This window comes from Sinorhizobium chiapasense, from assembly GCF_045277575.1.
In the GTDB taxonomy this organism is placed as follows: Bacteria; Pseudomonadota; Alphaproteobacteria; order Rhizobiales; family Rhizobiaceae; genus Ensifer; species Ensifer chiapasense_A.
In genome coordinates this window covers 3,748,507-3,803,954 of sequence record NZ_CP144205.1, presented here as the reverse complement: position 1 = coordinate 3,803,954, position 55,448 = coordinate 3,748,507, and the positions used below count along the sequence as shown (strand labels likewise).

At 61.9% G+C, this 55,448-nt stretch carries 56 protein-coding genes, 1 tRNA gene and 1 other RNA gene (2 of these 58 only partly in view); 25 read left to right on the top strand and 33 right to left on the bottom strand.

The window, feature by feature from the left end:
* Nucleotides 1-1,121, top strand: the 3' portion of a protein-coding gene (locus QM996_RS18245) for a hypothetical protein (protein WP_500268629.1). The gene continues 490 nt to the left of window position 1, outside the view; the window shows 1,121 of its 1,611 coding nt (coding positions 491-1,611); its start codon lies off the left edge, out of view; it ends in the stop codon at nt 1,119-1,121.
* Between the two features lie 87 nt (nt 1,122-1,208).
* Here the strand turns inward: QM996_RS18245 and rpsA are convergent, their stop codons facing one another.
* From rpsA to aroA, 4 genes are all read right to left on the bottom strand, one after another.
* Nucleotides 1,209-2,933, bottom strand: a complete 1,725-nt coding sequence (rpsA, locus tag QM996_RS18240; RefSeq protein WP_173518052.1) for a 30S ribosomal protein S1 — start codon at nt 2,931-2,933, stop codon at nt 1,209-1,211.
* Nucleotides 2,934-3,081: 148 nt separating this feature from the next.
* Complete coding sequence (gene cmk, locus QM996_RS18235; protein WP_500268628.1) at nt 3,082-3,720, bottom strand: (d)CMP kinase; 639 nt, start codon at nt 3,718-3,720, stop codon at nt 3,082-3,084.
* Complete coding sequence (locus QM996_RS18230) at nt 3,717-4,550, bottom strand: hypothetical protein (RefSeq protein WP_500268627.1); 834 nt, start codon at nt 4,548-4,550, stop codon at nt 3,717-3,719. Before QM996_RS18230 ends, cmk begins: the two co-directional genes overlap by 4 nt.
* Nucleotides 4,547-5,893, bottom strand: a complete 1,347-nt coding sequence (gene aroA / locus QM996_RS18225) for a 3-phosphoshikimate 1-carboxyvinyltransferase (RefSeq protein ID WP_500268626.1) — start codon at nt 5,891-5,893, stop codon at nt 4,547-4,549. Before aroA ends, QM996_RS18230 begins: the two co-directional genes overlap by 4 nt.
* A 387-nt stretch (nt 5,894-6,280) precedes the next feature.
* Between aroA and QM996_RS18220 the strand changes: the two genes are divergently transcribed.
* The 4 genes from QM996_RS18220 (at nt 6,281) to QM996_RS18205 (ending at nt 10,421) form a co-directional block, all read left to right on the top strand.
* Complete coding sequence (locus tag QM996_RS18220) at nt 6,281-6,670, top strand: TIGR02300 family protein (RefSeq protein ID WP_429810748.1); 390 nt, start codon at nt 6,281-6,283, stop codon at nt 6,668-6,670.
* Between the two features lie 200 nt (nt 6,671-6,870).
* Nucleotides 6,871-6,946, top strand: a tRNA-Ala gene (locus QM996_RS18215).
* Between the two features lie 323 nt (nt 6,947-7,269).
* The gene (locus tag QM996_RS18210) at nt 7,270-7,662 is read left to right on the top strand and encodes a hypothetical protein (RefSeq protein ID WP_500268625.1); all 393 of its coding nucleotides are present in this window, start codon (nt 7,270-7,272) and stop codon (nt 7,660-7,662) included.
* Between the two features lie 5 nt (nt 7,663-7,667).
* Complete coding sequence (locus QM996_RS18205) at nt 7,668-10,421, top strand: HD domain-containing protein (RefSeq protein ID WP_500268624.1); 2,754 nt, start codon at nt 7,668-7,670, stop codon at nt 10,419-10,421.
* Between the two features lie 575 nt (nt 10,422-10,996).
* Here the strand turns inward: QM996_RS18205 and QM996_RS18200 are convergent.
* Nucleotides 10,997-11,311, bottom strand: a complete 315-nt coding sequence (locus QM996_RS18200) for a hypothetical protein (protein ID WP_500268623.1) — start codon at nt 11,309-11,311, stop codon at nt 10,997-10,999.
* A 204-nt stretch (nt 11,312-11,515) separates the two neighbouring features.
* Between QM996_RS18200 and QM996_RS18195 the strand changes: the two genes are divergently transcribed.
* Nucleotides 11,516-12,304 carry a YdcF family protein gene (locus tag QM996_RS18195; protein ID WP_500270353.1) on the top strand — a complete coding sequence of 263 codons (789 nt, stop codon included), beginning with the start codon at nt 11,516-11,518 and terminating at the stop codon, nt 12,302-12,304.
* 66 nt (nt 12,305-12,370) lie between these two features.
* On the top strand, nt 12,371-13,006 hold the full coding sequence (locus tag QM996_RS18190; RefSeq protein ID WP_500268622.1) for a trimeric intracellular cation channel family protein: 636 nt from the start codon (nt 12,371-12,373) through the stop codon (nt 13,004-13,006).
* A 127-nt stretch (nt 13,007-13,133) separates the two neighbouring features.
* Here the strand turns inward: QM996_RS18190 and irrA are convergent, their stop codons facing one another.
* Nucleotides 13,134-13,556 carry an iron response transcriptional regulator IrrA gene (gene irrA, locus QM996_RS18185; RefSeq protein WP_093234322.1) on the bottom strand — a complete coding sequence of 141 codons (423 nt, stop codon included), beginning with the start codon at nt 13,554-13,556 and terminating at the stop codon, nt 13,134-13,136.
* 322 nt (nt 13,557-13,878) lie between these two features.
* Between irrA and fabA the strand changes: the two genes are divergently transcribed.
* Genes fabA through fabI form a run of 3 tightly spaced genes read left to right on the top strand, consistent with a single transcriptional unit; the run spans nt 13,879 to nt 16,476 of the window.
* Complete coding sequence (gene fabA / locus QM996_RS18180) at nt 13,879-14,394, top strand: 3-hydroxyacyl-[acyl-carrier-protein] dehydratase FabA (protein ID WP_173515178.1); 516 nt, start codon at nt 13,879-13,881, stop codon at nt 14,392-14,394.
* A gap of 47 nt (nt 14,395-14,441) precedes the next feature.
* Nucleotides 14,442-15,665 (top strand): beta-ketoacyl-ACP synthase I, encoded by a 1,224-nt coding sequence (fabB, locus tag QM996_RS18175; protein WP_500268621.1) that lies wholly within the window; start codon nt 14,442-14,444, stop codon nt 15,663-15,665.
* Nucleotides 15,666-15,669: 4 nt separating this feature from the next.
* On the top strand, nt 15,670-16,476 hold the full coding sequence (fabI, locus tag QM996_RS18170; protein WP_500268620.1) for an enoyl-ACP reductase: 807 nt from the start codon (nt 15,670-15,672) through the stop codon (nt 16,474-16,476).
* Nucleotides 16,477-16,652: 176 nt separating this feature from the next.
* Here the strand turns inward: fabI and QM996_RS18165 are convergent, their stop codons facing one another.
* From QM996_RS18165 to rimP, 12 genes are all read right to left on the bottom strand, one after another.
* Nucleotides 16,653-16,874, bottom strand: coding sequence for a hypothetical protein (locus QM996_RS18165; RefSeq protein ID WP_173515175.1), 222 nt, complete (start codon nt 16,872-16,874; stop codon nt 16,653-16,655).
* A 161-nt stretch (nt 16,875-17,035) separates the two neighbouring features.
* Nucleotides 17,036-18,052 carry a class I SAM-dependent methyltransferase gene (locus QM996_RS18160; RefSeq protein WP_500268619.1) on the bottom strand — a complete coding sequence of 339 codons (1,017 nt, stop codon included), beginning with the start codon at nt 18,050-18,052 and terminating at the stop codon, nt 17,036-17,038.
* A gap of 80 nt (nt 18,053-18,132) precedes the next feature.
* Nucleotides 18,133-20,286 (bottom strand): polyribonucleotide nucleotidyltransferase, encoded by a 2,154-nt coding sequence (pnp, locus tag QM996_RS18155; protein WP_173515173.1) that lies wholly within the window; start codon nt 20,284-20,286, stop codon nt 18,133-18,135.
* A 355-nt stretch (nt 20,287-20,641) separates the two neighbouring features.
* Nucleotides 20,642-20,911: a 30S ribosomal protein S15 gene (gene rpsO / locus QM996_RS18150; RefSeq protein ID WP_173515172.1), complete on the bottom strand. Its 270-nt coding sequence runs from the start codon at nt 20,909-20,911 to the stop codon at nt 20,642-20,644.
* Nucleotides 20,912-21,080: 169 nt separating this feature from the next.
* The gene (locus QM996_RS18145; protein ID WP_500268618.1) at nt 21,081-21,458 is read right to left on the bottom strand and encodes an SH3 domain-containing protein; all 378 of its coding nucleotides are present in this window, start codon (nt 21,456-21,458) and stop codon (nt 21,081-21,083) included.
* Entirely contained in the window at nt 21,455-23,164 is a 1,710-nt protein-coding gene (locus tag QM996_RS18140) for a sensor histidine kinase (protein WP_500268617.1), read from the bottom strand. The genes QM996_RS18145 and QM996_RS18140 overlap by 4 nt, the downstream gene beginning before the upstream one ends.
* A 182-nt stretch (nt 23,165-23,346) precedes the next feature.
* Entirely contained in the window at nt 23,347-24,282 is a 936-nt protein-coding gene (truB, locus tag QM996_RS18135) for a tRNA pseudouridine synthase B (RefSeq protein ID WP_500268616.1), read from the bottom strand.
* An 8-nt stretch (nt 24,283-24,290) separates the two neighbouring features.
* Entirely contained in the window at nt 24,291-24,698 is a 408-nt protein-coding gene (gene rbfA, locus QM996_RS18130; RefSeq protein WP_173515168.1) for a 30S ribosome-binding factor RbfA, read from the bottom strand.
* A gap of 72 nt (nt 24,699-24,770) precedes the next feature.
* A complete protein-coding gene (infB, locus tag QM996_RS18125) occupies nt 24,771-27,458 on the bottom strand; it encodes a translation initiation factor IF-2 (protein WP_500268615.1) in 2,688 nt (895 codons plus the stop codon).
* 105 nt (nt 27,459-27,563) lie between these two features.
* Entirely contained in the window at nt 27,564-28,256 is a 693-nt protein-coding gene (locus QM996_RS18120; RefSeq protein WP_500268614.1) for a YlxR family protein, read from the bottom strand.
* 5 nt (nt 28,257-28,261) lie between these two features.
* Nucleotides 28,262-29,881 (bottom strand): transcription termination/antitermination protein NusA, encoded by a 1,620-nt coding sequence (gene nusA / locus QM996_RS18115; RefSeq protein ID WP_500268613.1) that lies wholly within the window; start codon nt 29,879-29,881, stop codon nt 28,262-28,264.
* 46 nt (nt 29,882-29,927) lie between these two features.
* Nucleotides 29,928-30,548 (bottom strand): ribosome maturation factor RimP, encoded by a 621-nt coding sequence (gene rimP, locus QM996_RS18110; RefSeq protein ID WP_173515164.1) that lies wholly within the window; start codon nt 30,546-30,548, stop codon nt 29,928-29,930.
* A 272-nt stretch (nt 30,549-30,820) separates the two neighbouring features.
* Here rimP and QM996_RS18105 point away from each other — a divergent pair, with 272 nt between their 5' ends.
* On the top strand, nt 30,821-32,455 hold the full coding sequence (locus tag QM996_RS18105) for an MFS transporter (protein ID WP_500268612.1): 1,635 nt from the start codon (nt 30,821-30,823) through the stop codon (nt 32,453-32,455).
* Nucleotides 32,456-32,558: 103 nt separating this feature from the next.
* On the opposite strand, the gene QM996_RS18100 is transcribed toward QM996_RS18105, so the two are convergent.
* From QM996_RS18100 to ffs, 5 genes are all read right to left on the bottom strand, one after another.
* A complete protein-coding gene (locus QM996_RS18100) occupies nt 32,559-33,833 on the bottom strand; it encodes a lytic murein transglycosylase (RefSeq protein ID WP_500268611.1) in 1,275 nt (424 codons plus the stop codon).
* 10 nt (nt 33,834-33,843) lie between these two features.
* Nucleotides 33,844-34,449 (bottom strand): recombination mediator RecR, encoded by a 606-nt coding sequence (gene recR / locus QM996_RS18095; RefSeq protein WP_429810731.1) that lies wholly within the window; start codon nt 34,447-34,449, stop codon nt 33,844-33,846.
* A 217-nt stretch (nt 34,450-34,666) separates the two neighbouring features.
* On the bottom strand, nt 34,667-34,990 hold the full coding sequence (locus QM996_RS18090; RefSeq protein ID WP_500268610.1) for a YbaB/EbfC family nucleoid-associated protein: 324 nt from the start codon (nt 34,988-34,990) through the stop codon (nt 34,667-34,669).
* A 39-nt stretch (nt 34,991-35,029) separates the two neighbouring features.
* The gene (locus QM996_RS18085; protein ID WP_500268609.1) at nt 35,030-36,898 is read right to left on the bottom strand and encodes a DNA polymerase III subunit gamma/tau; all 1,869 of its coding nucleotides are present in this window, start codon (nt 36,896-36,898) and stop codon (nt 35,030-35,032) included.
* A gap of 45 nt (nt 36,899-36,943) precedes the next feature.
* An RNA gene (gene ffs / locus QM996_RS18080) (signal recognition particle sRNA small type) lies at nt 36,944-37,041 on the bottom strand.
* 108 nt (nt 37,042-37,149) lie between these two features.
* Between ffs and QM996_RS18075 the strand changes: the two genes are divergently transcribed.
* From QM996_RS18075 to QM996_RS18060, 4 genes are all read left to right on the top strand, one after another.
* Nucleotides 37,150-37,554, top strand: coding sequence for an HIT family protein (locus QM996_RS18075; RefSeq protein WP_500268608.1), 405 nt, complete (start codon nt 37,150-37,152; stop codon nt 37,552-37,554).
* A gap of 2 nt (nt 37,555-37,556) precedes the next feature.
* The gene (gene nudC / locus QM996_RS18070) at nt 37,557-38,537 is read left to right on the top strand and encodes an NAD(+) diphosphatase (RefSeq protein WP_500268607.1); all 981 of its coding nucleotides are present in this window, start codon (nt 37,557-37,559) and stop codon (nt 38,535-38,537) included.
* A 30-nt stretch (nt 38,538-38,567) separates the two neighbouring features.
* Complete coding sequence (locus QM996_RS18065) at nt 38,568-39,275, top strand: helix-turn-helix transcriptional regulator (protein ID WP_500268606.1); 708 nt, start codon at nt 38,568-38,570, stop codon at nt 39,273-39,275.
* Nucleotides 39,276-39,354: 79 nt separating this feature from the next.
* Entirely contained in the window at nt 39,355-39,723 is a 369-nt protein-coding gene (locus tag QM996_RS18060; RefSeq protein ID WP_500268605.1) for a VOC family protein, read from the top strand.
* Nucleotides 39,724-39,837: 114 nt separating this feature from the next.
* Here the strand turns inward: QM996_RS18060 and QM996_RS18055 are convergent, their stop codons facing one another.
* The 3 genes from QM996_RS18055 to QM996_RS18045 all read right to left on the bottom strand — a co-directional run bounded on the left by QM996_RS18055 (nt 39,838) and on the right by QM996_RS18045 (nt 42,052).
* Entirely contained in the window at nt 39,838-39,975 is a 138-nt protein-coding gene (locus QM996_RS18055) for a DUF1127 domain-containing protein (RefSeq protein ID WP_173515153.1), read from the bottom strand.
* Nucleotides 39,976-40,419: 444 nt separating this feature from the next.
* On the bottom strand, nt 40,420-41,274 hold the full coding sequence (locus QM996_RS18050) for a prephenate dehydratase (RefSeq protein WP_500268604.1): 855 nt from the start codon (nt 41,272-41,274) through the stop codon (nt 40,420-40,422).
* Nucleotides 41,275-41,293: 19 nt separating this feature from the next.
* A complete protein-coding gene (locus tag QM996_RS18045) occupies nt 41,294-42,052 on the bottom strand; it encodes a 3-deoxy-manno-octulosonate cytidylyltransferase family protein (RefSeq protein WP_500268603.1) in 759 nt (252 codons plus the stop codon).
* A 156-nt stretch (nt 42,053-42,208) separates the two neighbouring features.
* On the opposite strand from QM996_RS18045, the gene QM996_RS18040 reads away from it, so the two are divergent.
* Nucleotides 42,209-42,835: a c-type cytochrome gene (locus QM996_RS18040; protein WP_500268602.1), complete on the top strand. Its 627-nt coding sequence runs from the start codon at nt 42,209-42,211 to the stop codon at nt 42,833-42,835.
* A 145-nt stretch (nt 42,836-42,980) separates the two neighbouring features.
* On the opposite strand, the gene QM996_RS18035 is transcribed toward QM996_RS18040, so the two are convergent.
* Nucleotides 42,981-43,925: an AEC family transporter gene (locus tag QM996_RS18035; protein ID WP_500268601.1), complete on the bottom strand. Its 945-nt coding sequence runs from the start codon at nt 43,923-43,925 to the stop codon at nt 42,981-42,983.
* Nucleotides 43,926-44,056: 131 nt separating this feature from the next.
* Here QM996_RS18035 and QM996_RS18030 point away from each other — a divergent pair, with 131 nt between their 5' ends.
* A complete protein-coding gene (locus QM996_RS18030) occupies nt 44,057-44,329 on the top strand; it encodes a BON domain-containing protein (RefSeq protein ID WP_500268600.1) in 273 nt (90 codons plus the stop codon).
* Nucleotides 44,330-44,675: 346 nt separating this feature from the next.
* Nucleotides 44,676-45,872: an MFS transporter gene (gene cml, locus QM996_RS18025; protein WP_500268599.1), complete on the top strand. Its 1,197-nt coding sequence runs from the start codon at nt 44,676-44,678 to the stop codon at nt 45,870-45,872.
* A 173-nt stretch (nt 45,873-46,045) separates the two neighbouring features.
* Here cml and QM996_RS18020 read toward each other — a convergent pair whose 3' ends face one another.
* Nucleotides 46,046-46,531 carry an SRPBCC family protein gene (locus tag QM996_RS18020; protein ID WP_500268598.1) on the bottom strand — a complete coding sequence of 162 codons (486 nt, stop codon included), beginning with the start codon at nt 46,529-46,531 and terminating at the stop codon, nt 46,046-46,048.
* A gap of 1 nt (nt 46,532) precedes the next feature.
* Complete coding sequence (locus tag QM996_RS18015; protein ID WP_500268597.1) at nt 46,533-46,865, bottom strand: ArsR/SmtB family transcription factor; 333 nt, start codon at nt 46,863-46,865, stop codon at nt 46,533-46,535.
* Nucleotides 46,866-47,053: 188 nt separating this feature from the next.
* On the opposite strand from QM996_RS18015, the gene QM996_RS18010 reads away from it, so the two are divergent.
* A complete protein-coding gene (locus tag QM996_RS18010; protein ID WP_500268596.1) occupies nt 47,054-47,476 on the top strand; it encodes a DUF6636 domain-containing protein in 423 nt (140 codons plus the stop codon).
* A gap of 12 nt (nt 47,477-47,488) precedes the next feature.
* On the opposite strand, the gene QM996_RS18005 is transcribed toward QM996_RS18010, so the two are convergent.
* Complete coding sequence (locus QM996_RS18005; protein WP_500268595.1) at nt 47,489-47,842, bottom strand: MerR family transcriptional regulator; 354 nt, start codon at nt 47,840-47,842, stop codon at nt 47,489-47,491.
* Between the two features lie 91 nt (nt 47,843-47,933).
* On the opposite strand from QM996_RS18005, the gene QM996_RS18000 reads away from it, so the two are divergent.
* Nucleotides 47,934-48,749 (top strand): aminotransferase class IV family protein, encoded by an 816-nt coding sequence (locus QM996_RS18000; protein ID WP_500268594.1) that lies wholly within the window; start codon nt 47,934-47,936, stop codon nt 48,747-48,749.
* Between the two features lie 49 nt (nt 48,750-48,798).
* Here QM996_RS18000 and QM996_RS17995 read toward each other — a convergent pair whose 3' ends face one another.
* From QM996_RS17995 to QM996_RS17985, 3 genes are all read right to left on the bottom strand, one after another.
* Nucleotides 48,799-49,437 (bottom strand): class I SAM-dependent methyltransferase, encoded by a 639-nt coding sequence (locus QM996_RS17995; protein WP_500268593.1) that lies wholly within the window; start codon nt 49,435-49,437, stop codon nt 48,799-48,801.
* A gap of 170 nt (nt 49,438-49,607) precedes the next feature.
* Nucleotides 49,608-50,465: a sigma-70 family RNA polymerase sigma factor family protein gene (locus QM996_RS17990; protein WP_500268592.1), complete on the bottom strand. Its 858-nt coding sequence runs from the start codon at nt 50,463-50,465 to the stop codon at nt 49,608-49,610.
* A gap of 125 nt (nt 50,466-50,590) precedes the next feature.
* The gene (locus QM996_RS17985) at nt 50,591-50,896 is read right to left on the bottom strand and encodes an antibiotic biosynthesis monooxygenase family protein (protein WP_500268591.1); all 306 of its coding nucleotides are present in this window, start codon (nt 50,894-50,896) and stop codon (nt 50,591-50,593) included.
* A 432-nt stretch (nt 50,897-51,328) separates the two neighbouring features.
* Between QM996_RS17985 and QM996_RS17980 the strand changes: the two genes are divergently transcribed.
* The 5 genes from QM996_RS17980 to QM996_RS17960 form a co-directional block, all read left to right on the top strand.
* Complete coding sequence (locus QM996_RS17980) at nt 51,329-52,501, top strand: tyrosine-type recombinase/integrase (RefSeq protein WP_500268590.1); 1,173 nt, start codon at nt 51,329-51,331, stop codon at nt 52,499-52,501.
* An 85-nt stretch (nt 52,502-52,586) separates the two neighbouring features.
* On the top strand, nt 52,587-52,847 hold the full coding sequence (locus tag QM996_RS17975; RefSeq protein WP_500268589.1) for a helix-turn-helix transcriptional regulator: 261 nt from the start codon (nt 52,587-52,589) through the stop codon (nt 52,845-52,847).
* 236 nt (nt 52,848-53,083) lie between these two features.
* On the top strand, nt 53,084-54,814 hold the full coding sequence (locus QM996_RS17970; RefSeq protein ID WP_500268588.1) for a YfjI family protein: 1,731 nt from the start codon (nt 53,084-53,086) through the stop codon (nt 54,812-54,814).
* 161 nt (nt 54,815-54,975) lie between these two features.
* Entirely contained in the window at nt 54,976-55,170 is a 195-nt protein-coding gene (locus QM996_RS17965; protein WP_500268587.1) for a hypothetical protein, read from the top strand.
* On the top strand, nt 55,167-55,448 hold the 5' portion of the coding sequence (locus tag QM996_RS17960) for a hypothetical protein (RefSeq protein WP_500268586.1). The gene runs 174 nt beyond the window's last position; the window shows 282 of its 456 coding nt (coding positions 1-282); the start codon lies at nt 55,167-55,169; its stop codon lies off the right edge, out of view. Before QM996_RS17965 ends, QM996_RS17960 begins: the two co-directional genes overlap by 4 nt.

The following is a 55,448-nucleotide window of genomic DNA, read 5'->3' as shown; positions in this document are numbered from 1 at the left end:
CACGCACCCCGGTTGCCGGAGAGGTCGCGCTGCTGCAAGCGGTGCTGCGCAAGACCTTTGGCGTCGGCGAGGACACCGACGTGATGGAATCGCGGGGTGATGACCTGGACCGGGCCGGAACGACGGAAGCGCCTTCGAAAGGTCGGAACGCAGCACCGGTCGAGCGAAGCGAAACGCGTGCGAGCACGGGCAAGTCCACGTCCGCGGAAGGCACGCCGGTCGAAAACGCCGCCGCCCTGCTTGCAGGCGAAGGCGACGTCGAGGAAGCACTTCCGCAAACGGCCCCCGGGGCCGAGCCTGAGCAAACCGTCCCACCGGCCGATGCCGGGCATGTCGAAAGCGAGGCGTCCGCCAGCGAGAGCACGGCGCCGCCGGTCGAGGCTGATGCGACAGCGACAGCCCAATCCGCCGAGGACGGGGATCCCGATGGCACCTATGGGCCGATGCGGGATGCCGACGAGGATAATAGTGCCAAGACAGCAACGACGGCCGGACGCGGCAATCCCGAGACCCGGCCGGTGCGGGTGCTTTTCGAGGCGATCAAGACGCTCATTCGCGACAGCGTGACCTCGCCCGAAAGCACTGCCGGCGCCGCGACCCTGCCGGCGGCCGAGCATGCCGATGGAACGGATGCGCCGGCGCCGGTCCCGGCAAAGGAAGCCGCCGCGCAAGCACGCGCGATCGACGGCGCGACCCGCCCGCGCGAGGCGCCGGATGGCGGCAACGCCTTGCCATCCTTGCTCGACGAGCAGGCGGAGGACGCAAAGGTAGCCCAGCGCACGCCTGCGGACACGCGGACGCAACGGGCAACGGACGAACAGACGATGCAGCAGGTCATCGCAAGGCTCGTCGAAAACGGCCTGCCGCGCGAAGCCATTCCCTTTGCCATGATCCCCTACCCGCTGGCCGCCAAGGATGCGGCAGAAACCGAAAATCTCAGCCATGAAATGCCTGCCGGTTCGGAAGATCAGGCATCGGACGAAGAGCAGGGCGCTGAAGAGGGTGACGACCGCGATCAAGCGGACGGGGCGGAGCCAACGGACGAGGCCGCGCTCGACGACGGGGCAGCGGAAGCACCCGACGCCTATGATCTTTATCGCAGGCTCGGCGGCCTCGGCTGAAAGTCCAAACCGAACAAGCATTCGGCCAAAGAAAAACCCGCGGAGATAACTCTCCGCGGGTTTTCCAGTTCAGATGTCAGGCAACGATTACTCGTTGTTCTGGCGGTTCTTCAGAGCCGCGCCAAGGATGTCGCCGAGCGAAGCGCCCGAGTCGGACGAACCGAACTGAGCAACGGCTTCCTTCTCTTCGGCGATTTCCAGAGCCTTGATCGACAGCTGGATCTTGCGGTCCTTCTTGGAGAAGTTGGTGACGCGAGCGTCGACAACCTGACCAACCGAGAAACGCTCCGGACGCTGTTCGTCACGGTCACGCGCGAGGTCAGCGCGGCGGATGAACGAGGTGATGTCTTCGTGGTTGACGAGCTTCACTTCGATGCCGCCATCGTTGATCGCGATGACTTCAGCCGAAACAACGGCGTTCTTGCGCAGTTCGCCGGAAGCGGCGGCGTCGCCGACCGAGTCCTTGCCGAGCTGCTTGATGCCGAGCGAGATGCGCTCCTTCTCGACGTCGACGTCGAGAACAACAGCGCGAACGACGTCGCCCTTGTTGTACTCTTCGATGACCTGCTCGCCCGGACGGTTCCAGTCGAGGTCGGAAAGGTGGACCATGCCGTCGACGTCGCCGTCGAGGCCGATGAACAGGCCGAATTCGGTCTTGTTCTTGACTTCGCCTTCGACTTCGGTGCCAGCCGGATGGCTATGCGCGAATGCCTGCCACGGGTTCTCGAGCGTCTGCTTGAGGCCGAGCGAGATACGACGCTTGGTCGGATCGACTTCGAGAACGACGACGTCGACTTCCTGGCTCGTGGACAGGATCTTGCCGGGGTGTACGTTCTTCTTGGTCCAGGACATTTCGGAGATGTGGATCAGGCCTTCGATGCCCGGCTCCAGCTCGACGAACGCACCGTAGTCGGTGATGTTCGTGACGGTACCGGAGATCTTCTTGCCGACCGGGTACTTCGCACCGATGCCATCCCACGGATCCGACTCGAGCTGCTTCATGCCGAGCGAGATGCGGTGGGTTTCCTGGTTGATGCGGATGATCTGAACCTTGACCTGCTGGCCGATGTTCAGGATCTCCGACGGATGGTTCACGCGGCGCCATGCCATGTCGGTAACATGGAGCAGACCGTCGATGCCGCCGAGGTCGACGAACGCACCGTAATCGGTGATGTTCTTGACGACGCCTTCGACAACCTGGCCTTCTTCGAGGTTCTGAACGATTTCAGAACGCTGTTCGGCGCGGGATTCTTCGAGAACCGTACGACGCGATACGACGATGTTGCCGCGGCGCTTGTCCATCTTGAGGATTTCGAAGGGCTGCGGGTTGTGCATCAGCGGGGTGACGTCGCGGATCGGACGGATGTCGACTTGGCTGCGCGGCAGGAAGGCAACGGCGCCGTCGAGATCGACGGTGAAGCCACCCTTGACCTGGTTGAAGATGATGCCTTCGACGCGTTCGCCGGCTTCGAACTTCACTTCCAGGCGCTGCCAGCTCTCTTCGCGGCGAGCCTTTTCGCGCGACAGAACGGCTTCGCCGAGCGCGTTTTCGATGCGCTCAACATAGACTTCGACTTCGTCGCCGACCTTGAGCGAGCCGTCCTTGGCCTTCGCGCCGAATTCCTTCAGAGCGATGCGGCCTTCGACCTTCAGACCGACGTCGACAACGGCGACGTCCTTTTCGATGGCCGTAACGATGCCCTTGGCAACATAGCCTTCGGCGAGATCGGTCTTCGCGAAGGATTCTTCGAGAAGGGCGGCGAAATCGTCACGGGTTGGATTGGTAGCAGACATGGAATCTCCTGCATGCATCTCATTCGAGACGCACATGCGCCGGGGGCTGGTGTTGAACAGGCCTGAACCCAGTCCGCTCCATTTGAAGGAGCAATCCGGCGCGTGGACGGAATTTCAGGCTATGCAAGAAGAGCGTTCCAAACGAGGTTTATGAAAGGGCTCTTCTTCAGATCTTCTTCATCAGAGCCGCATCGATCAAAGTCTTCGCGGCCTGAAACGCCGCCTCTATACTCATTTCGGACGTATCAAGCAAGTGCGCGTCGTCGGCCGGCCGCAAAGGACTGTCGGCGCGGCCCATATCGCGCTCGTCGCGCTTCTTCACATCCTCGAAGATCGCCGCATAGTCGGCCTGTTGGCCGTTGCCGATGATCTCGTCATAGCGTCGCTTCGCCCGCACTTCCGGCGAGGCGGTGACATAAAGCTTCACCGGCGCATCGGGGCAGACGACCGTGCCGATGTCGCGACCGTCGAGAACGGTTCCCGGCTCGCGTAGCGAAAAGGCCCTTTGCGCCTCGACCAGCGCCCGGCGCACCGCCGGCATGACCGCGATCTTCGATGCCGCCTCGCCGATCGCGTGGGCGGAAAGGACTGAGCGATCGAGCCCGGCGAGCTCGACGTCACGCGCCATCTTCTCGGCCACCACCTCGTCGTCGAGCGGCAGGCCGGCATCCAGCAGCGCCTTGGCGGTGGCGCGATAGGTCAGCCCCGTATCGAGATGGTGAAAGCCGTATTCCTCGGCGATCTGGCGCGAGAGCGTGCCCTTGCCGGCAGCTGCCGGTCCGTCGATGGCGATGGTGAACGTCATTTTCCAACCTGCATATGTATATGGTCGTCGTGCCTGGCGGCCCTGCAACCCTGAAACCTAATGGACTCGGCCTCAACGCCAAGTCTTTGCGCCAGATGCGGCTCCACGAATATCTTCTCGATACCGAAGCTACTCCCCTCGCCGGAGAGCCAGCGGAGCGCCTCGCCGGTCCGGCCTTCCTCCAGCGACAAGGACCGCCACAGCGACTGCAAGAAGTCCAAGTCCCACCGCAAGGTCAAGAGGTCTTCGCGATCCCGGCACGGAAGAATGCTACCCGGGCGCGGCTGCTCGAAGGCGAAATAGCCGATCGGCGAACGGGTCGCCTTATCCAGATAGCCGCCAACGGCGTCCCGATAGAAGAACGCGATGTCGAGCTTCCGGCCGTCCGAATGGGATAGATGCGGGAACAGCGGAAAGCCATTGAAGAAGGGAAAATTGGCGTCGAGCGCCAAGGTCGTCGTTCCGGGGAAAGCCTGACTCATGTGCCGCGACAGGGCAAAGGCCGCTTCCTTCAGTTCCGGAACGACATATTGGCGGTTCAGGACACAGAATAAGGGCGACTGCATCCTGAGCCGCGACGTGCCGTCGTCGAAACAGGGCAGCGGAACCCGGCCGAAGATCGGAGCCACGGCATAGGTGAGCGCACTCCCCGCCGCATAGAGACCCAGAAAGAGTGCAAGAAACACGGAAATGCCCGCTCTTCTTCGGCGCGTAAGACCAAGAGCAACAAGCCAGACAAGGCCGCCGATCTGCGTCAGCAGTGTCAGGAGAACGACGACTGCAATTGTCAGCAGCCATTTGAGCTTTGCCGCCAGCGCCGTCGGCTTCACGCGATCCTTGCCCCCAGCCCGGTCATCAGATCCATGAACCCCGGAAAGCTCGTCGCGATCATCGACGCATCGTCGACCGTGACCGGGTGCTCCGAGGCAAGCCCCAGGACAAGGAAGCTCATGGCGATACGATGATCGAGATGGGTCTTCACGACCTCGCCTGAAGCAGCGCCTAATCCTCTGCCGCCGGGACGGCCGCGGACAACAAGCGAGGATTTGCCTTCGTCGCAATCGACACCGTTGAGTTTCAGGCCTGCGGCGATGGCGGCGAGGCGATCGGACTCCTTCACGCGCAGCTCATCGAGGCCGCTCATGACGGTCGCGCCTTCGGCAAAGGCGGCGGCGACAGCGAGAATGGAATACTCGTCGATCATCGAGGCTGCGCGCTCTTCGGGGACCGTCACGCCTTTCAGATCGGAATGGCGCACCCTCAGATCCGCCACGTCTTCTCCGCCGGCCTGCCGGATGTCGATCACCTCGATGTCGGCGCCCATCTCCTGCAAGGTCAGGATCAGGCCCGTGCGTGTCGGATTCATCAGCACGTTGCGGATCATGATGTCGGAGCCCGGAACAATGAGCGCCGCAACCAGCGGGAAAGCCGCCGAGGACGGGTCGCCCGGCACCTCGATCTCCTGGCCGACGAGCCGGCCACGGCCTTCGAGCCGGATGGTGCGGACACCGGCGGCATCGGCCTCCACCGAGAGTTCGGCGCCGAATCCGCGGAGCATGCGTTCCGTATGGTCGCGGGTCAGCACCGGCTCGATGACAGTGGTGATGCCGGGCGCATCGAGACCGGCGAGCAGCACCGCCGACTTCACCTGGGCGGATGCGACCGGCACCCGATAGGTGATCGGCGTCGGCGTCTTCGGTCCGCGAAGCATCACCGGCAGGCGGTCACCGGCAGCCGCCTTTACCTGCACGCCCATCTCGCGCAAGGGATCGAGCACGCACGCCATCGGCCGCCGGCCGAGCGAGGCATCACCGATGAAGGTCGTTTCGAAATCGTAGACGCCGGCGAGGCCCATGATGAGCCGGCAACCCGTGCCGGCATTGCCGAAATCGAGCGGCGCTTCCGGCGCAAGCAATGCGCCGTTGCCGACACCGTTGACGATCCAGGTGTCGCCGTCCTTGCGGATGCTGGCACCCATGGCCTGCATGGCCCGGCCGGTGGCGATCACGTCGTCACCCTCGAGCAGGCCGGTAATGCGCGTCTCGCCGGCGGCAAGCCCGCCCAGCATCAACGACCGATGCGAGATCGACTTGTCGCCGGGAATGCGGATCGACCCCTTGAGGCCGTCGGATTTGCGGGCGGTGGCGGGGCTTTGGCCCAATCCTTGCGACATGCGGTATCCTCGAAACATGCAAGTCAGTGTCGCGCGCTCGAAGGCGCACCAAAGTCGCGGCAGCACATGAACGGCTGCCCGCTTTTATTCTTAGACCGGATAGGATTGAAGAAAACAATGCAGCCCGTAAGGCGTCCTTGCAGACCGGCGCCTGCTTTCAGCAGTACCGCCACCACAACCCCTGCTGCATGCCTCACAAATCACGGCGGGCGGGTATGCTTGCACGCGCCGGAACGCCCGGGACATAGGCGCTTGCAAGTTTTGTCTTTGACAGATGCTGTCAAGATGATTATGGGGACCGGCTAATCATCATAAGCTTGATACCCTTTCCACCCGCCGGCTTTCCGGCAAGCGCCGGCACGGCCGGCCATTCAAGAGGCTTTGACTGTGGCAAAACCGGAACTTGGAACAAAGCGCATCGACCCGGAAACGGGGCGCAAATTCTACGATCTGAACCGTGATCCGATCGTTTCGCCTTACACCGGCAAGTCCTACCCGCTGTCCTTCTTCGAAGAGAGCTCGGTCGCCAAGGTGCTCGAGAAGGAAGAAGAAGAAGACGTCACGGAAGTCGATGCAGAGAACACCGAAGTCGAACTCGTTTCGCTCGAGGATGCCGATGATGAGGCAGCGGGCAGCGACGACCTGCCGGATCTCGGCGACGACGATGTCGAAATCGACGGTGACGACGACGACACCTTCCTCGAAGCCGACGAGGACGAAGACGACGACGACATGAGCGGCCTCATCGGCGTGTCCGATGACGAAGAAGACGTCTAAGCGCTTCAAATGACATAGGAATGCTCCCGTCCTCGGCCTTTACGGCCCGGACGGGAGAAAATCGGCCCGGACTGAAAATAAATCCACAGGCCACGCATTTTTCGGCTTGCCATCCTCAAAAAGGGGAAGTAATAAGCCGCCACTCGCCGGACACAACAGCCCGACGAACTTCCCGGACCGGCCTAGCCGGAACCCGATATGGGGCTATAGCTCAGCTGGGAGAGCGCTTGCATGGCATGCAAGAGGTCAGCGGTTCGATCCCGCTTAGCTCCACCAAATTTTTCAAGAGATAGCATAGGCTTACATGTACCTTAGCATCTACGATGCCGGAGCTTCTCACTTGGGGAAGCACCAGGGAAGCACGATGTATGTTTGTTTTGCAGCGAGGCTCCTTGGCGGTGTGACATATTAACCGCTGCATCGTGAACTTTTATAATTCGGCAATTGTAATCCTTTGTCGCAATTGCAGGCTGACTCAATGTTGATAAAATCCGGGCGCAGACTGATTTGCGACCGTTCGAAGCTTGCGCCGCGAGAAACATTGGCTGCGTTCAAGCGTTTCGCAGAAGTCTGGGCGGGGGGGGTCGGAGACTATGAAAATGGCAAAACAATTATTAACGTCGGACGAATTCGTCGCGGGAATTATGGCGACCCTGGCTCTTCAGAATCGCAAACATTTTACCCTTGTCGACACCGAACTCGACCTTCGGTTCCAAGATGCGTTCAATGATTTGATTCAGCACCAAGATGAGTTGGGGGTCACGCCAAACTTTACCTTTGCGGTTGATCCCCTCCACGGGGATTCTGTGTGCCTTCGCGACACGCTCCTATCTGCGAAAGAGAAAGAGCTTATCGCGCTCAACAATCCAACATTCAGGACATTTGATATTAAACTGACGGATCAGCGTGCCGCCCGGTACCTTGATCGGATTCCCTTGAAGAGGGGCTATCTAAGCAAGCTGGTGGAAGAATTCTTTTCTGATCTCGGCTGAACCTCTTGTCTACAAAAACCGGAACTGCCCTGCAGACTGTGCGGGCGCTCGCTGAAAAGTTCGCGGACGAACATCTGACTGAATACCTCCGCCAAATCGAGATTGGCGGGTGGCCGCAAGCTCGCAAAGAGATTAACGACCCCCTGTGGGGGACAATCGGCCTGACGCCACACGAAGTGGCGCTTCTGGACTCACCCCTCATTCAGCGACTGCGCAGCATACGTCAGTTGGGTGTTGTGCACTGGGTATACCCAGGTGCTGTGCATACGAGGTTCGAACACTCTTTGGGTGTTTTACACCAGGTGCAACATCTCGTGAGCGCCCTAAATACGCTGGGGCAACATCGCAACCAGCCGCAATTAATCGATGTGAGGCATACAGACCTCCTGCGACTTTGTGCGCTTCTTCATGACGTTGGCCACTCCTCGTTCTCGCATGTCTTAGAGAAGGCGCTCCAGTCATTGCCATCGATGCAAACAATTTCATCTGATTTTGCACTAGAGCAGGGCACCGAGAACAAGCAGCTTTCGGAAATCTTCGCATATTACATCGTTCGCTCGCCGGCGATGGCCTCGTTTCTGGAGGCTATGCTTGAACATTACGATGTCATGAAGTTCAGAGCCGATCGCAAGCCAAACGTAGCTTTTGTCGCCGAGCTTATTGGAAAGGCGATTATCGGGCAGAGGATCAGCGACAGATTGCCTCTGCTGCACGAGTTGATCTCAGGACCTTTCGATGCTGACAAGCTCGACTACTTTGCGCGCGACGCAAAAATGGCAGGTATTCCGTCTTTGCTGGATATATCGCGCCTGGTCCAAAAAATCGCGATCAGGGAACTAGATGCGGCAAGCCTACCGAACGAAATTGCCAAACAAGTAAGCCGGATCGAAGGCGGCTACATACTTTTTGGGATGAAATGGTCCGGAATAGCCGTCCTGGATGAACTGCATCTTTCGCGTGTTCTTCTCTACGCTAAAATCTACAGACACCCAAAGGTTCTTGCTGTTGAGCAAATGCTGAAGGCGGTCGTCGAGAATCTCGCCGCGGTAGCGCCTATCGAAAGTATAGTGTGGCTTATATATAATTGCGACGATGACCAGCTCCTCAAAATTTCACGAGGTCAGCTGGTAGAACTGCTCGAAATACAGTCTCCGGCAGATGATTCCGTTGAAGACCAGAGATTGCGCGCCGCGTTGTCTATTTTGCGCACAGTTCAGAATCGACAGCTATTTGTTCGCGCGGTCGCCTTACAGAGAAGATACCCGGCTGATCCACTGGAACGAGATGAGGTCCAGAAGGAGGGCCTTAGCGACCTGCAGGATGATTTTGACCATCCGCAAAAAAGAGTCCTCCTCAAGCAGGAGCTTCTGGACGAGCTAAACGAAATCATGCGTAGGCTTGATCTTAGCGACCATTATGATCCCATCACAATTGAGTCCCTGATCGGCTTGCAGTCACTGTCTCAAAATTCCGGCGGCACCCAGATTGCTCGAGCTTTCTTGCTTCCAACAGATGGGAAGCCGATGCCTTTCCGTGACTATATTGTTAATCGCGCCGCTTGGGCAGACAGTTATACAAGCGACCTTTCTAGTGGGTACATTTTTTCCAGCAGGGATCTAGCAGACTACGTCTACTTAGCATTTCAAAAGCTTGCCCGGACAAAGTATGGGATAAGACTTCCTGACTCCGCTGCCGAAACTAGCAAAAGGGATAGAGTTCGTCTTCACGAACTAAAGGTCAAACTAGGCGCTCGGGGCTATTACAAGAACGCCCCATATGACCTCCGGCCATTGCCAAAACGACTTGAGATGGCCGACGTCGATGGGGAAGTTCGGGCCTTCATCGAGAAGGCTGGTAAGTACCAGGCACCGACATCATCTCAGGCCAACAAAACTGAAGCGTCTCTGGCGAAGCGAGTTTTCGATTGGCTTCGACAGTTTGATGACGACGGACACATTGATTGTGCTCTTAGCATTCTTCGAAACTTTAAAATGCTCGAACGAAAGGAAACTGTTGACGCGATCCGGAGCTTCATTGAGAAGAACCCGGAATTCCGAGGGGCGATTGTTATACCGTTCGGGAGCGTCCGCGACAGCGGTTCAATTCAAACCTATTTTTCGGCAGATCTCATTCCCTCCTACGTTTCTGCGTGTATGACTTTGGATGAAGCGGTCAACAAAGGAAGCAACACGCCTATCATTATCATCGATGATTTTGTTGCCTCTGGCGGCCAAGGACAAGATATATTGGCGGCAGGTTTCGATGAGCCGGCTTTGCGAGTCGACCTTGGCGAGGCACGACAGCTATTCGAAGACAGAACGAAAGAATATCTTAGGTCGGTTAAGATCGGATTCGTATTTACAGCGGCTTGGGGCGACGGCCTCAAGCGCTTGAAGCAAGTTACGTCCGACCTCAAGTTGGATGCTATCTTCTCAGCCTATTTAGGCGAAGAGAATCTTCCGTTTACTTTTGAAATTGATCTTGGAGTATCCTCCGAAATTCAGGAGTCTTTCAAGGAAAGATGCAACGAGATTGGCATCGCCTTGTTAAGGTCGATGAAAGAAGCGGAGACCGGGAAGCCTCCATCTGCAGACGATATGCGGAAAATCGCGAAACGCGGTCTCGGCCACGGAAATCGAGCCATGTTATTGGCTTCGCCGTTCAATGTTCCCAGTCAGAGTTTGACTGCCATTTGGGGTGAAGGCACTGTAGACGGCGTCGACTGGCTTCCGCTCCTTCCACGGAGAAAGAAGCACTGAAGTCCGTGAACGATAATCATCGTGCTTGGCGAGACGCGTATCGCACTCGCGCATCGTCAATGAATAATCCCGTCTCATGCTCCAGCCGATTCCTGTTCGAAATAGGCGAGCGCAGCTGCGAGCATCGAAAGTGACAAGGGAAGGCCCTTGAACTGCCTCTCTTCTTCGAGGGCCAGACGGAGCGCGGACAGAGCCCCCCTCTCGCGTCTGCGCCGGCTGTTCTCAATCTGTGAGAACATCGAGGGGAGAACCATAGGTCCGATCCACCGTCTCTTCGTCTTCACCGGGGTCTGAGTTGTAAGCCGTCATGCCATCACGATATGCCTTGATGGCATCGACGATCGGATCCGCCCGGCCAGGCTCATTTTGCGGATCCAATCCATGCCTGGCCCGCAGGGCATTCACCCTAGCTTCGGCTAAGCGCCATTGCGCGATGACTCTTCCCGAGTTTCATCCCGATATTCAGACGGGCGTTGTCGTAAGACTGCAGAATGTCTGCGAGGGTCGTCTCCGCGAAACGTCGGTAAGATCCGCGACCGGTCGACACCACCGGATTGGCCATCCTATGCGGTCCGTCAAGGTCCCTCGCTGCTTCCCAATTCGTCCAGCGAATCCAGGATCATGGTCAGCAGCCTGATGATGTCGGCCGACTCGAGCAGGGCGTTGCGGATTTCGCGTTCCGATCGGTTCGGCACGGAAGCGGCAATGTCGAGCAGGACGTTGGTGACATCGGGCGCCTCGGTGTTCGGTTCCATGCCGGTCTGTTCGCGCATGCAGCGGATCAACGCCACTGCGCCTTCGAGCAGCCGTTGTGCCTGTAATGGGGTGAGTTCATGAACCTCATTCGCGGCACGAAACAACTGGGATCTGAAGCCCGATATCGTGGTCATCTCCCGGATGATACTCCTTTCGGCTTCAAATGAAAGTGGTGGCCGCAGCCATCCGTGCAACGTTCGGATGAGCATGTTACGCGCGCGACCTTGTGCGAACACGAACAGGACAGCCGATCCGCACGGTCACGCATCGGGTGAGCCCGGGCCCCTCCGATGCGCGTTTATGATTTGTTAAGCATCGGAACGCAGAAGCTGATGCCCATGTTCCTGATCTCGAAAATCTTCTGGCTGGTGGCGCAGCCGCTGTCGTTCTCGTTCTTCATCGTCTTTGCCGGCCTGCTGACGACAGGTGCGGGCTTGCGCCGCACCGGCACTGTCTTTTGCGGCCTCGGCGCGCTGGTACTCTTTGTTTCACTGTTCACCACTGCCGGCCCCTATGCCCTGCAAGCGCTGGAGGATCGCTTTCCCCGCCCGACACCGCCTGCCTCGCTCTCCTGCATCATCGTGCTCGGCGGCGCCTTCGAGAACGAAGTGATGGCAGGCCGCGGCGGCGCGGAGTTCAACCAGGCGGCGGACCGTTTCATCGAGACCTTGGCGCTCGCCAAGCGCTATCCCGAGACGCGAATTCTCGTATCCGGCGGCGACGGCTCGTTCAGCGGCGCCTATGCCGGCGATGCCGAGGCGTCGGAAAGCTTCCTCGCGGCGTTCGACGCCGGCGGCGAGCGGCTGATACGTGAAGAGCAATCGCGCACGACCTTCGAGAACGCCCGCAACACCAGGGAATTGCTGGCGGCGCACGGGCTTTCGAATTGCGCGCTCGTCACCTCCGCCTTCCACATGCCGCGTTCGGTCGGGCTCTTCCGCGCCCTCGATATCCCCGTCATCCCCTGGCCGACGGATTACCGCACCAGCGGCAAACTTGGCCTCGGCTTCGACTTCACCCAGCCATCGCTCAACGCTCAACTGACGACGACGGCGGTGCGCGAATGGATCGGGCTCATCGGCTACTACCTCGCGGGCCGGACAGGCTCGATCCTGCCGGTGCCCTGAGAGTTGACGCCGGGGCACGAGACAGCCAGCTTCAAAGCGAACCGCCGAATCTAGTCCGGAGCGCCCATGCCGATCCTCGAAATCCTCGACTACGCCGGTGTCGCCGTCTTTGCAGCGACCGGAGCGTTGTCGGCATCACGCAAGCAGCTCGATATCATCGGCTATCTCTTCCTCGCCTCGGTGACCGGCATCGGCGGTGGCACGATGCGCGACGTCGTTTTGGGCGCGACGCCGGTCTTCTGGGTTACCAATCCGACCTATCTGCTGGTCTGCGCCACGGTCGCGGTCATCCTCTTCTTCACCGCCCATCTCTTCGACTCGCGCTACCGGGTCCTCGTGTGGCTCGATGCGATCGGCCTTGCGGCCTATTGCGTCATGGGTGCTGCGAAGGGATTTGCGGCCACGGGCTCTGCGGGTGTCGCGCTCGTTACCGGCATGCTGACGGCCACCTTCGGCGGCATCCTGCGCGATCTGCTCGCCGGAGAGCCTTCGGTGCTGCTCAGGCCGGAAGTCTACGTCACCGCGGCATTGATCGGCGCTGGCGCCTTCGTGCTTGCGACGATGGCCGGCTTGCCGCTTGCGGCGGCATCGACGCTCGGCGTGATTTCGGCATTCATCGTGCGCGGCGGCGCGCTCAAATACGGCTGGACGCTGCCGACGGGCAAGGCACTGCCGGGCCGAGATCCGGACGACGTGATGTGAATTGGGGGCACAATCGACACGAAGGCCGCGCGATCAACTTATTTTGAAGATCGCCCTGCGGGCCAGTGTGAAGCCCGCCGCTCCGGACGGAATACCGCTTCACACTTTTCCCAGAACTGCGCCGCTGTCAGCGGCCGTTCTTGCGACGCAGACGGATCACCACGTCGACATGCGAAATCTCCATGCCCTCGGGCGGCTCCGGGAGATTGTCGATCTGGATGTTGCTGACGGGGATATCGAGAACCTCGTTCTGGCCCTCGACGAAGAAGTGATGATGATCCGACACGTTGGTGTCGAAATAGGTCTTGGCACTTTCGACCGCCAGGACGCGGATCATGCCCGCTTCGGTGAACTGGTGCAGCGTGTTGTAGACGGTTGCCAGCGAAACCGGCACCCCGGCCATCACGGCCTCTTCGTGCAATTCCTCGACGGTCAGATGGCGATCACCCTTGGCAAAGATCAAATCGGCGAGGGCAACGCGCTGACGGGTCGGACGGAGGCCTGAGTGGCGCAGCCTTTCTTCCGAACTCACTTCTGTTGCTTTCGTCATCAAGGGTCGTTCCATGTATCCCGGCAAAATTCACAATACTTCCGTTGCGATATAACTTTTGCGCCCCGCGCTTTCAATAGATTCTCATCCAGACATGCGTTGCAAAGCCTGAAAAACCGGTCAAACTCGGGGAAGGCTGGCAATTAACTCTGGTCGCGCCCACATTGATCCTGTAAGCGACGGCGGAACGAAAATGCCATCTGAGGCGGCGGTGACCGGGCCGGAAACGAGAAGATCCGGGTTCCCCGCGCTTCATTTCAAGCCGAACTTGCTCTAAAGCAGATCGGATAACACGTTAAGTCATTCGGGGAAGCACCTATTCATGACCACCAGACAATCCAGCTTCAGCTACGAGGAAATCCTGGCCTGCGGCCGTGGCGAGCTGTTTGGCCCCGGCAACGCGCAGCTGCCGCTGCCGCCGATGCTGATGGTTCATCGCATCACCGAGATTTCCGAAACGGGCGGCGCCTTCGACAAGGGCTTCATCCGTGCTGAATACGACGTGCGCCCTGACGACTGGTACTTCCCCTGCCACTTCCAGGGCAATCCGATCATGCCGGGCTGCCTCGGCCTCGACGGCATGTGGCAATTGACGGGCTTCTTCCTGGGCTGGCTCGGTGAGCCCGGCCGCGGCATGGCGCTCTCGACGGGCGAAGTGAAATTCAAGGGCATGGTTCGCCCCGAAACCAAGCTGCTGCAGTACGGCATCGACTTCAAGCGCGTCATGCGCGGCCGGCTCGTGCTCGGCACTGCCGACGGCTGGCTGAAGGCCGATGGCGAGACTATCTATCAGGCAACCGACCTGCGTGTCGGGCTGTCGAAGGATAAGGCCGAGTAAAGACCAGGCCTGCCTGCACCGAACGAAATAAAGAAAAGGTCAGTATCATGAGACGGGTTGTTGTCACGGGCCTCGGCATCGTTTCCTCGATCGGAAACAACGCCGACGAAGTCACGGCGTCGCTGCGCGATGCAAAGTCGGGCATCGCGTTTTCTCCCGATTTCCAGGAAAACGGCTTCAAGTGCCAGGTCTGGGGCGCTCCGTCGCTCGACCCGACCGAGCTCGTCGACCGCCGCGCCATGCGCTTCCTGTCGCAGGGCGGCGCCTGGAACCACGTGGCGATGAAGCAGGCGATCGCCGACTCCGGTCTCGAAGAGTCGGTCGTTGCCCGCAACGAGCGCACCGGCATCATCATGGGCTCGGGCGGCCCGTCCACCCGTACGATCGTCGACGCCGCCGACATCACCCGCAAGAACGTCAGCCCGAAGCGCATCGGCCCGTTCGCCGTTCCGAAGGCCATGTCGTCCACGGCTTCCGCAACGCTCGCGACCTGGTTCCAGATCCACGGCGTCAACTACTCGATCTCTTCGGCCTGCTCGACCTCGGCGCACTGCATCGGCAATGCGGCCGAGATGATCCAGTGGGGCAAGCAGGACGTGATGTTTGCCGGCGGCCACGAGGATCTCGACTGGACCATGTCGAACCTCTTCGACGCCATGGGCGCCATGTCCTCGAAATACAACGAGACGCCGGCGACGGCATCGCGTGCCTATGACGTCAACCGCGACGGCTTCGTCATTGCCGGCGGCGCGGGCGTTCTCGTTCTCGAAGAACTGGAGCACGCCAAGGCCCGTGGCGCCAAGATCTATGCCGAAATCGTCGGCTACGGTGCGACCTCTGACGGTTACGACATGGTGGCCCCTTCGGGCGAGGGCGCGATCCGCTGCATGCGCCAGGCGCTTTCGACGGTGAAGGGCGACGTCGACTACATCAACACCCACGGCACCTCGACTCCGGTTGGCGACAGCAAGGAGATCGGCGCGATCCGCGAAGTGTTCGGCAGCAAGATGCCGCACATCCAGTCGACGAAGTCGCTGACCGGCCACTCGCTGGGTGCTGCCGGCGTGCAGGAATCCATCTACGGCCTCTTGATGATGCAGGCCGGTTTCATCGGCGAAAGCGCGCATATCAGCGAACTCGACCCCGAATTCGAGGGCGTTCCGATCGTTCGCAAACGCATCGACAACGCCAAGATCGATACGGTTCTCTCGAACTCGTTCGGCTTCGGCGGCACCAATGCCACGCTCGTTTTCCAGCGCTACAACGGATAACACGATGACGGGACTGATGACTGGAAAGCGTGGCCTCATCATGGGTGTGGCCAACAACCACTCTATTGCCTGGGGCATCGCCAAGGCGCTTGGGGCGCAGGGTGCCGAACTCGCCTTCACCTTCCAGGGCGAGGCCCTCGGCAAGCGTGTCAAGCCGCTGGCCGCCGAACTCGGCTCCGACTTCCTGCTTCCCTGCGACGTCGAGGACATCGAGTCCGTCGATGCCGTGATCTCTGCGATCAAGGAGCGCTGGGGCAAGCTCGATTTCGTCGTGCATGCCATCGGCTTCTCCGACAAGAACGAGCTGAAGGGCCTCTATGCCGACACCTCGCGCGACAATTTCACGCGCACGATGGTGATCTCCTGCTTCTCCTTCACCGAGATCGCCAAGCGCGCGGCCGAGCTGATGAATGACGGCGGCTCGATGCTGACGCTCACCTACGGCGGCTCGATGCGCGTCATGCCGAACTACAACGTCATGGGCGTCGCCAAGGCAGCGCTCGAGGCTTCCGTACGCTACCTTGCCGCCGATTACGGCGCGCGCGGCATCCGCGTCAACGCGATCTCCGCCGGCCCGATCCGCACGCTTGCCGGCGCCGGCATTTCCGACGCCCGGGCGATGCTGTCCTGGCAGCAGAAGAACTCGCCGCTGCGCCGCACCGTCACGATCGACGACGTCGGCAACTCGGCTCTCTATTTGCTGTCGGACCTGTCGCGCGGCGTCACCGGCGAGATCCATTACGTCGACTCCGGCTACAACATCACCTCGATGCCGGCCCTCGACACGCTCAGGACAGCCGACGCCGAGTAAGGCGTTCAAGCGGAAACGCACGACAAAGCCCACGGATCAGACTGCTGCATGTCTCCTTAAATCGACTTCGATTTAAGGGCAAAGACATGCAGCAAATCAAACTGCTACAGCGACCTTTGCGCGTCTGATAAGACGCGCGGCGCTGTAGTCCGTGGGCTTCGTCATTGATGGGCGGTTCAAACCAATACGAACAGCACGAACAAGGCGGCGATGACCGCCAGCACGACAAATCCGGTATGGGTGCGCCGCCCCGGATCCAGCGGCAGATGATAGAGGCTCTTCAGGAACGACATGGGCACTTCGGAGGTGGCCCCATGTCCCTCGGCATGTTTGATGTCCCTGGCGACAGCCTCGGCCGCATCCTCGGTCAAGGGCGGCCTGTTCACTCCCGACGTCATCGCACTCATCCTCCGACGAGAAACACCGACGGCGTCATGGTGAGCCCGAACAGGGGCGATGGCAACAGGCAAACTGTCGCTGCTCACCGGCCGGAGCGAAGGGCCTGGAAAGCAAGGAGCCGGGCGAATGGCCCGGCTCCTTGCTTGATCCTTGATGGTCCTCAGCGCTTCGCCCAGAGCACCTTGAAGCGGGCGTTGCGGCAGGTTTCGCCGTATTCCCTAGCGTTCTCGGCCAGTACCTGCTCGTAGGGCAGGCCGCGATTGGCGACCAGCATCAGCTTGCCGCCCTGCTTCAGCGCCTTCAGCGCCGTCTTGATGATGGCAATGCCGAGCGCCGGCTCGGCTGCGTGGGCCTCATGGAAGGGCGGGTTCATGACGATGAGATCGTACTTGTCGCGCGGCTCTTCGCTCGTCAGGTCGAACCAGTAGAAGCGCGCTGGTGTCGAGGGGGCATTTGCCATCATGTTGACGCGGGCAGCCTCCAGTGCCTCGTGATCGGCCTCGAAGAGATCGACGCCCTTGAGGCCCGGCGAGGCTTCGGCGAGCTTGACGGCGAGATAGCCCCAGCCGGCGCCGAAATCGGCAGCATGGCCGTGGAAATCGTTCGGCAGGCGTGAGGCGAGCAGTTCCGAGCCCGCATCGATGCGATCGTGCGAGAACATGCCCGGTGATGCCTCGAACAGGCCTTCGATACGCACCGGTACCTTGGCAAGCTTGTGCACGGCCTCCGTGACATCGTCGGGGCGGGTGAACCAGAAGGCGACACCGTGATACTTCGGCAGGTGGTCGCCGTCCCATTCGAACTTGGCGATCCGCTTCTTCAGCGACTGGATGCCGTCTTCCTTGCCGCCGGCAACGACGATCAGGCCGCCCTCACGCGTGCGCTTCAACGCCTCGGCGATCCGGTCCTCGTTCTCGCCCTTGTGCTTGCCACAGAGCACCAGCGTTACGTCGTAGTCTTCGCCGGTGATCTCCGGCGTCACATCGGCGCGTACGGCCTCCAGGGCGCGATAGAGCGGCCTCAGCGGCTGCACGGCCGCGATCGAGGCTTCGAAGCCCTGGGGCAGCCTGTAGCCAGCCTCGGCGCCGAGAAAGAGAACGCGCTCGCCTTCGCCCGGCGGGTCGATCACGCCGCTATCGAACGGGTAAAACAGGGTCTTCAACGCATCTCGGCTCATCGGTCTATCCGTCTCTTCCTACAAGAAAGGGGCGCGGAGCGATCCGCTCCGCGCCCCGAATGCATTCGGGTGAAGCCTGCTTATTCGGCGGCTTCGCCGTCGCCCTTCTTCTCAGACTTCTCGGCAACGATTTCCTTACCGGTCGCCTGATCGACAACCTTCATCGACAGGCGAACCTTGCCGCGCTCGTCGAAGCCCATGAGCTTGACCCAGACCTTGTCGCCTTCCTTGACGACGTCGGTCGTCTTGGCAACGCGCTCGGCGGCGAGCTGCGAGATGTGGACGAGGCCGTCACGGGCGCCGAAGAAGTTGACGAAAGCGCCGAAGTCGGCGGTCTTGACGACCGTGCCTTCATAGATCTGGCCAACTTCCGGCTCGGCGACGATCGAGTGGATCCACTTGCGGGCCGCTTCGATCTCCTTGCCGGACGAGGAGGCGATCTTCACGGTGCCGTCGTCTTCGATGTTGATCTTGGCGCCGGTCTTCTCGACGATTTCGCGGATGACCTTGCCACCGGAACCGATGACTTCGCGGATCTTGTCGACCGGGATGTTCATGACTTCGATGCGCGGAGCGAACTCGCCGAGCTGGCCGCGGCTTTCGGAGATGGCCTTGGCCATTTCGCCGAGGATGTGGAGACGGCCGCCCTTGGCCTGGTTGAGCGCGATGCCCATGATCTCTTCGGTGATGCCCTCGATCTTGATGTCCATCTGCAGCGAGGTGATGCCGGCTTCCGTGCCGGCGACCTTGAAGTCCATGTCGCCGAGGTGGTCTTCGTCGCCGAGGATGTCGGAGAGAACGGCGAAGCGCTCATCTTCCTTGATCAGGCCCATGGCAATACCGGCAACCGGCTTTGCCAGCGGAACGCCGGCATCCATCAGCGCCAGCGAGGTGCCGCAGACGGTGGCCATCGAGGACGAGCCGTTCGACTCGGTGATTTCCGAGACGACGCGCAGCGTGTAGGGGAACTGTTCCGCCGTCGGCAGCATCGGGTGGATGGCGCGCCATGCGAGCTTGCCGTGGCCGATTTCGCGGCGGCCCGGAGAACCCATGCGACCCGTCTCACCGACCGAGAAGGGCGGGAAGTTGTAGTGCAGCATGAAGTTTTCCTTGTACATGCCCGTCAAGGAATCAACGTACTGCTCGTCTTCGCCGGTGCCGAGCGTGGCAACGACGATCGCCTGGGTTTCACCGCGGGTGAAGAGCGAGGAGCCGTGGGTGCGCGGCAGGACGCCGACTTCGGCGACGATCGGACGAACGGTTTCGAGATCGCGGCCGTCGATGCGGCTCTTGGTGTCGAGGATGTTCCAGCGAACGATCTTGGCCTGCAGATGCTTGAAGACGGCGCCGATTTCTTCAGCCGTATGGGCCGGGTTCTCGATGCCCTCGGGCAGGAAGTGTTCCTTCACCTTGGCCTTGACGGCGTCGACGGCAGCGTAGCGGGCAGCCTTTTCGGTGATCTTGTAGGCGTTGCGCAGCTCGTCTTCGGCGATCGAGAGCATGGCATTCTCGAGAGCGGAATGATCTTCCGGTTCGAATTCGCGCGGCTCCTTGGCGGCAACTTCAGCAAGCTTGATGATCGCGTCGATGACCGGCTGGAAGCCCTTCTGGCCGAAGACCACGGCGCCGAGCATGATGTCTTCCGGCAGTTCCTTGGCTTCGGACTCGACCATCAGCACCGCGTCCTGGGTGCCGGCGACGACGAGGTCGAGGGTCGATTCGTCCATCTCGTCGAGATGCGGGTTCAGAACATACTGGCCGTTGATGTAGCCGACGCGCGCGCCACCGATCGGGCCCATGAAGGGGATGCCCGACAGCGTCAGCGCAGCCGAAGCGGCGACCATCGACAGGATGTCCGGATTGTTTTCGAGGTCATGCTGCATGACCGTGACGATCACCTGGGTGTCGTTCTTGTAGCCTTCCGGGAAGAGCGGGCGGATCGGACGGTCGATCAGGCGCGAGACGAGCGTTTCGTTTTCGCTCGGGCGGCCTTCGCGCTTGAAATAGCCACCCGGGATCTTGCCGGCGGCGTAGGTCTTTTCCTGGTAGTTGACGGTCAGCGGGAAGAAGTCCTGGCCCGGCTTCGGCGCCTTGGCCGAAACGACGGTGGCGAGAACGACGGTTTCGCCGTAGGTGGCGAGAACGGCGCCGTCGGCCTGGCGGGCGATCTTGCCGGTTTCGAGCTTGAGCGGACGCCCAGCCCATTCGATTTCAACCTTGTGGGTATCGAACATGTTCTGTCCTTCGTGTGCGGCGGACCTTTCCGCGGCTGTTGCAGCGCGGGTGGTCGAGGGGCCGCATGAAATGGCGCATCACGGGCAAGACAACGGGAGGCTTCACGCTTGAAACCGGCTGCTTTCTGCTTCGCGCGGAGGCCGGCTATCGTGCGGCGTTCCGGCAAGCAGGGCCGAAGCATCCTGCAATCCTGCCCCATGACGGGCCATCGGTTGATCCGCGAAACCGGCCCATCCGGTTCGCTGGATTCTCTCCTGAAGCCACGCTTCCTAGGCGGCCGGAGAGTTTATTCGTCGAGCGTGCACCGCTCCATAAAAAAGCCGGCGGGTCGCAATGACCCGCCGGACAAGTCGCTTAGCGACGGATGCCCAGGGCACCGATCAGCTTGCTGTAGCGCGCTTCGTCTTTCTTCTTCAGATAGTCGAGGAGCGAACGACGGCTGGAAACCATTGCGAGCAGACCACGGCGGGAATGGTTATCCTTCTTGTGGCCCTTGAAGTGTTCGGTCAGGTTGTTGATCCGTTCGGTCAGGATAGCAACCTGGACTTCCGGGGACCCGGTATCGCCTTCGACGGTTGCAAATTCCTTGATGAGCTGAGCCTTACGCTCTGCAGTAATCGACATCGGATGATCCTTTCGATTTCGAGGATTTCGGGACGCCTTCAGCCGGGATGTCGTCCAGCTGCGGCCGTGAACGCAACGGGCATGCGCCTTTTGCTGGCGTGCCTATAAACGAAATGGATGAAAAAGGAAAGGGTCATCAACCGGCGCTCCGGGAGGCCGGCAGGACGTATCAGTTGCTCGTCGGGCGCGGTCGCATCGGCGCGGATTTCTGCAGGTCGCGATTGACGGAAACGCAGTCGAGATAGGCTGAAAAAGCCCAGCCAAGCGCGCCGGTCTCATTGGCGACCAGAGACCAGCGCTTGCCCTCGAGATTGCGCTCTCCCGTCTTCGTCACCTTCGTTCCGTTTGACAGCGTCATCACGACCCGACCGTTCGGCGCGTCGCGGATATTAAGCGGCGTCCCGGTCGGGTCCGCGACGGTGCAAGCAATCTCCGTACCGCGCGCCGGCCCGCCGGTTGACAGGACGAGCACCGGGATCGCGGCCAACACAGACAGACGACCGAAAGACCGTTTCATCGCGGGCGCCTTCTTCCGGTTCGCCTTCATGCCCCTTCTTCCTTCTCCTCGCGGGGAATGGTGATCCGCCATTCAATGCCGTCGGCATGCATTACCCGCTCCAGCGCCGCGTTCAGCGCCATGCCGAGCATGCGCTCCAACACCAGGGTCCCGAAGCCCTTGCGGACCGGATCCGAAGGCTTGCCGGCGAGATCAGCGCCCTCCTCCCGCCAGCGAATGGCAATGCCGTCATCCTCCAGCGACCAGCTCAGCTTGACGACCCCGGTGGTGTTGGCAAGCGCGCCATATTTGGTGGCATTCGTCGCAAGTTCGTGCAGGGCCATGCCGAGCGTCTGGGAGATCTGCGTGTCGAGCCTCAGGGCGGGGCCGGAAAGGATCATGCGTTTCGGATCGTCGGGCGTAAACGGCTGCAATTGGTTGAGCGCGAGCTCGCGGAAATCGACGCCTTGCGCCGCATTGGCAACCATCAGATCCGTGGAGCGCGCAAGCCCGGCAATACGCTTGCGGAAGGAGTCGGCGAAGTCCGCGGCACTCTCGGCCGAATAGACCGATTGGTTCAGCATGGACTGGATGACGGTCAGCTGGTTCTTCGAGCGGTGCGCCACCTCGCGCATGAGGAAGCGGATCTCGTTTTCCGCCTTGCTGCGCGCCGCCGCGGCGCGTGCCAGCGCTGCCGAGACCTGCTCGACCTCGGCGATCATGTGCGGCCGGGATTCGATCCGTTCGCCGGCGCCGAGACGGCGCGCATCCTGGGCCACGAGCTTGACGCCCTGCGACAACAGCCGCGCGATCGCCAGCGAGCCGGCGATCGCGATGCCGGCGAAGATGATGCCGCCGAGCGACAGCCAGAGGAAGGACCAGACGGCAGGCGCATCGACCGTCGCGCGCGGCGCCCAGGCAATGATCCGCCAGCCGGTGATCACTGAGAACTCGGTGGCCACCCGGTATTCCGTGCCGCCTTCGCTGATGTTGCGCACACCAATGCTGATCGCCGGCACTTTGTCGAGAAAGAACGGCTGACCGGCCTTGACCGCCGCATCCGAGGAAACGATGACCTTGCCTGCGCCATCGACCAGCGCTGCGTTCCAGCCGGGCGAGAGCGTATCGCGGTTAACGGCCTTGGCCATGTTCTCGGCGTTTTGCGTGAGCGTCAGCAGATACTCCTCGCCGGTCGGAAGTTTCGCCGGCAGGTAAACGTTGAACACCCATTTTCCGGCGGTCTGGCCGAAGAAGACGTTGGAGACGAGTGGCGCGCCGCTGTTGGTGAAGGCGCGCTCGACGGAGTCCGGATCCGAGGCCTTGCTGAGCTGCGCGCCGAAAGGCACGCGCGTGTTGAGCCGCTGGTTGTGCTTCCGGTCGATGACGATCAGGTAGGAATCCGTTTCGGCGAGCGCGGTCGAGGCCCTGCCATAGAAGGCCTGCATGTTGCCGCCTTCGATTTCTTGCGATGTCGACAGCACCTTCAGTGTCGTCAGCATGCCTTCGATGTCACGCTCGACGATACGCGTCACCGACCCGGTCGAGGCCTGCAGCAGCGCCGTGATCACCTGTTCCTGCTGGTCGACGCTGCGCTTCAGCACCACGAGCGAAAAGATGAAGGCCGGAACGATGGCCACCAGCAGCAGCGACGTCAGATAGAAACTGAAAGGCCGGGTCAGGCGATGGCGAAGGAGATCGACGATCGCCGACAGGCCATTCGCCGCCCTTCGCTTTCCTTCGTCCAGCACGCCCGTCACCTCAGTCGCCCGTCTTCATACCGAGCCGCGGCACAGCCGCGTTCGGCGGACGCTGTCGAAGGCGGCGTGACCGCCATTCGGGTCTGGAGCACGGCAAGAAACGGAATCACCTCGGATGGATTAGAAGCCCATGCCGGGGATCATGCGTCAAGGATGGGGCAAAGGCAAACGCTTCCGGGCGTTTAGCCGGTGGCGAAGACACGCTTCGGCCGGAACTCGCCCTCGGCGATCTCGCCGATCGCAACCAGCTTGCCGCGTGCCGTCGCATAGGCTTCAGGCGTCGCAAGCGGGGCATCGCGGCCGCGCAGAATGATCGGGTTGCCCATTCTCAGGCGGTGCGCCTGGTCATCGTTGACGGCGACATGCGGCAGGTTGGAAAGCGCCTCGCCAGTCTCGATCAGATATGCGTCGAGCGCAGCCAGGCGCTCTTCGTCGCTCTCGATTTTTTCCAGCGCCACCAGATCGGCGAGCGGCACCATGTCCTCTTCACCAAACGGCGCGACGAAGGTGCGACGCAGCGAGGCGATATGGCCGAAACAGCCGAGATCGCGCCCCATGTCGCGGGCGAGCGAGCGCACATAGGTACCCTTGCCGCATTCGATTTCGAAATGCGCGAGGTTGGGAGCGGCCCCCAGGAGCGTCAAGCGGTGCACCTCGACCTCGCGGGCGGGGATCTCGACCGTCTCGCCGTCGCGGGCGAGATCGTAGGCGCGCTCGCCGTCGATCTTGATCGCCGAGAACTGCGGCGGCACCTGGCTGATGACGCCGGTATATTTCGGCAGCAGCGCACGGATCGCCTCTTCGATCGGCCGTTCGCTCGACGAGTGCGTGACCTCGCCTTCGAGATCGTCGGTCGAACGTTCCTCACCCCAGGCAACGGTGAATTCGTAGATCTTGCGGCCGTCCATCACGTAAGGGACGGTCTTCGTCGCATCGCCAAGCGCGATCGGCAGCATGCCGGAGGCCAGCGGGTCGAGCGTGCCGGCATGGCCGGCCTTCTGGGCCTTGAACAGCCACTTGATCTTCGAGACGGCTTCGGTGGAGCCGAAGTCGAGCGGCTTGTCGAGGATCAGCCAGCCCGAAATCGGGCGGCCCTTGGGCTTACGCGGTTTGGACATGAAATCTACTATTCTTCGTCTTCGCTGGTCTGGTCGAGATCGCGGCTGACTTCCGGAGAACGCAGGAGCGCATCGATCTTCTTGTAGTTGTCGAAGCTCGTATCGTCGCGGAAACGAACGTCGGGCATGTATTTCATCTGCCGAAGCTGCGGGCCGAGGCGGCCGCGAATGTACTTGGCATTGCGGTTCAGCGCCTCGATGACCTCGGCATGATTGGGCACGCCGAGCGGCGTGACATAGGCCGTGGCAATCTTCAGATCAGGCGACATGCGCACTTCCGAGATCGCGATGACGGTCTTCTCGATCACGGGATCGCGGACTTCGCCACGCTGCAGAACCTGGGTAATGGCAGCGCGCACCTGTTCGCCGACGCGCAGCATGCGCTGTGAAGGGGCAGAGGATGTGGCTTTGCTCATGGACGGTACCTCAAAAAAATGCGAGCGCCGAAGGATAACCCGGCGCCCGCATAATCTCTAATCGGACGGACCTTAAAGCGTCCGCGTGATGTGCTCGACGCGGAAGCACTCGATCGTGTCGCCGGCGCGGATGTCTTCGTAGTTCTCGAAGGCCATGCCGCATTCCTGACCGACGTTGACTTCCGAGACCTCGTCCTTGAAGCGCTTGAGGGTCTTGAGCTTGCCTTCGTGGATAACGACGTTGTCGCGAACCAGACGGACGCCGACGCCACGCTCGACCTTGCCTTCTGTGACGCGGCAACCCGCGACCTTGCCGACCTTGGTGATGTTGAACACCTCCAGGATCTCGGCGTTGCCGAGGAAGGTTTCGCGGCGCTCGGGCGAGAGCAGACCCGACATCGCCGCCTTCACGTCATCCACCAGATCGTAGATGATGTTGTAATAGCGGATCTCGATGCCGGCACGCTCGGCGGCCGAACGGGCCTGCGCGTTGGCGCGGACGTTGAAGCCGATGATCGCGGCATCCGACGCTTCGGCGAGCGAGATGTCGGACTCGGTGATACCACCGGCACCCGAATGCACGATGCGCGCACGCACTTCGTCGGTTCCGAGCTTTTCGAGAGCACCGGCGATCGCTTCGATCGAACCCTGCACGTCGCCCTTGATGACCAGCGGGAACTCCTTGAGACCAGAGGTCTGGAGCTGGCTCATCATCTGCTCGAGCGAACCGCGCGAGCCGGACTGGCGAGCAACCGCCTTCTCGCGAGCAAGCCGCTGGCGGTATTCGGAGATCTCGCGGGCGCGGCCTTCGTTTTCGACGACGGCGAACTTGTCACCGGCAGCCGGCGTGCCCGAAAGGCCGAGAACCTCGACCGGCATCGACGGACCGGCATCCTTGACGTGCTCACCCTTGTCGTTGACGAGCGCGCGCACACGGCCCCACTGATCACCGGCAACGATGATCTGGCCGGGCTTCAGCGTGCCCTTCTGGACGAGGACGGTCGCAACCGCACCGCGGCCACGGTCAAGCTCGGCTTCGACCACCGTACCTTCGGCCGTCCGGTTCGGATTGGCCTTGAGGTCGAGAATTTCGGCCTGAAGCAGGATCGCTTCCAGGAGCTTGTCGAGGTTGGTGCCGTTCTTCGCGGACACTTCCACGTCGAGGACTTCACCGCCCATGGATTCGACGAAGACTTCGTGCTGCAGCAGTTCGGTGCGAACCTTCTGCGCGTTCGCCGTCGGCTTGTCGATCTTGTTGATCGCCACGATGATCGGAACGCCGGCCGCCTTGGCATGGTTGATCGATTCGATCGTCTGCGGCATCACGCTGTCGTCAGCCGCAACCACCAGGATCGCGATATCGGTCGCCTGGGCACCGCGGGCACGCATGGCGGTGAACGCCGCGTGGCCAGGGGTATCGATGAAGGTGATCTTGTTGCCGTTCTGCTCGACCTGGTAGGCGCCGATGTGCTGGGTGATGCCACCGGCTTCGCCGGCCACCACGTTGGCGTGGCGGATCGCATCGAGCAGCGAGGTCTTGCCGTGGTCGACGTGCCCCATGATCGTAACAATCGGCGGACGCGGCAGCATCTCCTCTTCGGCGTCCGAAACGTTGAAGATGCCCTCTTCGACGTCGGATTCCGAAACGCGCTTGACCGTGTGGCCGAATTCGCCGGCGATGAGTTCTGCCATGTCGGCGTCGATCAGATCGCCGGGCTTCATCATCTGACCTTCCTTCATCAGGTACTTGATGACGTCGACGGCGCGTTCGGACATGCGCTGCGACAGTTCCTGAATGGTGATGGTCTCCGGCAGGACCACTTCGCGCGAGATCTTCTCGCGGGTTTCCTGCATCTGGCTGCGCTTGAACTTCTCCTGGCGGCGACGCATGGCCGACAGCGAACGGTTGCGCTGGCCGCCGTCCTCGTCGACCGCAGCCGTCAGCGTCAGCTTGCCCTGGCGGCGGCCGTCGTCGCCCTTCGGGCGGGCCGGAACCTTGGCGGGCTCAGGACGCACGACCTTGCCGCGCGCCGGGCCGGCATTGCTGCGCGAGCCGCGATCGTCGTCTTCGTCATCGCTGCGGCGACCACGGGCAGCAACGCCCGCAGGTGCCGGCGGTGCGGCAGCAGGTGCCGGACGCGGCGATTGCGGACGATTGTCGGGGCGACGCTCGGCGACGGGCGCCGGTGCAGCGACCGCGGCGGCAGCAGGGCGCTCCGCGACCGGTTCGGCCGGCTTCTCGGCAACGACGCGCGCAGCTTCTTCAGCGGCGCGACGCTCTGCCTCTTCCTTCTCGCGGAGGATCCGTTCTTCTTCCTCGCGCTTGCGGCGGGCTTCATCCTCGGCGCGGCGCTTGGCTTCCTCGGCATCGCGGATCTGGGCTTCGGCCAGGGCGCGACGACGGGCTTCCATCTCACCGGCGGAGAGATCGTTCAGGACGACGCCGACGCGCGGGCGGTTCTGCTCCTGGCGCGGCTGATGTGCCTGTGGCTGCGGCGCCGGACGGCCCGAAGGCTGCGGCTGTTGAGGGCGCTGCTCTGCCGGCCGCGCGGCGGGAGCCGCGCTCACGGGCGTGATCGGGCGCTCGTCCTTGTGCCGATTGAAAGAAGTCGGGCGCTTTCTGGTTTCGACCACGACCGCTTTGGTGCGGCCGCGGCCCATGTCCTGACGCACCGTTCCCTGCTGAACCCCATGGGGCTTCAGGGTCAGCGTCTTCTTGCCTGCTACGCTGATGGTCTTGTCGTCTTTGTCGTCGGTCATTCCGTTCCGTTCCTAGCGATCAGGCCCGGATGCGTATCACCCGACCCCGTCTTCCAATTTGTCTCAAACAATACCCGCGATGCCGGCACTCGCCGGTGACGCGCGTCATTGCTGTGGCTTGCCAGCGCCGCCTTCGGCCCGGACCGGGACGGATCCTCGGTACTTTTCGAGCATGATTGCGCGCTTCACTACACCCTCACCCGCCTGCCCTGCAAGCGCTGCGGCATGGATAAAAGCATTACTTCCCAAAAGGCCCTCCATTTCCGCCCCGGTGAAGGGACGGAACGAAGGTATTTCCGTTTCGTCGTCGGCCACGAAGCTCATCGCCTTGCGGGCCTGGTCTATCTTGCGCACGCCGTCGGCCGCAGCATCGGCCGCATGGAATACGGCAAGCGCCGCAAGTCCGCGCACGGCCTGCTCCGTCTTCGTCGCGCCGGAGATGAACTGAGCCGCCTTGCGCGCCATGTTCATCATGCCGGCCAACTGCTCGGCGAGCAGCCGGTCGACGTCGTCGGCAAGCGTCGCGTCGGCCTTGACGTCCGCCTTCAGGGCGCGGGCGAAGAACTTCTTCGCCACCGCCTTTTCGACGAGCGCCCGCTCGGCCTTCACCCAGCAGCCGCGTCCCGGAAGCTGCCGCTTCAGATCGGGAACGACGCGACCGTCGGGCCCGGCAACGAAGCGGATCAACTCGTCGGGCGAACCGCTTTCACGGGTGACGATGCAGGTCCGCGTGCTGCCGTTCCGATCCTTCGGCCCCCTATCCGAGGGCAGGGCGTCGGCATCATCAGAGGCGATCATCGTCCTTAGGCGTCCTGCTCGGCGCCTTCGGCAACGTCGATCGGCTCTTCGCCTTCGGCCTCATCGCTTGCCAGATCCTCTTCCGTGATCCAACCGGCCGCCAGACGGGCCTGAACGATCATGGCTTCGGCTTCGGCGCGCGAAACGTCGAACTTCGAGAAAGTGCCCTCGAAGCGCTTGGTCTCGCCGTCCTTGCGCTCGCTCCAGCCGACGAGATCATCGGCGGCGCAACCGGCAAAGTCCTCGATCGTCTTGATGCCTTCTTCGCCCAGCGCAACGAGCATCTGGCTCGTCAGGCCGTCGATCGAGCGCAGCTCGTCGGCAACGCCGAGCTCCTTGCGCTTGGCATCCATTTCCGCTTCGAGCTTGTCGAGGAACTCGCGCGCACGGGTCTGGATCTCGGTTGCGGTCTCCTCGTCGAAGCCGTCGATCGACGAGATTTCGTCGAGATCGACATAGGCGAGCTCCTCGACGGCGGCAAAGCCCTCGGAAGCCAGAACCTGGCCGACCATTTCGTCGACGTCGAGTGCTTCCATGAAGAGGTTGGTGCGCTCGGTGAATTCCTTCTGGCGACGCTCGCTCTCTTCCTGCTCGGTGAGGATGTCGATGTCCCAGCCGGTCAGCTGCGACGCGAGGCGAACGTTCTGGCCGCGACGGCCGATGGCGAGCGAAAGCTGCTCGTCCGGAACGACCACTTCGATGCGCTCCGCATCTTCGTCGAGAACGACCTTGGCCACTTCCGCCGGCTGCAGCGCATTGACGATGAACGACGCCGGATCCTGCGACCACGGAATGATGTCGATCTTTTCGCCCTGGAGTTCGCCGACGACCGCCTGAACGCGCGAGCCGCGCATACCGACGCAGGCGCCGACCGGGTCGATCGACGAGTCGTTCGAGACCACTGCGATCTTGGCGCGCGAACCCGGGTCACGGGCAACCGACTTGATCTGAATGATGCCGTCGTAGATCTCGGGCACTTCCATGGTGAAGAGCTTCACCATGAACTGCGGATGGGTACGCGACAGGAAGATCTGCGGGCCGCGCTGCTCGCGGCGAACGTCGTAGACGAAGGCGCGGACGCGGTCGCCGTAGCGCATGTTTTCGCGCGGGATCATCTCGTCACGGCGGATGATGCCTTCGCCACGACCGAGGTCGACGATGACGTTGCCGTATTCGACGCGCTTGACCGTGCCGTTGACGATCTCGCCGACGCGATCCTTGAACTCGTCGTACTGGCGATCACGCTCGGCTTCACGGACCTTCTGCACGATGACCTGCTTGGCCGACTGGGCGGCAATACGGCCGAAGTCCATCGGCGGAAGCGGATCGGCGATGAAATCGCCGAGCTTGGCATCCGGATTGCGATCGCGAGCAAGCTCGAGCGGAATCTGCGTGGAATAGTCGTCAGCCTTCTCGACGACTTCCAGGAGTCGCTGCAGGCGGATTTCACCGGTCTTCGAGTTGATGTCGGCGCGGATGTTCGATTCCGACCCATAGCGCGAGCGGGCGGCCTTCTGGATCGCATCGGCCATTGCGGCCAGAACGATCTCGCGGTCGATCACCTTTTCACGCGCGACGGCATCCGCGATCTGCAGAAGCTCGAGCCGGTTAGCACTGACTGCCATGTCTTGTCTCCGTTTGGGTTGCAGGGGGCTTCACGCTCCGCCCGACTTATTCCTCAATAGGTGAATCTTCGTCTTCGAAATTCTCGTTCGCGGCGCGCGCAGCCTTCGCCTTCTTGTCGGCCGTCAGCGCATCGCGGATCAGATCGTCGGTCAGGATCAGCCGCGCTTCGGAAAGCGTGGTGAACGGGATGACGACAACCGGTTCCTCACCATACGCAGGCTGGTCGCGCTCGAGCCGGAAACCATCGTCGTCGACGGAAACGATCTTGCCGCGGAACCGCTTGCGGCCATCGACCAGAACCGACGTCTCGCATTTCAGCAGGTGACCCTGCCAGCGGAAGAAGTCGGACTTGCGCACCATCGGGCGGTCGATGCCCGGCGACGACACTTCGAGATGATACGCCTTGTCGATCGGATCTTCCACATCGAGCACCGGCGAAATGGCCTTGGAGATCTCTTCGCAGTCCTCGACGGTCATGGTGCCGTCGTTGCGCTCGGCCATGATCTGCAGCGTCAGTCCGTTCTGGCCGGACATGCGCACGCGCACCAGGCGGTAGCCCATCGGCACAATGACCGGCTCGATGATATCGGCAATGCGCTGGTCGAGACCGGTTTCGGTGATCAGGCGCGGTTCATTTGCATTTTCAGCCGTTGTCGTATCGGACAAACGATCATCTCCTCATCGGACCGGCTAATAAAAAAGAGCGGGTCCTGACGGGCCCACTCTTCATCTACCGATCAAGAATTTGAGGCTCATATACGCTTCATCGCCGCAAATTGCAAGGCGTTGGGCCATCCGCTCCGAATGCCTCGATCCGCGCCCAGCCGACGATCTTCGACGACAAGGTCAATTTCAGCGGGTGGCACTTCGCGTCCTCCGGCCTATAACAGGAATCGAACCGCTTCGAGACGACAATCAAGGACAAGAGAGAAGACGAGGTGCCCCACCGTATTTCGCCGCTTGCACCCTTCAAGCACGACATCTTCCGCACGATCTGGATTGCGAGCCTCGCATCCAACTTCGGCGGCCTCATCCAATCGGTCGGCGCCGCCTGGCTGATGACCTCGATCTCCTCATCGGCGAACATGGTGGCGCTGGTGCAGGCATCGACCTCGCTGCCGATCATGCTCTTTTCGCTCGTCTCGGGTGCGCTTGCCGACAATTTCGATCGACGGCGGATCATGCTGGTGGCGCAGTGTTTCATGCTGCTCGTCTCGGCGCTCCTGACGATCTGTGCCTATGTCGGGCTGATCACGCCCTGGCTGCTCCTGCTCTTCACCTTCCTCATCGGCTGCGGTACGGCGCTCAACAACCCATCCTGGCAGGCCTCGGTCGGCGACATGGTCCCGCGTGACGACCTGCCAGCCGCAGTGGCGCTGAACAGCATGGGCTTCAACATCACCCGCAGCGTCGGCCCCGCCATCGGTGGTGCGATCGTTGCGGCGGCCGGTGCTGCGTCCGCCTTTTTCGCCAACACGCTCAGCTATTTCGCGATCCTTTTCGCGCTGCTGCGCTGGCGCCGAGAGGTGCCGACGAACACCCTGCCGCGCGAGACGCTGGGCCGCGCCATATCCGCGGGCCTGCGCTATGTCGCCATGTCGCCCAACATCGGCAAGGTGCTGTTGCGCGGCTTCCTCTTCGGCCTCTCGGCCAGCGCGATCCTCGCACTGCTGCCGCTCGTCGCTCGCGACCTCGTTCAAGGCGGGCCGCTCACCTACGGCCTGATGCTCGGCGCCTTCGGCCTCGGGGCGATCGGCGGGGCGCTGCTCAGCGCGCGCTTGCGAGAGAAGCTGTCGAGCGAAGCGATCGTGCGCATCGCCTTCACCGGTTTTGCCGCCAGCGCCGTGATCACGGCGATCAGCACCTATGCCTGGCTGAGCTGTCTCGTGCTGCTCATCTCCGGTGCCTGCTGGGTGCTGGCGCTGTCGCTCTTCAACACGACCGTACAGCTTTCGACGCCGCGCTGGGTCGTCGGGCGGGCCCTTTCGCTCTACCAGACGATGACCTTCGGCGGCATTGCCGGCGGCAGCTGGCTCTGGGGTACGGCCGCCGAACAATACGGCGCCGCCAACGCACTGATGGGCTCCTGTCTGCTGATGTTCGCTGGCGTCGTGGTCGGCTTCCGGCTGCCCCTGCCGGAGTTCACTTCGCTGAACCTCGATCCGCTCAACCGCTTCAACGAACCGCCGCTCGAGCTGGATCTGAAGCCGCGCAGCGGCCCGATCGTCATCATGATCGACTACGAGATTGCCGATGGCGACATCCCGGAATTCCTGACGACGATGGCGGAACGCCGGCGCATCCGCATCCGTGACGGCGCGGGACATTGGGCGCTGATGCGCGACCTCGAAAACCCGACCACCTGGACCGAGACCTACCACGTGCCGACCTGGGTCGAATATGTGCGCCACAACCAGCGCCGCACCCAGGCCGACGCCGCCGTGGGCGACAAGCTGACGGCGCTGCACAGCGGCGCTGCACCACCGAGGGTGCACCGGATGATCGAGCGCCAGACGATCGTGCCGACCCACTACGAGCGCTACAAGCGCCAGGTCAATGTCGACATGCACTGAGGTCCTTCGGCAGCGCCTGCACCGACATCGACCGAGACAACAACAGAGGCGTTGCACTGCAGGGCCTCTTTCGTGTCGGCATTCCGCGCCTGGCTGGAACGACCTAGCGCAGCTTCGCCTTCAGCGAAGCATCGGGGAAACAGGTCGCGGCAAGGCCGCTCTTTACCTGCCAGTCGCCGAGCGAGCGACGCGTCTTGTAGCCGGGAAGACCGTCGACCTTGCCGACATCGTATCCCTTGGCAACGAGCGCCTTCTGCATCGCGAGAACGTCCGAGCGCAGCATGTTGCCGACGTCGCCCCAGTCGCCACGGAACGCGCCGCCGCCGGTGGCGATGCGGTCGGCGAGATTGCCGATGAACAGCGCGTAGAGGTCGGAATTGTTGTACTCCTTGAGCACGTAGAAGTTCGGCGTGACGATGAATTCCGGCCCGTGCCGGCCGGCCGGCACCAGCATCATCGAGGATGCCGAAAGCTCGTGCGACGGGAACCCCTTGCCGGAGATCCGTGTGATGCCCTTGTCGGCCCAGTCCGAGATCGGCCGGGCAAGGTCCGGCCCTTCCTGCGCGCAGGAAACGGCTTCGGGGATCGACACTTCAAAACCCCAGTCGCGGCCGCGCTGCCAGCCTTTCTTGACGAGATAGTTGGCGATCGAAGCCAGGCTGTCCGGCACCGAATTCCAGATGTCGCGGCGGCCGTCGCCGTCGAAATCGACGGCATATTGCAGGAAGCTCGACGGCATGAACTGCGGCTGGCCCATGGCGCCGGCCCAGGAGCCGCGCATCGCCGCCTCATCGACGTCGCCGCTGTCGAGGATGTGCAGCGCCGCGATCAGCTCACGCCGGAAAAGATCGGGCCGCGTCGACATGAAGGCCTTGGTCGCCAGCACGTCTACGACCGGATAGGGGATCTTGGCACGGCCGAAGCCGGATTCACGCCCCCAGATCGCCACGACCACCGAACCCGGGACGCCATAGGTGCGTTCGATCTTCTTCAGGGTCGAGGCATGGGTGGAGGCAAGGCTGCGGCCGGTCGCCGCGAGCCCCTGCAGGCGCTTCTCTGAAAAGTAGCTGCCGGGCGAGGAGAACTCCGCCTGGCTCTGCTTCTGCTCCTTCGGCTTCGGAAAACCGGGCGGCGCCAGATCCGGCAGGTCCCAGTTGAGCTTCACCTCGGAAAACGCCGCCTTGAACGAACCGGCAGAAATGCCTGCCTGCTTCGCTTCCGGCCAGAGGTCGTTCTGCAGCCAGGTGCGGAATTGAGCTTCGACATCCGCCTTGGTGACGGCGTGAGCGGGAAGGTGAAGGGCAAGGAAGGCCGCGATGGCCGCAAGGAGGCGTGCACGACCGGCAAATAGTGAGCGAACACGAGACTTCAAGCGCATCGGCATCCCTTCAGATCGACGTGCGGGCGCGAAGTGCTGCCGCCAGCGTGCCTTCGTCGAGGTAGTCCAGCTCGCCGCCGACCGGTACACCATGGGCGAGCCGGGTGATCTTCACCTCCATGCCCTCGAGCTGGTCGGTGATGTAGTGCGCCGTGGTCTGGCCCTCGACCGTCGCATTGACGGCGATGATCAGTTCGCGAACGCCGCCATTGGCGACGCGCTGGACGAGCCCCTTGATGTTGAGATCGTCAGGACCGACGCCGTCGAGCGGCGAAAGCGTACCGCCGAGCACATGATAGGCGGCGTTCAGCGCCCCCGCCCGTTCCAGTGCCCAGAGATCGGACACGTCCTCGACGACGATGATGACCGACTGGTCGCGACGCTCGTCGGAGCAGACGGTGCAGGGATCGATCGTATCGACATTGCCGCAGCAGGAGCAGATCCGGACCTTGCGGTGCGCCTCGCCCATCGCATCGGCGAGCGGGCCCAGCAACTGATCCTTCTTCTTGACGAGATGGAGGGCGGCGCGGCGGGCCGAGCGCGGCCCGAGCCCCGGGACCTTTGCCAGGAGCTGGATGAGTTTTTCGATTTCGGGGCCGGTGACTCGTTTTGCCATGCCGCGCTTTTAGCCCATATCGGCCCCGAACGGAATCGCCTTCGAAGCGCCAGGACGATGCTTTCAGGGTATCTCGGGCGCCTGTGGTCGCAAGCCCTGCCTGGCGACGAGCTCGCTCTCGTGCGGAGCGAAAGCGGCTATGTCTGCCCGGACTGGATAGACTGGATAGATGGACCAGGGCGCTTACGCCCTGCAATCTCTTCGAGGGCGAAGACGATCAGAACGGCAGCTTCATGCCGGGCGGGATCGGCAGACCGGCGGTCAGTTCGCGGGTCTTTTCCGCCTGGACGGCTTCGGCCTTGTCCTTGGCGTCCTTGTGGGCCGCAACGATCAGGTCTTCGAGGATCTCGACATCATCTTCCTTGAAGAGCGAGGGGTCGATCTTCAGGCTCTTGAGGGTGCCTTTGCCGTCGAGGCGGACGGTCACCAGACCACCGCCGGAAGTGCCGTCGACTTCGATTGCGGCGATCTCCGCCTGCATCTTCTCCATCTTGGCCTGCATTTCCTTGACCTTGCCCATCATCCCCATGATGTCGCGCATCGTCGTCTCCTGTTGTTCTGTTTCTGCTCGCAGACGGGACTATTCGATGTCGTCGCCAGGGACGATATCGCCATCGGCGGATTCGGCTGTCGCCGGAGCAACGCTCTCGGCCTCTTCCTCGACGGCGCGAATGCGCACGTCGGTGATCTTTGCGCCCGGGAACCGGGCGAGAATGGCGGCAACGTCCGGATCCTGGCGCGCATCGTTGACGCGTTGCTCCTGCGCCCGCTGCTCGGCCTCGATCAACGTCGGCTCACCGCGCTCGCGGCTGTAGCTGACGATCCAATGGATGCCGGTCCATTCCTTGAGCTTGACGGCCAGCTCGCCGAGCAGCGTCTTCGGCGCGTCGTCGGAGACGTTGACGTCCAGGCGACCGGGCTCGATATGCACGAGCCGCAGGAAGCCGCGCACCAGCGTCTTCAGCTTGATGTCGCGGTTCTTGGCACAAAGTTCGGCGATATCCGCGATCGAATTGACCGGCACCGACGGCTGCGGCTTGGCGGCCGTAACTGCCATTGGCCGCTCCTCGATGCGACCGACCGTGACCGGCTCAGGTGCCGCATCCGGCACCGCGCGCAGCATCGTCGCGCCATTGCTCGTCGGGCGCTGCGTCGGTATCGCCTGGGTGGCCTGCGCCGAAACCGGGCCTGAGGGCGAGGCCTGGGCTCCGCCGCCGCTGCCGCCGGCCGATCCCGGGCGGGCACCGCCGCCTTCGCCACCGGAAAGCTCGAGCAGACGCCGCGCAGCCTCTTCCGGCGCCGGCAGATGTGCGGCATGTGCCAGCCGGATCAGCACCATTTCGGCCGCACCCGCAGGTCGCGACGAACTTTCGGCTTCCGAAATGCCCTTCAGAAGCATCTGCCAGATGCGCGAGAGCGCCGTAACGGCGACGCTTTCGGCGAAGACGGCGCCGCGGGTGCGTTCGATCTCGCTCAGCGACTGATCGTTGACCGCATCCGGCACGTATTTCATCCGCGTAACCAGATGGGTGAAATCGGCAAGGTCGGTCAGCACGACCGTCGGATTGGCGCCGGCCTCATACTGGGCGGTGAATTCCTGAAGCGCCGCAGCAACGTCGCCTTTGATGATATGGTCGAAGAGGTCGACGATACGGGCGCGGTCGGCAAGGCCGAGCATGGAGCGCACGGTCTCGACCTCGACCGCGCCGCCGCCGTGCGCAATCGCCTGGTCGAGCAGCGACAAGCCGTCGCGTGCCGAGCCTTCGGCAGCGCGGGCGACCATCGCGAGCGCCTCGGGATCGAAGGAAACGCCTTCCTTGCCGAGGATCGTCGAGAACAGGCCGACGAGATCAGAGGCGCTGATGCGACGCAGATCGAAACGCTGACAACGCGACAGGACCGTGATCGGGACTTTTCGGATTTCGGTGGTCGCGAAGATGAACTTCACATGCTCGGGCGGCTCTTCGAGCGTCTTCAACAGGCCGTTGAAGGCCTGGGTCGAGAGCATGTGCACTTCGTCGATGATGTAGACCTTGTAGCGCGCCGAGACCGGGCGGTAGCGCACCTGCTCGATGATCTCTCTGATGTCGTCGATACCGGTATGCGAGGCGGCGTCCATTTCGATGACGTCGACATGGCGGCCGTCCATGATCGCCTGGCAATGCTCGCCCGGCACGCGCAGGTCGATCGTCGGCCTGTCGGTGTCCGATGTCTTGTAGTTCAGCGCGCGGGCGAGGATACGGGCGGTGGTGGTCTTGCCGACCCCGCGCACCCCGGTCAGCATGTAGGCCTGCGCGATGCGCCCCGTTTCAAAAGCGTTGGTGAGCGTGCGCACCATCGGCTCCTGGCCGACCATCAGGTCAGAGAAATCCTTGGGGCGGTACTTGCGCGCCAGAACACGGTAGGCGGCCGGTTTCTCAACGGATGAAATGGACGTGTCGTCGCTCATCGACCCTGCCGCTGTTCGAACTCTTGTCCCGACAGGACGGAAAAGGTGGGAGGCTGGCACGATGACCCGTGCCGGGGCTCGTTAGGGCTGCTTCCTTCCGGACCTGACCCGGTTGGCGAGTGGCTCGTCCACCACCAACCTCCCGGCTTCCATATCGGCAATATCGAAAGCAAATGCAAGCCAAGCCATCAAAAAACTGATATCGATATGCAAAACAAGGCGAATCCGTTGTCTTGACTGAGGAGAATGCGTTGGCGACCTTCACCCTTGACGACCGGCTCGAACGCGACGGCATCCCGATCGCCTCGATCGGCCTTTGCCAGATGCGGCTGATGAATGACCGTCGCTGGCCCTGGCTCGTGCTCATTCCGCAGCGTGAAGGCATTTCGGAAATCTTCGACCTGACTCCGCTCGACCAGACGATGCTGACCTTCGAGACGACGATGGCGGCAAACGCCCTCAAGAAGGTCACCGGCGCCGAAAAGATCAATATCGGCGCATTGGGCAATATCGTCCGGCAGCTACATGTGCATATCATTGCCCGCAGCGACGGCGACCCGAACTGGCCGGGGCCAGTCTGGGGCTTCGGCAAGTCGGAGCCGTGGGACGAGAAAGAACATCAGGCCTTCGCAGCGCGCATTCTGGAAAACCTCTGAACATGACGAAATCGATCTTTGACCTTCATAGCCCGCATCCGGAGCCAAGTACCCTCGTCGCCTTTTCCGAAAACCATCTGGACCGCCAGTCCGAACACCGCGCCGACGATTGCGTCGAAGTGGCGCTCAAGCATCCGGGCGCCCATTTCCTGGCCTTCTCCGGACCGAAGCTGATCGTCAAGCACGACGAGAAGATCATCGACCCGCTGTTCGCCCCTTACGAACTCGAAGGGCTCGAACCGATGCTCGACGAGACGATCCTGCTCGGCTACCTGCCGAACGGCGAGCCACGGCTGGCGGTGCCGACCGGTCTCACCGAAGAGACGATCACTGAGCCGTTCAAGATTGCCGACGGCCGCACGCTCTACCGCCAACAGATGCTGCCGGAGGAATTGCTCGGCCAGTTCGCGCAAGGATCGAGCCTGATTACCTGGAACGCCAGCAACCGCTTCTGCGGCCGCTGTGCCGGACCGATGGAAGGCGCAGCCGGCGGCTACCGTCGCGTCTGCACCGCCTGCGGCCATATGGTCTTCCCGCGGACGGACCCAGTCGTCATCATGATGACCATCGACCTCGAACGCGATCTCTGCCTGCTCGGCCGCAGCCCGCATTTCGCGCCGGGCATGTATTCCTGCCTCGCCGGCTTCGTCGAGCCCGGCGAGACGATCGAAAACGCGGTGCGGCGCGAAACGTTCGAGGAGTCCGGCATCCATATCGGCCGGGTGCGCTACCATGCCTCGCAGCCCTGGCCGATGCCGCACACGTTGATGATCGGCTGCTATGCCGAAGCGAAATCGATCGTCATCAAGCGGGACGAGCAGGAACTGGAGGACGTGCGCTGGTTCACCCGCGAGGAAACGATCGCGATGCTCGAACGCTCGACCGGCGTTGCCGATACCGGCGACGAGCATATTCCGCCGCCGAAGGGCGCGATTGCGCACCAGTTGATGCGCGACTGGCTCGCCTGGGGCGAACGGGCCTGATGGCATCAGGATGGCGATAGGAGGCTGGCCTTGTCCCGCTCCGAACGATTGCTCGATCTTCTGCAGGTGCTGAGGCGCTACCGCCAGCCGGTGAGCGGCCAGAAGCTGGCGGAAGAAACCGGCGTCAGTCTCAGAACGCTCTATCGCGACATCGCCAGCCTGCAGGCCCAGGGCGCCCATATCGAGGGCGAACCGGGGCTCGGATATGTGCTGAAACCCGGCTTCATGCTGCCGCCGATGATGTTCTCGGCGGAGGAAATCGAGGCACTCGTGCTCGGATCGCGCTGGGTCTCCAAGCGCACCGACGACGATCTCGCGGGTGCCGCAGCGAACGCGCTCGCCAAGATCGCAGCGGTGCTCCCGGCCGAGCTTCGCGACGAGCTGGATAGCTCCACCCTGCTCGTCGGGCCGAGCCCGCCGGCCACCAACGGCATCGACATCGCCGCACTCAGGCGGGCGATCCGCAACGAACGCAAGGTGGAACTCAGCTACGTCGACAACGACGGCAGCGAAACGGAGCGGACGATCTGGCCTTTTGCACTCGGCTTCTTCGAAAATGTCCGCATGGTCATGGCCTGGTGTGAACTCCGCCTGGACTTCCGACACTTCCGCGCCGACCGCATGCGCCAGATGACGGTCATCGAGGCACGCTACCCCCGCCGCCGACAGGTGCTGATGAAGGACTGGCGCGCCAGCCAGAATATTGCCGCGTCGAACCGACGGACGGTCGGCTCCTGACGCGCGCTGCACGATACTGACAGAAATTGGCAGCGGCCGAACCTAGCCTGCAACTCCCGCAACAAGGAGGCAGAGCAGCATGGCCAAGGCAAATCTCATCGTACTTTATGTCAAGGACCCGCTGGCAAGCGTCGAGTTCTATCGCAAGATCCTCGAACAAGAACCGCGCGTCGTCTACCAGACCTTTTCGTCCTTCGAGCTACCCGGCGGCTTCACGCTCGGGCTCTGGGCCGAACACACGGTCGCGCCGGAGCCGACGGCATCAGGCCATCGCTCGGAACTCGCATTCATGGTGGAGGATGAGGGCGCGGTGCGCGCGCATTACGACAAATGGAAAGCGGAAGGCCTGCAGATTGCGCAGGAACTGACCGAGATGGATTTCGGTCCGACTTTCGTCGCGCTCGATCCGGATGGTCACCGGCTGCGCGTCTGCCTCTACGATTCGTGACGGGGAAGGCAGCGGCGCGCATCCCGCCGACCGCTGCAGCGCCGCACATCTCGCGAGATGTGCAAAGGTCGCTGCAGCATTTTGAAGTGCGGCGGGATGCGCGAATGGTACGGATTAGCGGCCGTAGACGGCGGCGTGAATCTGCGAACGGGACAGACCGATATCGCTCAGTGCATGGTCGTCGAGAGCATTCAGTTCGCGGATCGCACGGCGGGTCTTCGCATATTCCATGATCTTCTGACGGATCTTCATCTTTAACACTCCTTACTTGAACGGACGTCAGATAGGCATTTGCCTAAATTTTGTGTACCGCCGCGATTGCAAGTTAGGCATGCGCCAGACGCGTAGCCGGTTAACGAATATTTGCCGCCTTCGTCAGCGGCGATGAGATCGCGAAGCCAATGACTCGCACCGGAAATCCGGGCGAAATTCACCTGCCGCAAGCAATCACAAATTTAGCAGAAATCGTTAGCCAGCCTGCAGTCAGGAAGGCGCTGGACGCGGCGGCAGGACCAAGCATAGGCTATAACTGGTCAGAAATGAGGCATTTCCAGACCTTGTTCGCCCGTCGCACCGAGGCACGAGGAGAGGCGCCGATGAGCCGCATGCTCTCTTCGAGCCACAGAACGAGCGAGGGCACTCGTTCAACGCGTGCCCCCACTTCAGAGGTTTCTTGAACCGGTGGAACGGCTTGGCTCAGAGAACGCCGCGCATCGGATGCGCCTTGTAGGTGCCGAGGATGCGCACCTTCTCGGAGAAGAAGCGAAGCTCATCCATGGCGTGACGCACGCCGATATCATCCGGATGCCCTTCGATGTCGGCATAGAACTGCGTGGCCACGAACTTGCCACCGAGCTGATAGCTTTCGAGCTTCGTCATGTTGATGCCATTGGTCGCGAAACCGCCCATCGCCTTGTAGAGTGCGGCCGGAATGTTGCGGACATTGAAGACGAAGGTGGTGATGATCAACTCGTCGTCGCTGCTACGCGCAATGTGCTGTTCCTCGCGGGAAAGCACGACGAAGCGGGTGACGTTGCTTTCGGTGTCCTCGACATTCTCGGCGACGATCTCGAGGCCATAGAGGTCGGCGGCAAGCCGCGGCGCAAGCGCCGCCATCGAGCGGTCGCCTTTTTCGGAGACGAGCTTTGCCGCACCGGCCGTGTCGCCGGCGACAACCGGCTTCCAGCCATTGGCGCGCACGATCTTGCGGCACTGGCCGAGCGCGTGGATGTGGCTGTGGACCGTGCGGATTTCATCCCGCGTCACGCCGGGCAGCACCATCAGCTGGAAGCGGATCGGCATGAAATATTCGCCGACGATGTGCAGCCGCGATTCCGGCAAGAGGTGATGGATGTCGGCGACGCGGCCGGCGATCGTATTCTCGATCGGGATCATGGCGAGATCGGCGTCACCGTTCTCGACTGCGACGAAGGCATCCTCGAAGGTCTGGCAGGGCAACGGCTCCATCGACGGGAACATGTCGCGGCAGGCCATGTCGGAATTGGCGCCGTAGTCGCCCTGGAAGGAAATCCTGTTGGTCTTGACGGTCACTGTAGCTTCCTTCTCAGGCTTATTCGGGGTGGCGGGCGGAAAGGATACGGCGGGCTTTTTCCAGCTCCACCGGCGTGTCGACGCCGAGCGGAACCGAATCGACGATCTCGACATCGATGCGCATGCCGGCTTCGAGCGCGCGTAGCTGCTCGAGCGATTCGCGGCGCTCCAAGGTGGAGGGCTGAAGCGCGACGAAGCGCTCCAGCGCCCGGCGGCGATAGGCATAGAGGCCGATGTGATGATAAAGCGGGCCCTGACCGTAAGGCGCGGTCGCGCGGGTAAAATAAAGTGCGCGCAGCCGCGATTCGCTGAGCGGCGAGCCGACGACCTTGACGATGTTCGGGTTGGTCTTTTCGCCCTCTTCGGTGATTGGCACCGTCAACGTCGCGATATCGGTGCCGGGGTTTTCAAGCGGGTTCAACGCGGCGCGGATCGACGCAGGCTCGACCGTCGGCAGATCACCCTGCACGTTGATGACGATCTCGGCTTCGCCATCCGGGTCGGCCTTCAGCAGCGCCTCGTAGATCCGGTCGGAACCGGACTGGTGGTCGATGCGGGTCATCATCGCTTCGAAGCCGGCCGCGCGCACCACGTCGAAGACCTGCTGATCGTCGACGGCGACGACGACCCGGCCGACATCCGCTTCCCTGGCGCGGGTGGCAACCTGAACGATCATCGGCAGGCCGCAAATGTCGGCGAGCGGCTTTCCGGGCAGGCGTGTCGAGGCCATGCGCGCCGGAATGAGCACGATGGCTTTACCTGAATTTTCGCGATTCATGATCTGGCCTTCAAAAACCCCGCTGAAAGTGTCAATAAGTCTCAGTTAGGGGCCGATAATCACTGTTGCAACGCAGAGCCAAAAGACATAGGTTCCGCGCGATTTCAAGATAGGCCGGGTTTTTGTTTGCGCCGGTGGCAAAGGGAGCGTTTGCAGATGAATTCATATGTGAACATGGGCGTGGGTGCCTTTCTGGGGACGGTCTTCGTTCTGATGTCCGTGTCCATTGCATCGGAAGGCATTTTCCATTCCGAAGCTCCCGAGAAGGAAGGCTTCACGATCGTCGCCGAAGAAGGCACGGCTGAAGCCGATGCCGGCGGTGGCGGCGAAGAAGCCGAAGTCGATATCAAGCCGCTGCTCCTCAAGGCCGATGCATCTGCCGGTGCTGCCGTGTTCAAGAAGTGCGCAAGCTGTCATACCGCCGAGAAGGGCGGTCCGAACAAGGTCGGGCCGAACCTTTGGGGCGTCGTCAACCGTCCGATCGCCTCGCATGAGGGCTTCAGCTACTCGGCCGGCATGAAGACCTTCTCCGAAGGTGGCAAGGTCAACTGGGACTACGACCACCTCAGCTTCTTCATCGAAGCCCCGAAGAAGCATGTTCCGGGCACCGCCATGGGCTTTGCCGGTCTCAAGAAGCCGGATGAGCGCGCCAACCTGATCGCCTGGCTGCGCGAGCAGGCCGATTCTCCGGCTCCGCTGCCGGATGCTGCTGGCGGCGCTGCCGAAGGCCAGGCCGCTCCGGAATCCAAGCCTGCCGAAGGCCAGCCGGCACCGGCGCAATAAGCTTAGCGGCTGAAAACAGCCCCTTCAAAAGGCCCGGCTCGCGCCGGGCCTTTTTGCATCTGCACGGCACGGTGACGCCATGCACCCAGGCTGAAGAAGATTTCACTCCTCCCGAGGGAAGCACTCTCCCGAATTTCCGGAGCAGTTACACCAGCAGATAGGCCCAGACCGAAACGCTGATGACGCCGAGCGCGGTCGTCAATGTAATCGTCGAGGAGGCGAGCGCGTGGCCGACGTTGAAATGGTTGGCGATCAGCCAGGCGTTCACGCCTGTCGGAACCGCCGATGTCAGCACCAGCGCCGTTGTCCAGTTGTCGTTGAGGCCAAGCAGGTGGCAGCTGGTGAAGACGACCCCCGGCATGATGAGGAGCTTCAGAACGCTTGTAAAAGAGGCGAGGCCGAGATTGCCGGCAAGGCCGTATTTGTCGAGCGCCATGCCGATCGAGACCAGCGCCGCCGGTGCCGCCATCGAGGCAAGCTGGTCGACAACGGTCTTCACCGGTCCGCCGAGCGGCTGGCCGATGAGATGAAAGGCAGCGCCGCAAGCAAGCCCGATCACCAGCGGATTGCGCAGCAGATTGCGGCCGACGCCGGCGAGAAGCTGCAACGGGTTTTGACCTGGCTTGCCGCTCGTGCGGCGCTCGGCACGCTCCATCAGCAGCGTGCCGGCGATCATCATCACAGGCAGATGGACCGACAGCAGGATCGAAATCGCGACAATGCCCTCCTCGCCGACGATGCGCGAGACCAGCGGCAGACCGATGAACACGGTGTTGGCGAAGGCCGAGGAGACGCCGGCCAATACGCCCATGCGCGCGTCGCGGCCGAAAATGAGCATTGCCGCCAGATGTCCGACCGTCCAGGTTACCGCGACGCCGGAGAAATAGGCGACCCAGAGCGGCCACGGCGAACCGTCCTTGAAATCGGCCTCCGCAATCGTGCGGAACAGCAGAATGGGAACCGCGACGCGAAAGACGAAATCCCCGAGCGCCTCGCCGACAGCCGGTTTCAGATAGCCTGACCGAACCAAAAGCCAGCCGGCAAGGATCAGAATGAAGATGGGCAGGACGTTCTGGAAAATGTCGGACATGCGCGGGCCTTGGGATGGGACTGCCAGCAATAACCGGGTTCACGCCAGGACCACAAGCGCGCGGCGGCAGCCGTTTTGAAGGGAACCTTCGCAAGACGACAGGCGTTCGGAAAGAGCATGAGGAAGGTGCCATGCCGCCAGAGAAGCCCATTTACGCCCACAGGGATGACGATCCGCATCTGACGGATGACGCGCTCGCCGACAAGGTGCTGCGTTTCATCGGCTATGCGACGATGATCGACACCAGCGCAGTCTCCGTGATGGCACTCGGCGAGATCGTGGTGCTGACCGGTGTGGTGCCGAGTGAGGCGGACGTCATCTGCGCCGGCGATGCGGCAGCATCGGTGGCCGGTGTCGCCAGCGTCGAGAACCGGCTGACCGCGAGGCCGAGCGCGACAGACTAAGTCGAAAGCCAAATCTCCTTCCACATTTCCCCAGGACAACTCCCGGGCGAAACGCTATCGATCCATCCGCAGACGCGATTCGAACGGAAGTTGGAAATGGGGCTGAGGGCCAAGGTCATCGCGTGACGCGCGGCCGGGTTGTTGAAACCTGACCCGGATGTTAAGCAGGTCGCCGTTTGATCGATAAAGTTACTTTGGATGAGCGCATGAGGACCGACGAGTCAGCAACCCGATAAGCCGCAACAACGGTTCAAAAGTTGTTGCGGCGTCTGTCGGCTCATACTCCCAAGATCGATGAAATGGCAGATCGCCGCCGAATGTTATCCATTTGCGCGGATGTTTCATCATGCCCGATCATAACTCACCCACCTGGTCCCATAGGCTGCCGGCGGCGCTGCTGCTGATGGCGCCCTTCGATATCCTGGCGTCACTTGCCATGGACATCTATCTGCCAGTCGTGCCTCAGATGCCTCGTATTCTCGGCACATCGCCGGCAATCGTCCAATTGACGCTCAGCCTCTACATGCTCGTGCTGGGCTTGGGACAGGTTCTCTTCGGCCCGCTTTCCGACCGCGTCGGCCGCCGTCCGGTGCTTCTCGGTGGCGCGACTTTGTTTGCACTGACGTCATTGCTGCTGGCGGTCACCACCTCGGCACCGGTCTTCGTGGCACTTCGGCTCGTGCAAGCGGCGGGCGCCTCGGCGGCGCTGGTCGCGACTTTCGCGACGGTGCGGGACGTCTATGGCGCCCGTCCGGAAGGCGTCACCATCTACGGCCTTTTCGGCGCCATGCTCTCCTTCGTTCCGGCGTTCGGACCGATTGCCGGCGCGCTGATATCAGGCGTCTTCGGCTGGCGGGCGATCTTCCTGACCCTCGGCCTGCTCGGCCTTGCGGCACTCGGCCAGGCGCTGCCGCGCTGGTCGGAAACCCGGCCCGTCCCCTCCGACAACGGGAAGCTGAGCTTCGCGCCTGTTCTCAGGAGCGGCGCGTTCTGGACCTATACGCTCGGCTTCAGCACGGCGATGGGCGCGTTCTTCGTGTTCTTCTCGACCGCGCCTCGCCTGCTCATCGATCGCGCCGGCTATTCGCAACTCGGCTTCAGCCTGGCCTTTGCGACGGCGGCAGGGGTGATGATCCTGACCACGCGCTTCGCCAAAGGCTTCGTCGCCCGCTACGGGATCCCGGGCTGCCTCGTGCGCGGCATGGCGGTGCTGATGTCCGGCGGGCTCCTGTTTGCCGTCGGCGAAGCCCTCACTACCCCCTCGTTCGTAAGCTTCGTGCTGCCCATGTGGGTGATCGCCGTCGGCATCGTCATGACCGCCTCGGTGACCGCGAACGGTGCGCTGAAGGCCTTCGATGCGATCGCCGGAACGGCGGTGGCGCTCTACTTCTGCATCCAAAGCCTGATCGTCGCCCTCGTCGGCACCGGCGCCGTGCTGCTTCTCAGGGGCGATACGGCCTGGCCGCTCGTCGGCTATTGCCTGGCCATGCCTGCAGTCACGCTGCTGGCGCTGGCGCTCCTGAACCGACGTGAAAGGCAATAGCTCAACGTGCCTCCCGGAGCGATTGCCCGCTCCGGGAGGCATTCAGCCGACCGGTCCGGCTGCCGGCAAGACGAGAAGATGCCCCTTGACCTCGCCCTTGGGGCAGGCCCTGCCTTGTCCGGCAGCGCGCGAGCTCTGCGTCATCGCGCACCACGACCTGCTCGGCATTGTTATTAGAAATCATGATCCAGTGTCTGCTGCTCGACGAGGCGGGCCAGCTGCTCCGCCACCGTCCCCCAGCCGTCGTGGAACCCCATCTCCTCGTGCATGTCGCGATCGGCCTTGCTCCGGTGCATCACATGGGCGGCATATTGTGTTCCGGCCGGATGATCGCTGAGCGTGATGATGGCCGTCATGAAGGCATTTTCCGCCGGCCGCCAGCCAGCGACCAACGTGTCCGTGAAGACGATGCGCGAGAGTTCGTCCACCGCCAGGAAGCACGCGTTGATATGCGGCACGAAATCGCCGCCGCCTTCGCTGATCCGGGTCACGAAGCTGCCGCCGGGCTTCAGGTCCATGTCGATCACCTTGCATAGTGCCGGCGCCGGAACCCACCATTGCTCAAGCCGTTTGCGGTCGGTCCAGGCGCGCCAGACCGTGGAACGAGGCGCCTTGATGATGCGCGCCATCGTCAGGTCGAGATCAGGATCTGCGGGCATGTCATTCCTCCTCGTGTTCAGTGACGAATTTTTCCAGCCGGTCGGCTCGACCCTCCCACAGTGCGCGCTGCGCCGAGAGCCAGGTCTCGACCACGGCGAACTGCGCCTTCTCGATGGCGCAGGTGCGCACCCGGCCTTGCTTGTGCGTGCGGATCAGGCCGCTGCCTTCCAGGAAGTGGATGTGCTTCATGAAGGATGGCAGGGCCATGTCGAAGGGTCTGGCGAGATCGCTGATGCTCGCCGGGCCGCCGCCAAGCCGCGCCAGCACGGCGCGCCGGGTCGGATCGGCGAGCGCCTGAAAGATCACGTCCAATCGTTCTGAATACTGTTCCATAAGGCTAAGTATCACGAGCAGACACTTAGCGCAATGGCTAACTATTGAAACTCGACCCGGAGCCAACTTGTCACTCGCGCCGCGCCGTCGACTGCGGGTCGAGAACCGAGACCGTTTCCCCATTCCCGCAGATATGTTTTACTCGCTGCACTTCGCGAGATCGACACGGGTCAGGGGCCAAAGCTCGAATGATGCGCTTTCTTGTATTCGCGGTCGCCGCGCTCATCGCATTCGACGGAAATGCGGCAGAGCAGAACTTCCCCGCCGATGGCGGTCTGATCTATTTCAACATGCCGACCGGCAATATCGGTTGCCAATACACGCCAGCCGGTGGCTCCGATGTCTATGTCCCGGAGGACGGCGGCCCGGAACTTGGCTGCGACCGCATCGAACCGACCTTTCAGAGGTTCATTCTGGGAAAGGCGGGCAAGGCCCGACGCTTCCAGAGCGCCGGCGATACAGCATGCTGCGACGGCTCACATATCCTGAGCTACGGCAACAGCTGGAAGAAGGGGCCGTTTAGCTGTCGGTCCAGCAAAACTGGGCTTAGCTGCGTGCGCAGTGACGGCCACGGTTTTTATATCAGTCGATCGAGGACCGACGTCTATTAGAGCGGCAGAAGATCAGCGCTCGCCGATCTCCTGCAGAAAAGTCTCCAGCACGCTGCGGCTCTGTGCCAGCTTTTCCGCCTTTTCTTCCACGAGGCGAATCTGTTGGCGCAGGGTAACGCGCAATTCGTCGCAGGGTTCAAAGATCGGGCCTTCGCCGCGCACGCAGGGCAGGAACTGCAGGATCGTCGCAAGGGTCATGCCGCCGGCACCCAGGAGCTTGATGCGCTCGACGGTTCTCACCTCCGCCAGATCGTAGTCGCGATAGCCGCTTCTTGTGCGCCCTGGCTTCAAAAGCCCTTCGGTCTCGTAGTAACGCAGCATCCTTATGCTGACGCCGGTGCGTTTCGACAGCTCGCCTATTTTCATTCCATTCCCTTCGCCGTGCCCTTGACTCTGACAGCGCTGTCAGACCTTAGACCTGTTGGCTCCTTCATGTGAACACACCAGGAGCAAGAACGTGACGCACGAAACCAGCCTCTATCCGGCAGCGCTCAACGGCCGCCCGGCCAATGTTGCCGACCTTATCCCCTTGGCCTTTGCCGGCTTCGCGCACTTCACCGCGATCCAGGTCAGGGATCGCAAGATCAGAGGCCTGGACCTGCATCTGGAACGTCTCAACAAAGCCTCGCTCGCCTTCTTCGGCCGTGCATTGCCCGACGAGGATCTGCGCGTCCACATCAGACAGGCGATCGACGCCGGTCCCGCGGACCAGTCGCTGACGGTCACGGTCTTTTCGCCGCACGGCGAATTCACACCGGGCAGCATGGATGTGGAGCCCGCAGTTCTGGTGCGCACCGCAGCCCCTTCGAATGGCCCGGCCGGGCCGCTGCGGCTCGCGGTGGTGGAACATGAGCGGCCGCTTGCCAATTTCAAGCATGTCGGCGAATCCGGAAAAACCTACTATCTGCATCAGGCCGTGCGCGACGGCTTCGACGACGCCGCCTTCATTGATCGGCGTGGACGCCTCAGCGAAGCAACGATCTGGAATCTCGTCTTCTGGGACGGCGAAGCGGTCATCTGGCCCAAGGCCGCGATGTTGACCGGCATGATGATGGGCACCGTTCGGCGGCAACTCGAGCGCCTCGGCGTGCCGCAGCGCCACGAGGAGATCACCCTTAGCCGGCTCAAGGAGTTTTCCGGTGCGGCGGTCATGAATTCGTGGACACCGGGTATCGCGGTGACCGTGATCGGCTCGACCGCGATCCCGGAAGCGAAGACATTCCTGGACCTATTGCATGCGGCGCATGGGGCCGAGCCGGCCGAGTCCGTTTAGATCTGTTGAGATTGGCCGAGGCGGGCCAATCGCGCCGCCGCGGCCCGCCTCACCGCTTGCGGGCGACGATATAGGGACGATTGTCGTTGCCCTTCGTCGCGTCGTTTTCAATCTTCAGAATCTCGAAACCCGCGGCCGTGATCTCTTGTCTCAGTTCGATCTGCCTGAAAATTCCGGCATGGGGCGCTTTTCCGAGTGCCCGCATCGCCGGCAACAACACCAGACGGATCAGCGGGTTCATCTCTCCGACACAGGGCGTCTTGGAGATAAACAGTCCCCTCGAGGCGAGCAGGGCATGGATGTTGCCAAGCGTGCCTGAGAGGTCGCGCACGAGATGGAGATAGTTGAAGCCCAGAACCGCATCGTATTGCACGCGCTCGGCGGCAAGCGCTTCGGCCGTCGCCGTGCGAAAGGCGAGGTTCGGCACCAGGTCGACGCCGGACCTCTCGCTCGCAATTGCGATCATCGCGGCGGAAAAATCGGTCGCAAGATAGTCCCGGACATCGCCCGCGAGGCGAAACGCCATTGTCCCCGTGCCGCAACCGAGTTCCAGCACGCGGTCATCCGGCAGAAGCAGAGCGCGGGTGCGGTCGAGCGTGCGCTCATATCCGGCCGGGTCCGCGATCGCGCCCTTGGCGTATCGCCGCGACGTCCGGTCCCAGAAACGTGCATCGCTCGCGGTGCTCATGCAGGCTGCCCCCAGATCGCGACCAGATCTCCTCGGCACCGTGGTCGAAGCCGGAGCCATGCCGGACAAGCAAATCCCGCCAAGCTCCAACGGCCCCAAAGAAGATCCGCGTTACCGCGCAGTCGTCAACAAATGGCGGAGAACAGATCGTCGATCGGCCGAGGAGCCTCTCAAGCCAGACGAACCCAATCGACGGTTTCAAGCACATAGGGGGCGAAGAGAAAGTCGCGGATCGCGGCAATCTCGTCTTGGCGCCAGTCGAGAAGGACGAAATGCGCCGGCTTCTCCATGGGGCCGCCGCTGTCGAAAACCAGCATCACCGGGCGGCCCTCGATCGCTCCGAGCGCGAAACGCCACCTCGTCTCTTCGGCATAACGGGTGAAATAGCGGCCAATGCCCTCGCGGCCCTGCAGCCTCAGCCTGTTGACCAGCTCGAGCTTGACGTCTTCGGCCAGCATGGCGCGGATCGTGTCGAAGTCGCCGCCCTGGAACAGGCGCACATAGGTCGCCATCTTCTGCCGGTTGGCATCGGACATCAGCGGCAGCCGCACATCGTCCGGGCGCTCCGCCAGTTGCCGGAGCGCCGCCCGCCCGCGCTGAAGCGCTGATTTGGCCGCCGCCGGCGTGCAGCCGGCAATATCGGCGATTTCTTCGACCGAGTGCCCGAGCACGTCCTTGAGGATCACGGCGCAGCGCTGGAGTTCGGGCAGTTGCAGGAAGGTTTGAAAGCCGACCGCAACGATGTCCGCTTCAGGCAAGGGTGCGTCTTCCATGTCATCGAGCAGCGGAACGACCTTGTGCCGGGATCGACGGCGCAGGAAATCGAGACTGGTATTGTGAGCGATACGAAGCAGCCAGCCTTCGAGGTTGCCCACCACCGCGCCTTCCGCCCGCGCCTGCAGGGCCTTGATGAGCGTATCCTGCAGCACGTCCTCGCCGTCCACGGCCGAGCCGGTCATGCGCGCGCAATAGCGATGCAGCCGCGGCCTCAACTCCGCCAGGCGATCCTCGAAGTCATCCACGTTCATGTATCGAGCTCCATTGGCGCATCTCCAAGTGTCAGCCCATCGGCGACGGCGGCACGATAGCGCGGGTGCGAGAGAATGTCCGCCGCCTTCCGGCCGCGTCAACGGGCGCCGGCGGCGGATCAATATCACCTGTTATCGCTGAACACGGCCTCCCCCAGGATCGACTCGAGGCTTGCCAGTTCGAGGATCTGCGGGAAACACGCCTTCATCCGGACATCGGCCCGCATCGCCTCGACGGCCGCGGGCGTTTCCCATTCCGAGTAGATGATGACGCTGGTCCCGTCCTTGGCGGCGATCAGCCTGCTCGTCCGCCAGCCGCCGAGGGTGCTGATCACGGTTTCGATGTTGCGCTTCAGGAGCGCGATCAGTTGCGCCTGCTTGGCGGGTTCGACCTTCAGCAGATTGACGAGGGTGACAGGTTCGGTGGTCATTGGGTCTTCTCCTCTGTTGCGGATGCAGCAAAGACGAAATGGAGAAGCCAAACGGATCGCGGCGAGCGAAATTTTTCGGTGGGCCGGTTCAGGAGCCAAAGCAGATCGATATTCTCGCCGGACAACCGGCCTTCACACCACCATTTCCGGTATACTCCCTTAGCAGGGGAGCGCCTTCGACCCCTTGTCCGGCCAGCGATGATCGATAGGAGAAACCCGCGACGTTTGACGATGCAGGGGGCGACGAGACACGGATCGCCGCTGGATCGCATTGGGTGACATCCGAAAATAATGGGAAAGAAATGGCGGACAGAGAGTCCGCCCCGGTAGTGACAATACGGAAAATACGGCAGAAATACTTGGTTTTTATCGCTATTCTCACTACCTTCCTTATCTGCTTTAGGCCAAATTTTATGTCAGGAAAACGAGCGAATGGCGAAGCATAAGTTGTCGGAGAAGGAGTGCAAGGCGCTAGCCGAGCCAGGGATCTATGGAGATGGTGACGGCCTGCACCTCAGGGTGCGCCCAGGCGGTAGCAAGCAATGGCTCTTCATCTATCGATGGCAAGGCAAGCGCGCCGAACTTGGCCTGGGTGGCTACGGCAGCGGCACGGCTCCTGTTTCGCTGGCACTGGCCAGGGCCAAAGCTGAAACAATCCGCGACCAGCTTGCTCGCGGGGAAGATCCTAAGGCTGACCGCAAGGCTGAGGCACCAAAGACCTTTGCCGACGTCATGGAAGACGTCATCAAGGTGAAGGAGGCGAGTTTCCGCAACGCCAAACACAAGGCTCAATGGCGGATGACGCTGGACACGTATGCCAAGCCTCTGCACGCCAAGCCGATTGCCATAGTAACCCGCGACGACGTCCTCGAAACCCTCAAGCCCATCTGGACGAAAATTCCGGAGACCGCTGACCGTACTCGAATGCGAATCGCTGCCGTGCTCGACCATGCCAAGGCACGCGGCCTGTTTACCGGAGACAACCCGGCAGATTGGCGCGGCGGATTGAAGGAACTGCTACCGGCCCGCCAGAAGCTCACCAGAGGCCATCATGCGGCGGTAAGCTATAGCGAGATACCCGCCACGATGAAGGCGCTGCGCGAGTCGTCTGCGGTCTCGGCGCGCGCCGTGGAGTTCTCGGCTCTCTGCGCTTCCCGCTCCGGCGAGGTTCGCGGTGCCGTGCGATCGGAGTTCGATCTGGAAGCAGCGCTTTGGGTGATACCGCCAGAGAGAATGAAGGCTGGCCGTGAGCATCGCGTGCCGCTGTCCGACCGCGCCGTTGAAATCGTTAAAGCGCAGCTACAGAGAGCAACTGGCGATCTTGTCTTTGAGGGCGGCAACGAGGGCCGGCCCATCAGCGACACAGCCATGACCAAGAGCCTCCGGGCCGCCTCCCCCGACAAGGATGCGACGCTCCATGGCCTGAGATCGAGCTTCAGAGACTGGTGCGGCGACCATACCGAGCACCCCCGCGAAGTCGCCGAAGCGGCCTTGGCGCACGTTCTTAGCGACAAGACAGAGGCGGCCTATCGGAGATCCGATGCCCTCGAAAAACGCCGCAAGCTGATGAATGATTGGGGAGAATACTGCCAAAGCGCGAAATAATCGCATTTTCTCTATTGGCGATATTGACTGATTTGTAAAAACTCATTAGTGTGCGTCACTCATTTTTGGACGCACGTATCCATTCATGAGTATGGCATCTTTTTTACAAACCTGTCAATCCCTGTGGAGGAAAAAAATGCAAGTTGCAGCAAACGACAATCGACCCCGCCTCATGACTCCTAAAGAGGCGGCTAATGCAACCACATTCTCCCGCACTATGCTTGCGCTACTTTCCGATGCTGGGAAGTTCCCGCTGCCAGTGCCGTTGGGGGAGCGGAGAATTGCCTACGTCCGTGCAGAAGTTGAAGCGTGGATCGACGCACGCATCGCATGTCGCGCGGCATAAAAGGAGAACCATGAAAATCATATCACTCAAAGCCGCCCCGCCAGGGAGCGGCAACACCGTCGCACGCTTCGACGCGGAAATCGCGCCGGGGGTCCGAGCGTACGGTCTAAAACTAGTCCAATCGCGTTCAGGCCTGCGCGTTTTCGGTCCATCCATCGCCGGCGGCTCCGCCGTCACCTTCGCCCCTGAAGTCGCCAATAGACTCGCCGCAATCGCCGAGAGGGAAGTCGCCCGATATGACAGCAGCAGCCAAGCAGCCTAAAACCTACCATCTCCTCGAGATGGCGCAGAGCCGTTATGGTGGAACGTTTGAGGGCCCCTGGCTGAAAGCCGCCACCGTCAAGGGCCAACCCACCGACCTTTACGTCGCCGGAACAGGCGGCACGACAATCGTCGTCGGAAAAACGGAAGGTGAGTACACCACCAAGGAGTTGACGCTTTTTGTCTGCATGGAAATGGATCTCCCCCTGCAGACCTTTGCTAAGCGGGCCGCTGATCCGCACGCCAACGACAACCGACCGCAGCCAGTTGACTTGTGGGACCGCGTATCCAAGCCGCCGTTGCCCGCCTACCTGCTGCCTGACGTGATTGCCGAGTTTGCCGAGATCCAGGGCGATCTCATGGGCGCCGACCCAGCGGGCTTGGCAATGGCAGCCTTGGCGACCTGCGCGGCTGCGATACCGGACGCAATCGAAATCCGTCCGAAAGAGCATGATCCGTCATGGACGGAAGCAGCGCGCCTATGGGTCGCGTTGGTTGGCTTGCCGTCGACCATGAAGTCACCAGTGATCGCCGCAGCAACGCGACCGCTGAAAGCGCTCGACGCCAATCTTTACCGCGAATTCGCGGAAGCCAAAGCGACTTATGACGAGTTACCGAAGGATGAGCGCAAGGATGTATCCGCGCCCCGCCACACGCGACTGCGCCTGGAAGACACTACGATTGAGGCCGCCCAGGAGGTTCTGAGGGACAGCCCTGACGGCGTACTCCTGATTCAGGATGAGCTGAGCGGCTGGTTTGGCAGCATGGAAAAGTACTCCGGTGGCGGCCGTGGTTCGGCGAAAGACCGGGCGTTTTGGCTGCAGTCGTTTAACGGCGGCCAGTACACGGTCAACAGGGTTGGCCGCGGGGCGTCGGTCATTCAGAATCTTTCCATATCCTTGGTGGGGGGCATTCAGCCCGAGCCTATCCGCGCAATTGCGCGAGACATGCACGACGACGGACTGCTTCAGCGTCTGTTTCCAATCGTCTTGCGACCAGGCAAGCTGGGCAAAGATGTTCCAATGCCTGACGTGCTGGGCAGGTATGCGGAACTTGTCGAGCGGCTGACACACCTTCGCAAGCCGCTGCGCGGCGGCATGCAAGAGGTTCCGATACGGTTCTCGCCAGCCGCACAGCGCGTCTGGCAGGAGGTCACGAGCCGTAACTACGAGCTGGCAACAGGGTGGGAATCGGTGAACGTCAAACTCGCCGCGCACTGCGGAAAGTTTAATGGCATGTTCGCGCGGCTCTGCCTTGTCTGGCATTGCATCGAAGCGAAAGGCGAGCGGCCGGCGTCAGCCATCAACGAAGACGTGGCGTTGCGCGTCCGCGACTTTCTGTATGGCTTCCTCTACCCACACGCGATCGCGTTCTACACGGACGTCATCGGACTATCCGGACAGCAGGACGCGGTTCTGGCGACGGCTGGGCACATCCTTGCCAAGGGTCTTCACAAGATATCGCTTCGCGACATGAAGCGGGGTGACACCATCATGCGCGCGCTTGATCCCCAGCAAGCCGAAGCCGTCATGCAGCAGCTCGACGCATTCGGTTGGCTCACTCCTGTTCCTTCATTGCGAAAGGACAGCAAGGAATGGGCGGTCGATACCCGGGTTTTTGAGATCTACGCTGAGCGCGCCGAAGAAGAGAAAGACCGCCGCGAGAATGTCAGAGAGATCATCAGAGACGCACTAAAGGTTGCATAGACACCCGAACTGCAAGTGTCCGAACTGTCCCTTGCGCGCGTGGAATGTAACCAAGATAGAGGTGAATTTCTTCTATTCTGAATGTTTGCCTCGCCCGCGCAAGGGACACTCTGGACGCTTGCAGCACCTTTAGAACTCAAACATCAAGAGGAGCCGTAGGAATGAATGAAGTGATCCCGCTTACCGAACAAGTCAAAGCCCGCCACCCCGATACAGGACGGCTAGTTACCGTTGTTGGCGTCGACGTCTCATCTGCACTAGGCCCGAAGCTGGTTGTGCTGCACCGCGGCCCGAACGGTATCTTCGCCGAGTTGGTCGACTATGCAGATGAGCTCAACTCGGCGGCCAGCGCATGAACAGCCAAGCCCGCAAGAACATCCGGCAGGCCTTTCCCGTCATCACGTTCGGCTCGCGTGAATGGGAAGTGACGCAGGCAGCGGCGGAATGGGTTCAATCTGGTGAAACAAATTGTTCCACCAGCCTAGCCCAACTCGACCTCCTTGAAATCGCCCGACGTTGCCTTGTGGACGGCGAGACGCTCGAGGCAGTCGGCGAGGCTGGACCATACGGCACGGCAGCCCAGCAGCGCGCCTGGGCGGCGGGAAGGCTTGCGGCGGCGTGTCATGCCATCCAC

What these genes read in the sequence shown, in the direction of transcription:
- QM996_RS18195 (WP_500270353.1), top strand. Translation starts at nt 11,516, where the DNA reads ATGTTCCTGATCTCGAAAATCTTCTGGCTGGTGGCGCAGCCGCTGTCG.
- nusA (WP_500268613.1), bottom strand. Translation starts at nt 29,881, where the DNA reads ATGGCAGTCAGTGCTAACCGGCTCGAGCTTCTGCAGATCGCGGATGCC.
- truB (WP_500268616.1), bottom strand. Translation starts at nt 24,282, where the DNA reads ATGTCCAAACCGCGTAAGCCCAAGGGCCGCCCGATTTCGGGCTGGCTG.
- QM996_RS18010 (WP_500268596.1), top strand. Translation starts at nt 47,054, where the DNA reads ATGATGCGCTTTCTTGTATTCGCGGTCGCCGCGCTCATCGCATTCGAC.
- QM996_RS17970 (WP_500268588.1), top strand. Translation starts at nt 53,084, where the DNA reads ATGACAGCAGCAGCCAAGCAGCCTAAAACCTACCATCTCCTCGAGATG.
- QM996_RS18005 (WP_500268595.1), bottom strand. Translation starts at nt 47,842, where the DNA reads ATGAAAATAGGCGAGCTGTCGAAACGCACCGGCGTCAGCATAAGGATG.
- nudC (WP_500268607.1), top strand. Translation starts at nt 37,557, where the DNA reads ATGACGAAATCGATCTTTGACCTTCATAGCCCGCATCCGGAGCCAAGT.
- QM996_RS17985 (WP_500268591.1), bottom strand. Translation starts at nt 50,896, where the DNA reads ATGACCACCGAACCTGTCACCCTCGTCAATCTGCTGAAGGTCGAACCC.
- rpsA (WP_173518052.1), bottom strand. Translation starts at nt 2,933, where the DNA reads ATGCATGCAGGAGATTCCATGTCTGCTACCAATCCAACCCGTGACGAT.
- cmk (WP_500268628.1), bottom strand. Translation starts at nt 3,720, where the DNA reads ATGACGTTCACCATCGCCATCGACGGACCGGCAGCTGCCGGCAAGGGC.
- irrA (WP_093234322.1), bottom strand. Translation starts at nt 13,556, where the DNA reads ATGACGAAAGCAACAGAAGTGAGTTCGGAAGAAAGGCTGCGCCACTCA.
- recR (WP_429810731.1), bottom strand. Translation starts at nt 34,449, where the DNA reads ATGGCAAAACGAGTCACCGGCCCCGAAATCGAAAAACTCATCCAGCTC.
- QM996_RS17965 (WP_500268587.1), top strand. Translation starts at nt 54,976, where the DNA reads ATGAATGAAGTGATCCCGCTTACCGAACAAGTCAAAGCCCGCCACCCC.
- QM996_RS18045 (WP_500268603.1), bottom strand. Translation starts at nt 42,052, where the DNA reads ATGAATCGCGAAAATTCAGGTAAAGCCATCGTGCTCATTCCGGCGCGC.
- QM996_RS17975 (WP_500268589.1), top strand. Translation starts at nt 52,587, where the DNA reads ATGAGTATGGCATCTTTTTTACAAACCTGTCAATCCCTGTGGAGGAAA.
- QM996_RS18200 (WP_500268623.1), bottom strand. Translation starts at nt 11,311, where the DNA reads ATGACCACGATATCGGGCTTCAGATCCCAGTTGTTTCGTGCCGCGAAT.
- QM996_RS18190 (WP_500268622.1), top strand. Translation starts at nt 12,371, where the DNA reads ATGCCGATCCTCGAAATCCTCGACTACGCCGGTGTCGCCGTCTTTGCA.
- rpsO (WP_173515172.1), bottom strand. Translation starts at nt 20,911, where the DNA reads ATGTCGATTACTGCAGAGCGTAAGGCTCAGCTCATCAAGGAATTTGCA.
- QM996_RS18060 (WP_500268605.1), top strand. Translation starts at nt 39,355, where the DNA reads ATGGCCAAGGCAAATCTCATCGTACTTTATGTCAAGGACCCGCTGGCA.
- QM996_RS17980 (WP_500268590.1), top strand. Translation starts at nt 51,329, where the DNA reads ATGGCGAAGCATAAGTTGTCGGAGAAGGAGTGCAAGGCGCTAGCCGAG.
- pnp (WP_173515173.1), bottom strand. Translation starts at nt 20,286, where the DNA reads ATGTTCGATACCCACAAGGTTGAAATCGAATGGGCTGGGCGTCCGCTC.
- QM996_RS18100 (WP_500268611.1), bottom strand. Translation starts at nt 33,833, where the DNA reads ATGCGCTTGAAGTCTCGTGTTCGCTCACTATTTGCCGGTCGTGCACGC.
- infB (WP_500268615.1), bottom strand. Translation starts at nt 27,458, where the DNA reads ATGACCGACGACAAAGACGACAAGACCATCAGCGTAGCAGGCAAGAAG.
- QM996_RS18020 (WP_500268598.1), bottom strand. Translation starts at nt 46,531, where the DNA reads ATGCCCGCAGATCCTGATCTCGACCTGACGATGGCGCGCATCATCAAG.
- QM996_RS17990 (WP_500268592.1), bottom strand. Translation starts at nt 50,465, where the DNA reads ATGAACGTGGATGACTTCGAGGATCGCCTGGCGGAGTTGAGGCCGCGG.
- fabB (WP_500268621.1), top strand. Translation starts at nt 14,442, where the DNA reads ATGAGACGGGTTGTTGTCACGGGCCTCGGCATCGTTTCCTCGATCGGA.
- QM996_RS18085 (WP_500268609.1), bottom strand. Translation starts at nt 36,898, where the DNA reads ATGAGCGACGACACGTCCATTTCATCCGTTGAGAAACCGGCCGCCTAC.
- QM996_RS18210 (WP_500268625.1), top strand. Translation starts at nt 7,270, where the DNA reads ATGGCAAAACAATTATTAACGTCGGACGAATTCGTCGCGGGAATTATG.
- cml (WP_500268599.1), top strand. Translation starts at nt 44,676, where the DNA reads ATGCCCGATCATAACTCACCCACCTGGTCCCATAGGCTGCCGGCGGCG.
- QM996_RS18030 (WP_500268600.1), top strand. Translation starts at nt 44,057, where the DNA reads ATGCCGCCAGAGAAGCCCATTTACGCCCACAGGGATGACGATCCGCAT.
- QM996_RS18120 (WP_500268614.1), bottom strand. Translation starts at nt 28,256, where the DNA reads ATGATCGCCTCTGATGATGCCGACGCCCTGCCCTCGGATAGGGGGCCG.
- QM996_RS18145 (WP_500268618.1), bottom strand. Translation starts at nt 21,458, where the DNA reads ATGAAGGCGAACCGGAAGAAGGCGCCCGCGATGAAACGGTCTTTCGGT.
- QM996_RS18055 (WP_173515153.1), bottom strand. Translation starts at nt 39,975, where the DNA reads ATGAAGATCCGTCAGAAGATCATGGAATATGCGAAGACCCGCCGTGCG.
- rbfA (WP_173515168.1), bottom strand. Translation starts at nt 24,698, where the DNA reads ATGAGCAAAGCCACATCCTCTGCCCCTTCACAGCGCATGCTGCGCGTC.
- QM996_RS18035 (WP_500268601.1), bottom strand. Translation starts at nt 43,925, where the DNA reads ATGTCCGACATTTTCCAGAACGTCCTGCCCATCTTCATTCTGATCCTT.
- QM996_RS18165 (WP_173515175.1), bottom strand. Translation starts at nt 16,874, where the DNA reads ATGACGTCGGGAGTGAACAGGCCGCCCTTGACCGAGGATGCGGCCGAG.
- aroA (WP_500268626.1), bottom strand. Translation starts at nt 5,893, where the DNA reads ATGTCGCAAGGATTGGGCCAAAGCCCCGCCACCGCCCGCAAATCCGAC.
- QM996_RS18090 (WP_500268610.1), bottom strand. Translation starts at nt 34,990, where the DNA reads ATGCGCGACATCATGGGGATGATGGGCAAGGTCAAGGAAATGCAGGCC.
- QM996_RS18160 (WP_500268619.1), bottom strand. Translation starts at nt 18,052, where the DNA reads ATGAGCCGAGATGCGTTGAAGACCCTGTTTTACCCGTTCGATAGCGGC.
- fabA (WP_173515178.1), top strand. Translation starts at nt 13,879, where the DNA reads ATGACCACCAGACAATCCAGCTTCAGCTACGAGGAAATCCTGGCCTGC.
- fabI (WP_500268620.1), top strand. Translation starts at nt 15,670, where the DNA reads ATGACGGGACTGATGACTGGAAAGCGTGGCCTCATCATGGGTGTGGCC.
- QM996_RS18040 (WP_500268602.1), top strand. Translation starts at nt 42,209, where the DNA reads ATGAATTCATATGTGAACATGGGCGTGGGTGCCTTTCTGGGGACGGTC.
- QM996_RS17995 (WP_500268593.1), bottom strand. Translation starts at nt 49,437, where the DNA reads ATGAGCACCGCGAGCGATGCACGTTTCTGGGACCGGACGTCGCGGCGA.
- QM996_RS18015 (WP_500268597.1), bottom strand. Translation starts at nt 46,865, where the DNA reads ATGGAACAGTATTCAGAACGATTGGACGTGATCTTTCAGGCGCTCGCC.